Source organism: Abyssibius alkaniclasticus, from assembly GCF_020447305.1.
GTDB lineage: Bacteria > Pseudomonadota > Alphaproteobacteria > Rhodobacterales > Rhodobacteraceae > Abyssibius > Abyssibius alkaniclasticus.
Genome location: NZ_CP095732.1, coordinates 889,651 through 942,900, shown reverse-complemented (window position 1 = coordinate 942,900; position 53,250 = coordinate 889,651). Strand labels below are relative to the sequence as shown.

64 protein-coding genes and 1 pseudogene (2 of these 65 cut by a window edge) are annotated in these 53,250 nt (G+C 61.6%); 37 read left to right on the top strand and 28 right to left on the bottom strand.

From position 1 onward, the window contains the following. The 3 genes from LGT41_RS04890 to cobU all read right to left on the bottom strand — a co-directional run. Positions 1–9, bottom strand: partial view of a glutathione S-transferase gene (locus LGT41_RS04890; RefSeq protein WP_274128971.1) — the start only. Its footprint begins 870 nt before the window's first position; the window shows 9 of its 879 coding nt (coding positions 1–9); the start codon lies at positions 7–9; its stop codon lies off the left edge, out of view. 73 nt (positions 10–82) lie between these two features. Continuing rightward, positions 83–661: a histidine phosphatase family protein gene (locus tag LGT41_RS04885; protein ID WP_274128970.1), complete on the bottom strand. Its 579-nt coding sequence runs from the start codon at positions 659–661 to the stop codon at positions 83–85. Then, positions 658–1,188 (bottom strand): bifunctional adenosylcobinamide kinase/adenosylcobinamide-phosphate guanylyltransferase, encoded by a 531-nt coding sequence (cobU, locus tag LGT41_RS04880; protein ID WP_274128969.1) that lies wholly within the window; start codon positions 1,186–1,188, stop codon positions 658–660. Before cobU ends, LGT41_RS04885 begins: the two co-directional genes overlap by 4 nt. Positions 1,189–1,357: 169 nt before the next feature. Here cobU and coaBC point away from each other — a divergent pair, with 169 nt between their 5' ends. From coaBC to LGT41_RS04855, 5 genes and pseudogenes are all read left to right on the top strand, one after another. Continuing rightward, positions 1,358–2,569, top strand: a complete 1,212-nt coding sequence (gene coaBC / locus LGT41_RS04875; protein WP_274128968.1) for a bifunctional phosphopantothenoylcysteine decarboxylase/phosphopantothenate--cysteine ligase CoaBC — start codon at positions 1,358–1,360, stop codon at positions 2,567–2,569. Then, the gene (gene dut, locus LGT41_RS04870) at positions 2,566–3,015 is read left to right on the top strand and encodes a dUTP diphosphatase (RefSeq protein ID WP_274128967.1); all 450 of its coding nucleotides are present in this window, start codon (positions 2,566–2,568) and stop codon (positions 3,013–3,015) included. Before coaBC ends, dut begins: the two co-directional genes overlap by 4 nt. A gap of 16 nt (positions 3,016–3,031) precedes the next feature. After that, positions 3,032–3,472, top strand: coding sequence for an RrF2 family transcriptional regulator (locus tag LGT41_RS04865; protein WP_274128966.1), 441 nt, complete (start codon positions 3,032–3,034; stop codon positions 3,470–3,472). Between the two features lie 12 nt (positions 3,473–3,484). After that, entirely contained in the window at positions 3,485–4,438 is a 954-nt protein-coding gene (gene cysK / locus LGT41_RS04860; RefSeq protein WP_274128965.1) for a cysteine synthase A, read from the top strand. Continuing rightward, positions 4,439–5,227: pseudogene (locus LGT41_RS04855) on the top strand (HesA/MoeB/ThiF family protein); the annotation flags it as partial. It lies immediately after the preceding gene. On the opposite strand, the gene LGT41_RS04850 reads toward LGT41_RS04855, so the two are convergent. Next, positions 5,148–6,215: an AbrB family transcriptional regulator gene (locus LGT41_RS04850; protein WP_274128964.1), complete on the bottom strand. Its 1,068-nt coding sequence runs from the start codon at positions 6,213–6,215 to the stop codon at positions 5,148–5,150. The pseudogene LGT41_RS04855 and the gene LGT41_RS04850 overlap by 80 nt on opposite strands. Before the next feature lies 1 nt (position 6,216). Further along, positions 6,217–7,203, bottom strand: a complete 987-nt coding sequence (locus LGT41_RS04845) for a 2-hydroxyacid dehydrogenase (RefSeq protein ID WP_274128963.1) — start codon at positions 7,201–7,203, stop codon at positions 6,217–6,219. 200 nt (positions 7,204–7,403) lie between these two features. Here LGT41_RS04845 and LGT41_RS04840 point away from each other — a divergent pair, with 200 nt between their 5' ends. Next, positions 7,404–7,859: an SH3 domain-containing protein gene (locus tag LGT41_RS04840; RefSeq protein ID WP_274128962.1), complete on the top strand. Its 456-nt coding sequence runs from the start codon at positions 7,404–7,406 to the stop codon at positions 7,857–7,859. 22 nt (positions 7,860–7,881) lie between these two features. Then, positions 7,882–8,622: a TerC family protein gene (locus LGT41_RS04835; RefSeq protein ID WP_274128960.1), complete on the top strand. Its 741-nt coding sequence runs from the start codon at positions 7,882–7,884 to the stop codon at positions 8,620–8,622. Positions 8,623–8,658: 36 nt separating this feature from the next. On the opposite strand, the gene LGT41_RS04830 is transcribed toward LGT41_RS04835, so the two are convergent. Genes LGT41_RS04830 through LGT41_RS04820 form a run of 3 tightly spaced genes read right to left on the bottom strand, consistent with a single transcriptional unit; the run spans position 8,659 to position 10,534 of the window. Next, on the bottom strand, positions 8,659–9,294 hold the full coding sequence (locus LGT41_RS04830; RefSeq protein WP_274128959.1) for a YdeI/OmpD-associated family protein: 636 nt from the start codon (positions 9,292–9,294) through the stop codon (positions 8,659–8,661). Between the two features lie 11 nt (positions 9,295–9,305). Then, positions 9,306–10,019, bottom strand: a complete 714-nt coding sequence (locus LGT41_RS04825; RefSeq protein WP_274128958.1) for a response regulator — start codon at positions 10,017–10,019, stop codon at positions 9,306–9,308. Next, positions 10,016–10,534, bottom strand: a complete 519-nt coding sequence (locus LGT41_RS04820; protein ID WP_274128957.1) for a MarR family winged helix-turn-helix transcriptional regulator — start codon at positions 10,532–10,534, stop codon at positions 10,016–10,018. Before LGT41_RS04820 ends, LGT41_RS04825 begins: the two co-directional genes overlap by 4 nt. A 177-nt stretch (positions 10,535–10,711) precedes the next feature. Between LGT41_RS04820 and LGT41_RS04815 the strand changes: the two genes are divergently transcribed. Next, positions 10,712–11,578 carry a branched-chain amino acid aminotransferase gene (locus LGT41_RS04815; RefSeq protein WP_274128956.1) on the top strand — a complete coding sequence of 289 codons (867 nt, stop codon included), beginning with the start codon at positions 10,712–10,714 and terminating at the stop codon, positions 11,576–11,578. 148 nt (positions 11,579–11,726) lie between these two features. Beyond that, the gene (locus LGT41_RS04810) at positions 11,727–12,257 is read left to right on the top strand and encodes a hypothetical protein (protein ID WP_274128955.1); all 531 of its coding nucleotides are present in this window, start codon (positions 11,727–11,729) and stop codon (positions 12,255–12,257) included. On the opposite strand, the gene LGT41_RS04805 is transcribed toward LGT41_RS04810, so the two are convergent. Further along, positions 12,254–13,177: a ketopantoate reductase family protein gene (locus tag LGT41_RS04805; RefSeq protein ID WP_274128954.1), complete on the bottom strand. Its 924-nt coding sequence runs from the start codon at positions 13,175–13,177 to the stop codon at positions 12,254–12,256. The two genes, LGT41_RS04810 and LGT41_RS04805, sit on opposite strands and share 4 nt — an antisense overlap. A 281-nt stretch (positions 13,178–13,458) precedes the next feature. Between LGT41_RS04805 and rsfS the strand changes: the two genes are divergently transcribed. Continuing rightward, the gene (gene rsfS, locus LGT41_RS04800) at positions 13,459–13,779 is read left to right on the top strand and encodes a ribosome silencing factor (protein ID WP_274128952.1); all 321 of its coding nucleotides are present in this window, start codon (positions 13,459–13,461) and stop codon (positions 13,777–13,779) included. Between the two features lie 3 nt (positions 13,780–13,782). Beyond that, positions 13,783–14,253, top strand: a complete 471-nt coding sequence (gene rlmH, locus LGT41_RS04795) for a 23S rRNA (pseudouridine(1915)-N(3))-methyltransferase RlmH (RefSeq protein WP_274128951.1) — start codon at positions 13,783–13,785, stop codon at positions 14,251–14,253. Here the strand turns inward: rlmH and LGT41_RS04790 are convergent, their stop codons facing one another. Next, positions 14,254–14,760 (bottom strand): GNAT family N-acetyltransferase, encoded by a 507-nt coding sequence (locus LGT41_RS04790; RefSeq protein ID WP_274128950.1) that lies wholly within the window; start codon positions 14,758–14,760, stop codon positions 14,254–14,256. A gap of 182 nt (positions 14,761–14,942) precedes the next feature. Beyond that, positions 14,943–15,506, bottom strand: coding sequence for a TetR/AcrR family transcriptional regulator (locus LGT41_RS04785; RefSeq protein ID WP_274128949.1), 564 nt, complete (start codon positions 15,504–15,506; stop codon positions 14,943–14,945). A 160-nt stretch (positions 15,507–15,666) separates the two neighbouring features. On the opposite strand from LGT41_RS04785, the gene LGT41_RS04780 reads away from it, so the two are divergent. From LGT41_RS04780 to lepA, 7 genes are all read left to right on the top strand, one after another. Next, positions 15,667–16,320 carry a hypothetical protein gene (locus tag LGT41_RS04780; protein WP_274128948.1) on the top strand — a complete coding sequence of 218 codons (654 nt, stop codon included), beginning with the start codon at positions 15,667–15,669 and terminating at the stop codon, positions 16,318–16,320. A 128-nt stretch (positions 16,321–16,448) separates the two neighbouring features. Then, positions 16,449–17,453: a methylmalonyl Co-A mutase-associated GTPase MeaB gene (gene meaB, locus LGT41_RS04775; RefSeq protein ID WP_274128947.1), complete on the top strand. Its 1,005-nt coding sequence runs from the start codon at positions 16,449–16,451 to the stop codon at positions 17,451–17,453. 111 nt (positions 17,454–17,564) lie between these two features. Then, positions 17,565–17,852: a 50S ribosomal protein L28 gene (gene rpmB / locus LGT41_RS04770; protein ID WP_274128946.1), complete on the top strand. Its 288-nt coding sequence runs from the start codon at positions 17,565–17,567 to the stop codon at positions 17,850–17,852. A gap of 203 nt (positions 17,853–18,055) precedes the next feature. Then, on the top strand, positions 18,056–18,499 hold the full coding sequence (locus LGT41_RS04765; RefSeq protein WP_274128945.1) for a low molecular weight protein-tyrosine-phosphatase: 444 nt from the start codon (positions 18,056–18,058) through the stop codon (positions 18,497–18,499). Next, positions 18,496–19,833: an NAD(P)/FAD-dependent oxidoreductase gene (locus LGT41_RS04760; RefSeq protein WP_274128944.1), complete on the top strand. Its 1,338-nt coding sequence runs from the start codon at positions 18,496–18,498 to the stop codon at positions 19,831–19,833. The genes LGT41_RS04765 and LGT41_RS04760 overlap by 4 nt, the downstream gene beginning before the upstream one ends. Positions 19,834–19,958: 125 nt before the next feature. Then, the gene (locus tag LGT41_RS04755; protein WP_274128943.1) at positions 19,959–21,566 is read left to right on the top strand and encodes a site-specific DNA-methyltransferase; all 1,608 of its coding nucleotides are present in this window, start codon (positions 19,959–19,961) and stop codon (positions 21,564–21,566) included. 42 nt (positions 21,567–21,608) lie between these two features. Continuing rightward, on the top strand, positions 21,609–23,408 hold the full coding sequence (gene lepA, locus LGT41_RS04750; protein WP_274128942.1) for a translation elongation factor 4: 1,800 nt from the start codon (positions 21,609–21,611) through the stop codon (positions 23,406–23,408). A 449-nt stretch (positions 23,409–23,857) separates the two neighbouring features. On the opposite strand, the gene LGT41_RS04745 is transcribed toward lepA, so the two are convergent. The 3 genes from LGT41_RS04745 to LGT41_RS04735 all read right to left on the bottom strand — a co-directional run bounded on the left by LGT41_RS04745 (position 23,858) and on the right by LGT41_RS04735 (position 26,363). Then, on the bottom strand, positions 23,858–24,346 hold the full coding sequence (locus LGT41_RS04745; protein ID WP_274128935.1) for a hypothetical protein: 489 nt from the start codon (positions 24,344–24,346) through the stop codon (positions 23,858–23,860). Between the two features lie 478 nt (positions 24,347–24,824). Then, the gene (locus LGT41_RS04740) at positions 24,825–25,028 is read right to left on the bottom strand and encodes a dodecin family protein (protein ID WP_274128934.1); all 204 of its coding nucleotides are present in this window, start codon (positions 25,026–25,028) and stop codon (positions 24,825–24,827) included. A gap of 144 nt (positions 25,029–25,172) precedes the next feature. After that, entirely contained in the window at positions 25,173–26,363 is a 1,191-nt protein-coding gene (locus LGT41_RS04735; RefSeq protein ID WP_274128932.1) for a lytic murein transglycosylase, read from the bottom strand. A 172-nt stretch (positions 26,364–26,535) separates the two neighbouring features. Between LGT41_RS04735 and LGT41_RS04730 the strand changes: the two genes are divergently transcribed. Continuing rightward, complete coding sequence (locus LGT41_RS04730) at positions 26,536–26,808, top strand: hypothetical protein (RefSeq protein ID WP_274128931.1); 273 nt, start codon at positions 26,536–26,538, stop codon at positions 26,806–26,808. 2 nt (positions 26,809–26,810) lie between these two features. Here LGT41_RS04730 and dapB read toward each other — a convergent pair whose 3' ends face one another. Beyond that, positions 26,811–27,626: a 4-hydroxy-tetrahydrodipicolinate reductase gene (dapB, locus tag LGT41_RS04725; protein WP_274128929.1), complete on the bottom strand. Its 816-nt coding sequence runs from the start codon at positions 27,624–27,626 to the stop codon at positions 26,811–26,813. 97 nt (positions 27,627–27,723) lie between these two features. On the opposite strand from dapB, the gene rbfA reads away from it, so the two are divergent. The 6 genes from rbfA to LGT41_RS04695 all read left to right on the top strand — a co-directional run bounded on the left by rbfA (position 27,724) and on the right by LGT41_RS04695 (position 34,201). After that, positions 27,724–28,152, top strand: a complete 429-nt coding sequence (gene rbfA / locus LGT41_RS04720) for a 30S ribosome-binding factor RbfA (RefSeq protein ID WP_274128927.1) — start codon at positions 27,724–27,726, stop codon at positions 28,150–28,152. 3 nt (positions 28,153–28,155) lie between these two features. Further along, positions 28,156–29,061 carry a tRNA pseudouridine(55) synthase TruB gene (gene truB / locus LGT41_RS04715; protein ID WP_274128926.1) on the top strand — a complete coding sequence of 302 codons (906 nt, stop codon included), beginning with the start codon at positions 28,156–28,158 and terminating at the stop codon, positions 29,059–29,061. Continuing rightward, the gene (locus LGT41_RS04710; RefSeq protein ID WP_274128925.1) at positions 29,058–29,570 is read left to right on the top strand and encodes a DUF1643 domain-containing protein; all 513 of its coding nucleotides are present in this window, start codon (positions 29,058–29,060) and stop codon (positions 29,568–29,570) included. The genes truB and LGT41_RS04710 overlap by 4 nt, the downstream gene beginning before the upstream one ends. A gap of 728 nt (positions 29,571–30,298) precedes the next feature. Next, positions 30,299–30,568, top strand: coding sequence for a 30S ribosomal protein S15 (rpsO, locus tag LGT41_RS04705; RefSeq protein WP_274128924.1), 270 nt, complete (start codon positions 30,299–30,301; stop codon positions 30,566–30,568). A 206-nt stretch (positions 30,569–30,774) separates the two neighbouring features. Further along, the gene (gene pnp / locus LGT41_RS04700; RefSeq protein WP_274128923.1) at positions 30,775–32,904 is read left to right on the top strand and encodes a polyribonucleotide nucleotidyltransferase; all 2,130 of its coding nucleotides are present in this window, start codon (positions 30,775–30,777) and stop codon (positions 32,902–32,904) included. Between the two features lie 139 nt (positions 32,905–33,043). Then, positions 33,044–34,201, top strand: a complete 1,158-nt coding sequence (locus tag LGT41_RS04695) for a Fic family protein (protein ID WP_274128922.1) — start codon at positions 33,044–33,046, stop codon at positions 34,199–34,201. 8 nt (positions 34,202–34,209) lie between these two features. Here LGT41_RS04695 and LGT41_RS04690 read toward each other — a convergent pair whose 3' ends face one another. The 10 genes from LGT41_RS04690 to LGT41_RS04645 all read right to left on the bottom strand — a co-directional run bounded on the left by LGT41_RS04690 (position 34,210) and on the right by LGT41_RS04645 (position 41,386). Further along, entirely contained in the window at positions 34,210–34,644 is a 435-nt protein-coding gene (locus tag LGT41_RS04690; RefSeq protein WP_274128921.1) for a hypothetical protein, read from the bottom strand. A 40-nt stretch (positions 34,645–34,684) separates the two neighbouring features. Beyond that, entirely contained in the window at positions 34,685–35,473 is a 789-nt protein-coding gene (locus LGT41_RS04685) for a helix-turn-helix transcriptional regulator (protein WP_274128920.1), read from the bottom strand. A 20-nt stretch (positions 35,474–35,493) separates the two neighbouring features. Beyond that, positions 35,494–35,781, bottom strand: coding sequence for a putative quinol monooxygenase (locus LGT41_RS04680; RefSeq protein WP_274128919.1), 288 nt, complete (start codon positions 35,779–35,781; stop codon positions 35,494–35,496). Positions 35,782–35,793: 12 nt separating this feature from the next. Continuing rightward, complete coding sequence (locus tag LGT41_RS04675) at positions 35,794–36,402, bottom strand: class I SAM-dependent methyltransferase (RefSeq protein WP_274128918.1); 609 nt, start codon at positions 36,400–36,402, stop codon at positions 35,794–35,796. 73 nt (positions 36,403–36,475) lie between these two features. After that, on the bottom strand, positions 36,476–37,261 hold the full coding sequence (locus LGT41_RS04670; protein ID WP_274128917.1) for a ferredoxin--NADP reductase: 786 nt from the start codon (positions 37,259–37,261) through the stop codon (positions 36,476–36,478). A gap of 11 nt (positions 37,262–37,272) precedes the next feature. Then, entirely contained in the window at positions 37,273–37,695 is a 423-nt protein-coding gene (locus LGT41_RS04665; RefSeq protein WP_274128915.1) for a DUF934 domain-containing protein, read from the bottom strand. 10 nt (positions 37,696–37,705) lie between these two features. Then, a complete protein-coding gene (locus tag LGT41_RS04660) occupies positions 37,706–38,434 on the bottom strand; it encodes a phosphoadenylyl-sulfate reductase (protein ID WP_274128914.1) in 729 nt (242 codons plus the stop codon). Next, on the bottom strand, positions 38,424–40,091 hold the full coding sequence (locus LGT41_RS04655) for a nitrite/sulfite reductase (protein WP_274128913.1): 1,668 nt from the start codon (positions 40,089–40,091) through the stop codon (positions 38,424–38,426). The genes LGT41_RS04660 and LGT41_RS04655 overlap by 11 nt, the downstream gene beginning before the upstream one ends. Next, positions 40,084–40,392 (bottom strand): DUF2849 domain-containing protein, encoded by a 309-nt coding sequence (locus tag LGT41_RS04650; protein ID WP_274128912.1) that lies wholly within the window; start codon positions 40,390–40,392, stop codon positions 40,084–40,086. Before LGT41_RS04650 ends, LGT41_RS04655 begins: the two co-directional genes overlap by 8 nt. Beyond that, positions 40,385–41,386, bottom strand: coding sequence for an NAD(P)-dependent oxidoreductase (locus LGT41_RS04645; protein ID WP_274128911.1), 1,002 nt, complete (start codon positions 41,384–41,386; stop codon positions 40,385–40,387). The genes LGT41_RS04650 and LGT41_RS04645 overlap by 8 nt, the downstream gene beginning before the upstream one ends. Before the next feature lie 123 nt (positions 41,387–41,509). Between LGT41_RS04645 and LGT41_RS04640 the strand changes: the two genes are divergently transcribed. Both LGT41_RS04640 and LGT41_RS04635 read left to right on the top strand, forming a co-directional pair. Next, positions 41,510–42,007 carry an Lrp/AsnC family transcriptional regulator gene (locus tag LGT41_RS04640; RefSeq protein ID WP_274128910.1) on the top strand — a complete coding sequence of 166 codons (498 nt, stop codon included), beginning with the start codon at positions 41,510–41,512 and terminating at the stop codon, positions 42,005–42,007. Positions 42,008–42,118: 111 nt separating this feature from the next. After that, positions 42,119–43,339, top strand: coding sequence for a DVUA0089 family protein (locus LGT41_RS04635; protein ID WP_274128909.1), 1,221 nt, complete (start codon positions 42,119–42,121; stop codon positions 43,337–43,339). A 72-nt stretch (positions 43,340–43,411) separates the two neighbouring features. Here LGT41_RS04635 and LGT41_RS04630 read toward each other — a convergent pair whose 3' ends face one another. The 3 genes from LGT41_RS04630 to LGT41_RS04620 form a co-directional block, all read right to left on the bottom strand. Then, the gene (locus LGT41_RS04630; protein ID WP_274128908.1) at positions 43,412–43,702 is read right to left on the bottom strand and encodes a hypothetical protein; all 291 of its coding nucleotides are present in this window, start codon (positions 43,700–43,702) and stop codon (positions 43,412–43,414) included. Next, positions 43,696–44,745: a ferrochelatase gene (gene hemH, locus LGT41_RS04625; protein ID WP_274128907.1), complete on the bottom strand. Its 1,050-nt coding sequence runs from the start codon at positions 44,743–44,745 to the stop codon at positions 43,696–43,698. The genes LGT41_RS04630 and hemH overlap by 7 nt, the downstream gene beginning before the upstream one ends. A 74-nt stretch (positions 44,746–44,819) precedes the next feature. Beyond that, positions 44,820–45,665, bottom strand: coding sequence for a methyltransferase domain-containing protein (locus LGT41_RS04620; protein ID WP_274128906.1), 846 nt, complete (start codon positions 45,663–45,665; stop codon positions 44,820–44,822). Here LGT41_RS04620 and LGT41_RS04615 point away from each other — a divergent pair. The 10 genes from LGT41_RS04615 to LGT41_RS04570 form a co-directional block, all read left to right on the top strand. Next, positions 45,664–46,446: a ComF family protein gene (locus LGT41_RS04615; protein ID WP_274128905.1), complete on the top strand. Its 783-nt coding sequence runs from the start codon at positions 45,664–45,666 to the stop codon at positions 46,444–46,446. The two genes, LGT41_RS04620 and LGT41_RS04615, sit on opposite strands and share 2 nt — an antisense overlap. A gap of 45 nt (positions 46,447–46,491) precedes the next feature. Next, positions 46,492–46,749: a glutaredoxin 3 gene (gene grxC, locus LGT41_RS04610; protein WP_274128904.1), complete on the top strand. Its 258-nt coding sequence runs from the start codon at positions 46,492–46,494 to the stop codon at positions 46,747–46,749. 2 nt (positions 46,750–46,751) lie between these two features. Further along, entirely contained in the window at positions 46,752–47,573 is an 822-nt protein-coding gene (locus LGT41_RS04605; RefSeq protein ID WP_274129662.1) for a carbon-nitrogen hydrolase family protein, read from the top strand. A gap of 10 nt (positions 47,574–47,583) precedes the next feature. Continuing rightward, a complete protein-coding gene (locus tag LGT41_RS04600; RefSeq protein ID WP_274128903.1) occupies positions 47,584–48,030 on the top strand; it encodes a MarR family winged helix-turn-helix transcriptional regulator in 447 nt (148 codons plus the stop codon). A gap of 109 nt (positions 48,031–48,139) precedes the next feature. Beyond that, a complete protein-coding gene (gene regB / locus LGT41_RS04595; RefSeq protein WP_274128902.1) occupies positions 48,140–49,585 on the top strand; it encodes a sensor histidine kinase RegB in 1,446 nt (481 codons plus the stop codon). A gap of 63 nt (positions 49,586–49,648) precedes the next feature. Continuing rightward, on the top strand, positions 49,649–51,070 hold the full coding sequence (locus LGT41_RS04590) for a PAS-domain containing protein (RefSeq protein WP_274128901.1): 1,422 nt from the start codon (positions 49,649–49,651) through the stop codon (positions 51,068–51,070). A 27-nt stretch (positions 51,071–51,097) separates the two neighbouring features. Further along, complete coding sequence (tsaE, locus tag LGT41_RS04585) at positions 51,098–51,589, top strand: tRNA (adenosine(37)-N6)-threonylcarbamoyltransferase complex ATPase subunit type 1 TsaE (protein ID WP_274128900.1); 492 nt, start codon at positions 51,098–51,100, stop codon at positions 51,587–51,589. Beyond that, positions 51,582–52,544, top strand: coding sequence for an aminoglycoside phosphotransferase family protein (locus LGT41_RS04580; protein ID WP_274128899.1), 963 nt, complete (start codon positions 51,582–51,584; stop codon positions 52,542–52,544). The genes tsaE and LGT41_RS04580 overlap by 8 nt, the downstream gene beginning before the upstream one ends. Beyond that, positions 52,541–53,227, top strand: coding sequence for a nucleotidyltransferase family protein (locus LGT41_RS04575; protein WP_274128898.1), 687 nt, complete (start codon positions 52,541–52,543; stop codon positions 53,225–53,227). Before LGT41_RS04580 ends, LGT41_RS04575 begins: the two co-directional genes overlap by 4 nt. After that, positions 53,209–53,250: the start of a PD-(D/E)XK nuclease family protein gene (locus tag LGT41_RS04570; RefSeq protein WP_274128897.1), read on the top strand. Its footprint extends 2,889 nt past the window's final position; the window shows 42 of its 2,931 coding nt (coding positions 1–42); the start codon lies at positions 53,209–53,211; its stop codon lies off the right edge, out of view. The genes LGT41_RS04575 and LGT41_RS04570 overlap by 19 nt, the downstream gene beginning before the upstream one ends.

Here is a 53,250-nt window from a genome sequence, read left to right as displayed (position 1 = left end):
ATGTGTCATGCAATCCTCCGGCTTTTCCTCAGAACAGCACAGGGCGCGGCACCCGTCCAATCAGCAATTCTGCGCAATGCCATTACGGGCAGTGATTAACCCGCTCGACGCGCCATTTGCCCGGCGCCAGATAATCGACCCGGCTCAGCGACAGGGGTGCAAGCGTAAAGGAAAACGCCGCGGCGGGCGGCATGGCGGCAGCGCGCTGGATGATCGAGAGCAGCGCGCCGAAATGCGCCACGATGACCAGATCGCCGGTATTGCTTGCGCAAAGCCTGTCGACAGCGCCGGCCACCCGCGCCGCCATCATGTTCCAGCTTTCGCCCTCGGGCGGGGCAATGTCGCCGGGCTGCTCCCAGAACCGGCGCGCCAGCGGGGCGTCTACGGCGGGCAGCGCATCATGCGGCACACCGTCCCAGCGCCCGAAATTGATCTCGCGCAGCGCGGCATCATGCGCAAGGCGCGCGCCGCTGACGAGTGTATCGCCGGTCGTGACCGCGCGGCCAAGGTCGGATGAAATGAGCGGCGCTGCTTCGGGCAGGGCGGCGCGCAACCGCGCAATGGCGGCCCCGTCGCTCAGATCGGCGGGCAGGTCGCGCCAGCCAACCGGCGCTTTGGCATGGGTCGGCCCGTGGCGCACCAGCCAGAGCCGCAGGCTCATGGCAGCTTGCCCTTGAGCGTGAGCGGCAGGCCAGCGGCCACAAAGGTCACCACATCGGCGGCTTTGGCAAGGCTTTGGTTGATCTTGCCCTGCTGGTCGCGAAAGCGGCGGCCAAGCGAGGTTTCCGGCACCAGCCCCATGCCAAGCTCGTTGCTGACCAGCACGATCGGCTGCGCGCAGGCCTGCATCTGCCGCAAAAACAACGCCAGCGCCTCGTCGATATCGCGCTCGGCCTCCATCAGGTTGCTCAGCCACAGGGTCATGCAATCGACCAGAACTATTTCGTCCGCCGCGATCCAGCCCAGCGCATTGGCCAGTTCCAGCGGCACTTCCAGCTCGCGCCAGCGGCCATCGCGGCGCTCGCGGTGGCGGCGGATACGGGCCTGCATTTCAGCATCATCGGCGGTGCAGGTGGCCATATAAACCGGCTTGCGGCCCGATTTCAGCACATGCTGTTCGGCAAAAGCCGATTTCCCCGAACTCGCCCCACCCAGGATGAGCGAAATTTTTGGAAATTTTCCCGACACAGCATCGCCTGTTGTTAACCAATCGCAGGAACATAAACAAAGCCGGGGGCAAAAAAGCAAGCCAAACCTTCACGTTAGCGTCATGGCGCCTGATCGCGGCTTAAATACAGTTAGAATGCGGGGATTGGTATGATATACACCTGTATCTCAGGGTTAACCAGAAGGTGGCATGATGCAGGGTAAATCCATTTTGCTGATTATCGGCGGCGGGATTGCGGCCTATAAATCTCTGCTGCTCATCCGCTTGCTGCGTGAGGCGGGGGTGAAAGTGCGGCCCGTGCTGACCAAGGCAGGCGCCGAGTTCGTGACCCCGCTTTCGGTGTCTGCTCTGGCTGGTGAAAAGCTGAACGAGGCGCTGTTCGATCTGAATGACGAGGCGGAGATGGGCCATATCCAGCTTTCGCGCGCCGCCGATCTGGTGGTTGTGGCCCCCGCAACGGCGGATTTGCTGGCCAAAATGGCGCATGGCATTGCCAATGATCTGGCCAGCACCCTGCTTTTGGCCACCGATAAACCGGTGCTGATTGCCCCCGCCATGAATGTGCGCATGTGGCTGCACCCGGCCACGCAGCGCAATCTGGCGCAACTGGCCGCCGATGGCATTCAACGTATCGGCCCGGATGAAGGCGATATGGCCTGTGGCGAGTTTGGCCCCGGTCGCCTTGCCGAGCCTGCCGAGATTTTCTCTGCCATCGCCGCGCTGCTGGGCAACGGGCCGCTGAAGGGCAAACGCATTCTTGTCACCTCCGGCCCCACACATGAGCCGATTGACCCGGTGCGCTATATCGCCAACCGCTCATCCGGTGCGCAGGGCACGGCGATTGCGGCGGCACTTGCGGCTTTGGGCGCGCAGGTCGAGTTCATCACCGGCCCGGCCAGCGTGCCGCCGCCTTTGGGGGTGAATGTGGTGAAGGTTGAAACCGCGGCCGAGATGCTGGCAGCGGTGGAAAATGCCGCGAAAATAGGGCTTGATGCCGCCATTTGCGCGGCGGCGGTGGCCGATTGGCGCATGGCGGAGCAGACCAGCAGCAAGATCAAGAAAACCGAAAGCGGCGCACTGCCCGCGCTGCAATTCACCGAAAACCCCGACATTCTGAAAACCATCGCAAACTGGGGCAAAAACCGCCCGCGCCTTGTGGTGGGCTTTGCGGCGGAAACCGATGATGTGGTCAGAAATGCCAGCGAAAAGCGCCTTCGCAAGGGCTGTGACTGGATCGTCGCCAATGATGTGCGCCCCGAAACCGGCATCATGGGCGGCGATGAGAATGCGGTGACGCTGATCACTGCGGCAGGTGCCGAAACCTGGCCGCGCGCCGCAAAGGCCGAAGTGGCCAGGCGACTTGCCGCGCGCATTGCCGATGCCTTGGGGGGGCAGGCATGAGCATCTTGCACATTGCCCGCGCCGCATGGGCCGATGCCATGCTACCCCTGCCCGCCTATGAAACCGCCGGGGCTGCGGGCATGGATTTGCGCGCCGACCTTATGGGCGAAAACCTGACCCTGCCGCCGCTGGGTCGTGCGCTGGTGCCCACCGGGCTTCATTTTGAAATTGCGCCGGGCCATGAGGTTCAAATCCGCCCGCGCTCGGGCCTTGCGCTCAAACTCGGGCTGACCATTCTGAACGCGCCGGGCACGATTGACAGCGATTATCGCGGCGAAGTCGGGGTGATCATGGTGAACCTGTCGGATACGCCCGTGACCATCGCACATGGCGAACGTATCGCCCAAGCCGTGCTGGCGCAGGTTTTGCGCGCCAAAATTGTTGAAACCGATCGCCTGAGCCCGACCGCGCGCGGCTTCGGCGGCTTTGGCTCGACCGGAGTGTGAGGACATGATATTGCGCATGACCCGCAAAACCCTGCTGGCCATCGAGGCGGTTCTGGATGTGGCCTATAACGCCCGCCCCAACCCCGTGCAATCGCGCGATATCACCGCACGTCAGGGTATTCCACAGCGTTATCTGGAGCAGGTTTTGCAGCATCTGGTGCGCAAGGGCGTGCTGAAAGGCGTGCGCGGCCCGCGCGGCGGCTATACGCTGGCGCGCGAACGCCGCAAGGTGACCCTGGGTGATGTGGTGCGGGTGATCAGCCAGATGGATGCCGATGAAGATGCCAGCATCGGCGGGGCCGAGCTTGGCACGCAAATCATTGGCCCGATCTGGGAAAAGCACCAGAACGAGTTGCTATCCAGGCTGGATAAGATCAGCATGGAAGACCTGTGCAACCAGGCCCGTGCCGCAGGCATTGGCCGCACAGATGATGAAACCATTGATTTCACGATCTGAGGACACTCGCCCATGCCCATGCCCCCCCGCCAAACCACCTATAATGACATTACCGAAACCATTGGCGGCACCCCGCTTGTGCGCCTGTCGCGGCTTGCCAAAGACGCAGGCGCCAGTGCGGAGATTCTGGCGAAGCTGGAATTCTTCAACCCCATCGCCTCGGTCAAGGACCGGATCGGTGTTTCGATGATTGATGCGTTGGAAGCCTCGGGCACGCTCAAAGCTGGCGGTGTGCTGGTCGAGCCTACCTCGGGCAATACCGGCATTGCGCTGGCCTTTGTGGGGGCGGCGCGCGGCTATCGCGTTATTCTGACCATGCCGGAAAGCATGTCGCTTGAGCGCCGCAAGATGCTGGCGCTATTAGGGGCCGAACTGGTGCTGACCCCGGCTGACAAGGGCGTGAAGGGCGCCATCGCAAAGGCCGAGGAGATTGCCGCCGCCACCCCCGGTGCGATCATCCCGCAGCAGTTTGAAAACCCCGCCAACCCCGAAATCCACATCCGCACCACGGCCGAGGAGATCTGGGCCGATACCGGTGGCAAGGTCGATGTGTTCATTTCCGGCGTGGGCACAGGCGGCACGATTACCGGCGTTGGTTCGGTGCTGAAGGCGCGCAACCCGGCGGTCAAAATCGTGGCGGTAGAGCCCGAAGACAGCCCGGTTCTTTCGGGCGGCGAGCCGGGGCCGCATAAAATTCAGGGCATCGGCGCCGGGTTTGTGCCCGCGATTCTGCGCCGCGAGCTGATCGACGAGGTGCTGACCATCGGCAATGAAACCGCGCTGGAAACCGCGCGCCGCGTGGCGGCCCTGGAGGGTATTCCGGTGGGCATATCTTCGGGTGCGGCGCTTGCCGCCGCGCTTGAAATTGCCGAACGCCCCGATATGGCGGGCGCGCGCATAGTTGTGATCATCCCCAGTTTTGCCGAACGTTACCTGTCTTCGGCGCTGTTTGACGGGATCGGCTGAGCGATGGACCCCGCCGAACTTGACCGCTATGCACGCCATATCGTGCTGCGCGAAATTGGCGGGGCCGGGCAGGCGCGTCTGCGCCATGCGCGCGTGGCGGTGGTGGGTGCAGGCGGGCTGGGTGCGCCGCTTTGCCTGTATCTGGCCGCTGCGGGCATTGGCCATGTCACGCTGATTGATGATGACAGGGTCAGCCTGTCAAACCTGCAACGGCAGGTGATTTTTGCCACAAGCGATATCGGCCAACCCAAGGTGCTGGCCGCGCAGGCCACGCTGGCCGCGCTCAACCCCGGTGTTTCGGTGCAGCCCGTGCAACTGCGGCTTACCGATGAGAATGCCGCAAACCTGCTGGCAGGCCATGACCTTGTGCTTGATGGTTCTGACAATTTTGCCACCCGTTATCTGGTCAACGCCACCAGTGTGGCGCTGAAAACCCCGCTGCTGGCCGCCGCGATGAGCCAGTGGGACGGGCAGATGAGCCTTTATCACCCCGCCAAGGGCGCGCCCTGTTATGCCTGCATCTTTCCCGAAGCACCCGCGCCGGGGCTGGTGCCGAACTGCTCGGAAGCCGGTATCGTAGGCGCTTTGGCCGGTGTGATGGGCAGTATGATGGCGCTGGAGGCAGTAAAATTCATCGCACAGGCAGGCGGTGCCAGCCTTGCCGGGCGCATGACCATTTATGACGGGCTGTGGGGCGAGACGCGCAGCCTTACGGTTGCGCGTCGCGCGGGCTGTTCTGTTTGCGCGGGCCACGGCCCAGAAACAGCGGCACCAGCCCCGTCAGCATGAAAAGCCGCGCAATATGCGCCGCCGCCACAAACCCCGCATCGGCGCCTATCACGGCGCCCATCGCCACCATCGTTTCCAGCCCGCCGGGCGCAAAGGCCACAAGCACGTGCAAAAACGGCTGGCCGGTCATCAGCCCCGCACCAAAGGCCGCGGCACCGGCAACGGCCACGGCCAGCAGGGTTGTCGCCAGACCGGCGACCAGCCCCTTGGCCAAAGCCGCGCGGCGCAGCACCGAAAGCCGGCAGCCAAGCAGCGCGCCAACCGCAATGAGCCCGGCAAGCATGATATCGGCGCTGGGCGCGCCGCGCACCAACCCAAAGACCTGAGCGAAGGTCGATACCAGCATTCCGGCGATAAGCAATGCCGATGGAAGTTTCAGAGCGTTCAGCCCGACACCCACGAAAACCGACACAAACAGCAACAGCGCAAAGCTGACAGAGTTCATGGGCACTGCCGGGGCAAGGGCAGCAAGGCTGGTATCGATCCCCAGCAGCGCGGCCAGAAACGGCACGGTGAAAGACAGCGCCAGCAGCCGGACCGATTGCACGATCGACACGCGCGACATATCGGCTTTGGCATTCGGACCAAAGGACATCACATAGCTCAGATGGCCGGGAACCGAGGCCAGAATGGCTGTGTTGCGATCATAGCCAAACAGCTTTTGCAGCATCACAAGGCTCAGCCACATGATTAGCATAAGCGCGACGCCCAGCACGATAAAGGCCAACGGCCAGTGCAGCATGGCGGCGCTGGCTTCGGCATTCATGCCCGCGCCAATCGCCACGCCAATCACCAGAAAGATGATGTTGCGCATCAATTGCGCCATCATCACCGGCAGGCCAAAATACCCCGCCAGCGCCACAGCAATGGCCGGGCCGGTCAGCATGAACATGGGCAGGTTGATCTGCCGCGCCAGGCCCGCGCCAATCGCGCCGATGGCCAGCGTCATGATGCTGCGCACGATCTCGTCTTGTTTGGGGGCTGGCACGTTAAAGCATACTCGGCAGAACCTGGTCGGGCGGGCGGTGGCCATCGGCATGGGTTTTGATGTTGATGATCACCTTTTCACCCATCTCCAGCCGGCCTTCCTGTGTTGCACTGCCCATATGCGGCAGCAACAGCACGTTGTCCAGCCCGCGCAGGCGGGGGTTGATGTCGTTGCCATGCTCATACACATCCAGGCCCGCACCCGCCAACTCGCCGGCGCGCAGCATCCGGGTAAGCGCGTTCTCATCCACCACCTCGCCCCGGCTGGTATTGACGATATAGGCGCTTGGCTTCATCAGCTTCAGCCGCCGCGCGTTGAGCAAGTGGAACGTGCTGGGCGTATGCGGTGCGTTGACCGACAGGATATCGACCCGCGCAAGCATCTGATCAAGGCTTTCCCACCATGTCGCGGCCAAACGTTCCTCGGTATCGGCATGTAGGCGGCGGCGATTGTGATAATGCACCTGCAACCCGAAGGCGGCCGCGCGCCGCGCCACGGCCTGCCCGATGCGCCCCATGCCCAGAATGCCCAACCGCTTGCCGCCAATCCGGTGGCCCATAAGCGCCGTGGGCGACCAGCCCTGCCATTCGCCCTTTTGCATCAGCAAATTGCCTTCGCGCAGCCGGCGCGGCACGGCCAGTATAAGCGCCATCGTCATATCGGCCGTGTCTTCGGTCAGCACGCCGGGCGTGTTGGTTACAATGATATTGCGGCTCAGCGCGGTTTGCACATCGATATGGTCAAACCCAGCGCCATAATTGGCGATCAGCCGCAGCTGCGGGCCGGCCTGGGCCAGCAGCCGCTGGTCAATCGCATCGCCAAGCGTGGGCACAAGCACATCGGCGCGCGCCATTGCCTCGGCCAGTTCACCGCGGCTGAAGCGGTGGTCATCGCTGTTCAGCGTTACATCGAACAACTCGCCAAGCCGGGTTTCAACCGGTTCGGGCAGGCGGCGGGTCACGATCACTTTGAGGCGTTTGCCAGACATGCGTTTCTCGGTTCCTTTCGCTTGGGTTTACCTGCTATCATCGCATCTGGGCGCGCCTTGGCAATGACAAATCGGCGTCAGATCGGCTTCAGATTCGCCAAAGCAGCGCAAGGTCATGTGCCAGAACGGGAACAAGGGTAACAGGCGGAATGATCAGCACGCGGCGGAAATTTTTGGCAGGTCTGGCCTGCACACTACCTATGGCGGCCATCGCTCAGGATGAATCCGAGCCGGGCGCGGTCACCGGGCTGCCAGTGCCGCGCTTTGTATCGCTCAAATCATCCAACGCGAATGTGCGGCGCGGCCCCTCGCTCAACCACCGGGTGGACTGGGTTTTCCTGCATCGCGGAACGCCGCTACAGGTTACCGCCGAGTTCGACAATTGGCGCCGTGTGCGCGATGTGGACGGGGCCGGTGGCTGGATGCACTACACCTTGCTGAGCGGTGTGCGCACCGCGCTGGTTGTGGCCGACAACGCCCCGCTTTACGCCGATCCGCGCGAAAATTCGGCCATCCGCGCCATGACGGAAAACGGCGTGATCGGCCGCCTTGGCCGCTGCACCGCCGATTGGTGTGAGATAACTGCCGATGGTTACAGCGGCTGGATGCCCAAATCCAATCTATGGGGTGTGGGCCATGACGAGATTCGCAACTGAGACATATTGAAAGACCGACATTATGGACGCGCTCCTCATCCTGTTCAGCCAACCGTCGACTTGGGTTGCGCTTGTCTCGCTGATTGTCATGGAAATCGTGCTGGGCATCGACAATCTGGTGTTCATCTCCATCCTGACCAACAAGCTTCCCGAAGGCCAGCGCGCCCGCGCCCGCCGACTTGGCATTGGCCTTGCGCTGGTATTTCGGCTGGTGCTTCTGGCGGGCATTGCCTGGGTGGTGCAGCTTGACCAGCCGTTCATGGAAATCTTCAGCCAGCCGCTTTCAATCAAAGACCTGATTCTTATTGCGGGCGGGCTGTTTCTGGTCTGGAAGGCGACAACCGAAATTCACCACAATGTCGACCCGCATGGCGATAACGATGTGTTTGACAGCCCCGCCAGCATGGCCTTTGGTGCTGTGATCGCGCAGATATTGCTACTCGATCTGGTCTTCTCGATCGATTCGATCATCACCGCCGTGGGCATGACCAACCATTTGCCGATCATGATTGTCGCCGTGGTCGTGGCCGTCGGCGTGATGCTGCTGGCCGCCACCCCGCTGGCCAATTTCGTGCAAGCCAACCCCACCGTAGTGATGCTCGCACTCGGGTTCTTGCTGATGATCGGCATGACGCTGATCGCCGAAGGCCTCGGCGCGCATGTGCCCAAAGGGTATATTTATGCCGCGATGGCGTTCTCGGCGCTGGTCGAGGGGCTGAATATGTTGCGGCGGCGGCGGGTGAAGTCAAAGTCGGAAGGCTGACCGACAGAGCAAATCATTCGCTTGACGAGGCTGTCGTCACCGCTCCAAAGCGCCCTTGCCCGCGATGATCTTGTCGCGAAACTTCGCAATCCGCTTCACCCGTGTGGATGAATTTTTGGCGCTGTTCAGGTTGAACATATAGCTGCGCTGCCGCCCGGGGGTGAGCGCGTCGAAGGCTTCGGCGAGTTCGGGGTCATCGTCAAGCGCGTTGGTCAGCTCGTCGGGCATGTCGATATCGCGCACAATTTTTTCGGGCTTGATACCGGCTTTGGCATAGCCGATCGCCTCGGCGATATAGGTGCGAATCACCTCCTCTTGCGCGACGACTTCGGCAGTATCGGTGAAGTTGAACTCGGTGGCCACGCGGGCATTCGGGCCGCGTTTTTTCAAAATCCCCTCGGGGTCTTTCAGCAGCGCGGCGTTGAACATGGTCAGCAGAAAATCGCCCCGAAACGCGCCGATCATCGCGATATTGCGGTCTTCATACATATAGCAGGGGTGGCCCCATTTCACGACCTCGACCAGCCCCATATCCAGGCAGATGCGGCGCAGATCGTTCAGCCCGTCAATCCAGCGGCGGGTCGAACAATCGGGCGTGGCAAAGCGCGCACAGCGCCCGCAGCCCTTGCTGAAATAGTCATCGGCAATGGTAATCATCGCATGGTCGGCCATCTTACTCTCCCTTAGTCCGGCACCAGCATATAGCCCGCACCGCGCACGGTTTGCAGGTAGCGGGGCTGCTTGCTATCCGCCTCGATCTTGCGGCGCAGGCGGGTAATTTGCACGTCAATCGCGCGTTCCTGTGTATCACCGCCCGTGCGGCCAAGCTCGTCCACCAGTTCCAGCCGGCTCAGCGCCTGCCCCGGCTGCGCGGCAAATATCCGCATGAGCGCGCTTTCGGTCGAGGTCAGGCGCACGGGCGCATCGCCCGCCCAAAGCTCGGCGCGGCTGATATCGTAGCGCACGGCACCCAGCTGCAACATCCGCGGCGGGCTGGGCAGGCGGGTGTCTTTGGGCACGCGGCGCAGAATGGCATGGACGCGCAGCAAAAGCTCTTTCGGCTCGAAGGGTTTGGCAAGGTAATCATCGGCCCCAAGCTCCAGCCCCTTGATCCGGTCTTCCGCCTCGCCCCGCGCGGTGAGCAGCAGAATCGGCGTGGCCATCGAGCGGCGCAAATCGCGGGTCAGCGTGAAACCGTCTTCGCCCGGCATCATCACATCCATGACCAGCAGGTCAAATTCCAGCCCGGCCAACAGGCGGCGGGCATGGGCGGCGTCGCGCGCGACCGACACCATATAGCCGTTCTTTTGCAGGAATTTCTGCAACAGGCTGCGTATCCGCGCATCATCATCGATGATCAGCAGATGCGCATCCATCGCCGGTGCGGCCCCGTTCATGGCGCGGCATCCATCAGCAGCGATTGCACGATACGTGCGATATCCGGGTCGATCATCTGTTCCAGCACCGTGCGAAACCCGGCCACGGCCTCTGGCCCGGCCTTGGCATAGGCGGCGCGCATCCGCTGGCGCTGCGCGTCTGACAGCTTGCGCTCGAGGTTTTCGCCGGCTTCGGTAAGAAACAGGTTGCGCTGCCTCCGGTCGCGCAGGCCCACGCGGTTTTCCACCAGACCATCATCGATCAACTGGCGCAGCACTCGGTTCAGCGATTGCTTGGTCACACCCAGAATGCCCAGCAATTCATTCACCGTCAGCCCGCGTTTGCGCCCGATGAAATGGATGGCGCGATGATGCGCGCGCCCATATTCCATCGTTTCGAGAATCATGTCCGGGTCGGCCGTGAAGCCGCGATAGGCAAAGAACATCAGCTCGATGCCCTGGCGCAACTGGTCATCGGTCAGAAACAGAAGCTGCTCTGACCGGGTCGCTTTGGAATTTATGCCTGGCGCGTGCATGTTTGGCCTCGCTGTTTCGGTCGATCACAGTTTATGTCAGTTTTATTGACATGATAAGGGGGCAATGTTAGGCCTGCAATCAGTTTCGCAAGAATCTGTCGCATTGCGCGGCAATTCAGCAACATTCGCAATATCCCGTTGGCGCAAAAACCGCGACGGAAACAAAGGATCAGGCTCATGGCAGCGTATAGTGACCGCGACGGTTTTATCTGGATGGATGGCAAATTGCAGCCCTGGCGCGAGGCCAATGTGCATATTCTGACCCATGCGCTGCACTATGCCAGCTCGGTATTTGAGGGCGAGCGCTGCTATGATGGCAAAATCTTCCGTGGTCGCGACCATTCGGCCCGTTTGCTGAAATCGGGCGAGCTGATCGACATGGACATCCCCTATTCGGTGGATGAGATCGAGGCCGCCAAGGCCGAAGTTTTGAAGGCTAATAACTGGGACAACGCCTATATCCGCGCCGTTGCATGGCGCGGCGCGGGCGAGGATATGGGCGTTGCATCCAAGCGCAACCCGGTGCGCATGGCCATCGCCGCCTGGGAATGGGGCAGCTATTATGGCGATGCAAAGATGAAGGGCGCCAAGCTCGACATTGCCAAATGGAAGCGCCCCAGCCCCGAAACCGCGCCAAGCCAGGCCAAGGCCGCCGGGCTTTACATGATCTGCACCATGTCCAAACACGCCGCCGAGGCCAAGGGCTGTTCAGATGCGATGATGTTTGACTATCGCGGCTATGTGGCCGAGGCGACGGGCGCCAACATGTTCTTTGTGAAAGACGGCGAAGTGCATACGCCCCTGCCCGATTGCTTTTTGAACGGCCTGACCCGACAGACGGTGATCGGCATGTTGAAAGACAAGCAGATCAAGGTGCATGAACGCCATATCATGCCCGAAGAGCTGGAAGGCTTTCAGCAATGCTGGCTGACAGGAACGGCGGCGGAAGTCACGCCCGTGGGCCAGATTGGCGACTATAATTTCGAGGTTGGCGCGATGGCCCGCGATGTGGCCGAAAGCTACGAAAAGCTGGTCCGCGCCTAGGCATGTGCCTTGCGGGCGGCGCTGGCGCTGCCCGCATTCAATTATTTCGCGCAAGATTTGATTCCATGCTAAGCTTGCGCCGGCCAATTACGGCCGTGCATATTTTTGGCGCATTGTATTCGCGCCGATCCTTTTCATGGAAACGCACATGCCAAATGATTCTGACGAAAAAGCCAAAAAGCTGGTCAAGGACCTCGAGAAGGGCTTCGACAAGCTCGACAAGCAAATAACGAAAGCCACCAAAAAGTTGCCGCGGATGGAGTTCATCCCCGAACTGACCGAGAAAAACCGCAAGGCAACGCTGTCTTTCTTGAAGAAAACCGCCGCGTTTGACCGGTTTATCGGCGGGCGCGAGGCGGAAAACCTGGGCGACAACGTAAAGCCACAGGCCGAGTGGATGAAGGCGCTTCTTGCCAAGATCAAACCCTTGGCCGACCAAATGCCCTGGGCGCGCAAAATGTCCAAGCTCAATGTCGAACGCGAACCCGGCAAGCTGGCGGTTGCGCTGAAACGCGTAAAGCCGATGCTGCCCTCCAAAAAGCTTGCCGAAAAGATGAAAGAGCTGAAAAAGGGCGAAGGCACCGACATGCCGGGCCTGAACCTGCTGCCCACCATCATCATCATGTATGCAATGATGGAGGAATGGCGCGCCGCCAAAACCGCCAAGCCCAGCGGCTAGGCTTTCCGCCCGTTACGGTAGGGTTGCAGCAGCGCATAAAGCGCGCCGTTCAGCGGTGCTGCCACACCATTCTGTGCGGCCAGACGCACAACCGCGCCGGAAACCCACTCCACCTCCAGCGGGCGGCCATGTTCAATATCTATGGCGGTCGAGGCGCGGCCCTGTGGCGGCAGGGCTTCCAGCGCATCCCAGATCCGGCCCTCGATACCCGGCTCCAGCGCCACGCCTTTGGCGCGACCCAAGGCAACGGTTTCGGCAAGCACCGCTTTGGACATGTCCTTCAGCGCCGGATTTTCGAGCATATCGCCCACGGTGCAACGCGCCGTGGCCGTAATGCCCGACAGGGCCGAGAACAGCGCAAACTTCCACCACACTTCGCGCTGCACATCATCGGTATGTGGCGCGCTTGAGCCGGCATCGTTGATCGCCGCCTGAAAGGCCGCGATACGCGCCGACGGGCGGCTATCGCGCTCGGCAAAGATAAAGCTGTTGAATGCGCCGGTTTGCGTTATCACCCCCGGCGCGGAAATCGTGGTCGACACTTTGGCAACGCCGGTCGCGACATGCTGTTCAGGCAGGATTTCCAGCAAACGGTCGCTCGCCTCCACCCCGTTCAAGAACGGAATGACCAGCGTATCCGGCCCCAGCATGGGCAGGCAGGCGCGCGCGGCATCGGGCAGGGCATCGCCCTTCACGCCAAAGACGATCACATCGACCGGGCCGATTTCGGCGGGATCGTCGCTTGCCTTCCAGGGCTGCACCGTTTCGCGGCCTGCGGCACCCTCCAGCGTCAGACCCTGCGCGCGAATGGCGTCCAAATGCGCACCGCGCGCGATTGTCGCCACCTGATGGCCGGTTCTGGTCAGCTTCACCGCCAGAAACCCGCCAATGCCACCGGTTGCCATTGTTGCAATTTTCATATTTCACCCCACATTCCTTATGCGCGTTCAGCCCCGTCCGGTGCCAGAACGCGCAGCATAACACGCAGCTTGCGCGCCTGCCGGAATATCTGCGGCGGTTTGCTGCCGGCTTTGGCGCGTGGCATCGGGCCGGGTTGAGTGGCCCTTGCCACTGTGCTAGGGCAAAGTAATCAGGCCCGATCCGGGCGAAATCAGGAGGATGCGTTCTGTCGGAACGTCTTGTTGCGGAAAGCCCCAGCGCACCGCCCGCCCGCAGTGGCGATAAAACCCAAAGCGACGCCATGCTCGCGCTTGTTCTGGCCGCGCTTGACGATGACAAGGCCGAAGATGTGGTCGCAATCCCGCTTGCAGGCAAGTCATCCTTTGCCGACCATATGGTTGTCGCCTCGGGCCGCTCGTCACGCCAGGTGTCTGCCATGTCCGAAAAGCTGATGGATCGCGTGAAGGAAAAGATCGGCCAGACGCCGCGCGCCGAAGGGCGTGAAACCGGCGACTGGGTGCTGATCGATTGCGGCGACATCATCGTGCATCTGTTCCGCCCAGAAGTGCGCGAGTTCTACCAGCTCGAGAAAATGTGGCAGGACCTGCCCGCCACGCGCTAGACGATGCGCGTGCTGATTTGCGCGATCGGCCGCCAGAAGGGCGGGCCCGAAGCGGCGCTGATCACCGATTATCTGACACGGTTTGAGCGCACAGGCCGCGCGCTTGGCCTTGGCCCCGCTGAAATTGTGGAGCTGGATGACCGCAAAGGCGGCGGCATGGCGGCCGAGGCAGATTTGCTGCGCACCGCCATTCCCAGGGCCGCGCGGATCATGGTGCTGGATGAGCGCGGCAAACAGCCCACATCGCCGCAATTTGCCGAAACGCTGGCCGGCTGGCGCGACACGGACAACCGCGAGCTTGCGATTCTGATCGGCGGTGCCGACGGGCTGCACCCCGGTTTGCGGGCGCAAGCCGATTACGCGCTGAGCCTTGGAAAGATGGTCTGGCCGCATATGCTGGCGCGCGTCATGCTGGCCGAACAGCTTTACCGCGCAGCGACCATTCTGGCGGGCGGGCCGTATCATCGCAGCTAATCAGCGACGCATAACCGCCGGGCGCGGCACCTTCATCGGCAAGATCAACCCCCATTGCGTTTTCTGCGGCGGACCGAACGGTTCAAACCCCAGCTTCGTATAAACAGCAATTGCGCGCGCATTCTGCGGATGCGGGTCGGTTGCGATGACGGGCGCTCCGGCTTCAAAGAGCATCCGCAATCTTGCGCCGATAAACGCGGTCCCATGCCCAAGCCCGATCATGTCCGGCGCGCCAATATACTGGTCAATCCCGCGCGACCCTTCGGGAAGCTTGGCAAAATGGTGATCATCCCAGCCATGCACCGAATAGTCCTGCATGAATGCGAAGGGGCGCCCGGCATGTGAAACAATCCAGCGCGCGACCTTCGGATCAGCCAGTTTCGCCCTGTCAAAAGGCGCATCTGAACCCCACCATTCCCGGATATGCGGGCGCGATTGCCATGATTCGAGCAAATCAAGATCATCCAGGGTCAGGTTGCGAAAACTGTAATGGGCGGCCGTCATCATCCGGCCAGTCTAACACTGCGCCGCGTGTTGGACAGAGCCTTGTGGCCGCATAAGGGCGAATCTCTGCTGCTGCCCAACGACGAGTCTTGCACCACCAGCCGTGATGGGTTTGCCGAAGCAAAGCATCGCGCGCGTGCGGATCGCGTTTCGCAACGCATATTTGGCCACCTCCCAGCCCCCCGTCAGCCCTGGCTGGCGCTGCGGTGTGGCGGCGCGCCAAGACTTCCCGCAGCCATTTCGCGGAACATCGCCTCGATCTCGCAAACCGGTTGCGGTGTTTCGCGCTCAAGCCACCAGCGCGTGAGTGAAAGCAGCATATCGACCAGCAATGTCGCCCGGAGTTCGCGGGGGATGCCTGACGGGCTGACGGGCGGCAGCGATTCCAGGGCTTTCGCCCCCAGAATGCGACGGGTTGCAGCCGAAACGATCGGGGCGGCCTGGCTGCGCATCATCGCGCGATAGAGCAACCGGTGCTGCAACGCATGGTCCAGAAAATCCGCAACGAAACCAGCCTTCTGCCCGGCCCCGCTAGCGCCCAGATCGGCTTCGAGCTGCGCAAAGCCGCTGCGCAGCAGGTCGTCCTTGCCTTGGAAATGCTGGTAAAAAGCCGAGCGCCCGACATCGGCGGCTGCACAGATATTTGCCACGGTGATTGTCTCGTAGCTTTGCGTCACCACGATCTCGAACAGCGCCGATTGCAGCGCCCTTCTGGTGCGACGCACGCGCCGGTCTTCGCCGCGTGTCATGCTGTTTGCCCTTCGTTTCCAAACATCGCCCCGCCACTTGTCCTTTAACGCACGTATTTCTGTTTGGTGTAGATTTCTCATTTTGCCGCTTTGCGCCAATTGTGGAGTGTCATCCTGAAACGGACAGATGTCCATAAATATTGCAGAAAGGAACGCCGCAATGACACCCGCGCATATGATATTCATCCCCACTGTCTTCCTGCTGGGCGTGCTGGCCGGTCTGCTGCTGACATCGCTTAGAACGGGCGGCCTGCCGGTTCTGCTGACGCTTGGGCTGGCGCTTGGCACATTTGGCATCACCCACCTGACCGAATTGCCAATCGGTGCCGGTGCCGTAGCCGCCGCAACGGGCGGGGCGCCGCTTTTCGACCAAAGCCCGTCGTTCCAGGCATCCGACGTGCTGGAGCGGATTGAGCTTTTCGGAAGTCGGGGCCGCGAGGCCTATCTTTTGGAAACCTATACCGGCGATGTTCTGTTCCCGCTGACCCTGCTTGCCTTTCTCCTGACACTTGGCCGGTTCGCCGCCAGTCAGATGCAGCCCGCAGCCTGGCACCATTTGTTCCGCGCCATCCCCTTGGTCTGGTTTTCCGTCGACATGCTTGAGAATGGCATGATCCATGCACTCCTGCTCGGCTATCCTGCGCCGTCACCCCTGCTGGCCGCCCTGCTTGGCCCTGTGACCACGGCCAAATTCGTGCTGCTGGCTGTGTCGATATTCGGGCCGCTTCTGGTGCTGGGCCGCACTATTCTGCGCCAAAGAACATCGAGCAACACGAAACCCAGCCCGGATGCACAGCTACCCGCCAAGACCTGAACAAGCCTGTGAAGAAGCGACCTTTGCGCATTGTTTGATCGCGTGGACTGCCGCGCCAGATGCTCCATGCGAATTGCAATTTCCCCACAATAATGCCATGCCGCTTGCATAGAAATGCAAGGCAAACCATGTCGGTCGATCCACCTTCACAATCTTTGGCACAGGCCGTGCTGCAAGGCGAGCGTCGCGCCCTGGCGCGCGCCATTACGCTGATCGAAAGCACGCGCGCTGATCATCGCGCGCAAGCGGCAGAGGTGCTGGCCGCTTTGGCCGGGGCGGGGCAGGCGGCCATTCGCATCGGGCTGTCCGGCACGCCGGGGGTTGGCAAGTCGACCTTCATCGAAGCCTTTGGCCTGCATCTGATCGCCCAAGGGCTGCGCGTGGCTGTGCTGGCGGTCGACCCAAGCTCAACCCGTTCCGGCGGCTCTATTCTGGGGGACAAGACCCGTATGGAGCTGCTCAGCCGCGCGCCCGAGGCGTTCATCCGCCCCTCGCCCAGCCAAACGGCGCTTGGGGGCGTGGCCCGGCGCACGCGTGAATCCATCGCACTTTGTGCGGCGGCGGGGTTTGATGTGGTGCTGGTGGAAACGGTCGGCGTGGGCCAGTCGGAAACCATTGTTGCCGAAATGACCGATATCTTCGCCCTGCTGCTGGCCCCGGCGGGTGGCGATGAATTGCAAGGTGTCAAACGCGGCATCATGGAGGTGGCCGACCTGATCCTGATCAACAAGGCCGATGGCGATCTGGAAGCACAGGCAAGGCGCACGGTGGCCGATTATGCCGCTGCACTGCGCCTGTTGCGCAAACGCGCGCACGACCCAGAGGGTTTTCCCCGTGCCATGCCGGTTTCCGCCCTTACGGGTGCCGGGCTCAAGGAAGCCTGGCAGGCCATGCAATCGCTGTTTGCGGCGCGCCAAAGCCAAGGCAGCATTGCGCGGCGGCGCAAGGAGCAGGCGCTGGAGGGGTTTCGCCGCGCGGCGGGTGACGGGCTGCTTGCACAGCTAAAATCCGACCCCGCCATCGCCCGCGCCTGGGCCGAGGCCGAGGCGCGGGTTTCAGGCGATACCGCCAGCCCCGATGCCGCGCTGAGCGCGCTTTTGGATGCGCTTGCCAAACGCCTTGGCGCCGGCTGAGCAAATCGACGCGAATCCCTTGACGCCCCGCGGCTTTGCCCCTAAAGAAGCGCTTCAAGATTTATGGGCAGCCCGGCGCAGCCCCAGACACCATATGTGAAGGAGACGGACATGTCCCGTCGTTGTGAACTGAGCGGCAAAGCCGTGATGACTGGCAACAATGTCAGCCATGCCAATAACAAGACCCGCCGCCGCTTTTTGCCGAACCTGAATGATGTGACGCTGGCTTCGGACACGCTTGGCCGCAGCTTCAAGTTCAAGATCGCCGCATCGACGCTGCGCAGCGTCGACCACCGTGGCGGGCTTGACGCCTATCTTGCCAAGGCAAAAGACGATGTGCTGTCGGATGCCGCGCTTAAAGTGAAGCGCGAGATCGCCAAACAGGCCACCGCCGCCTGAGCCATCGGCTTTGCACGAAATTTAGCCCCGTCAGCCCGGCTGGCGGGGTTGTTTCGTTTGTCGCATGGCCCTTTGCGCCAAGTCGGGCCAGACACCCCAACCACTAAGTGGCTTTTTGCCGATGCCGGGCGCTGCGGCTTGCGGTTGGGGCGGTGGCCCTCGTAAACTTGTGGGCGAAAGGCCATTTTGGCCTGCGGGGATACATGACCACGTCACTTCTGTTTGTCTGCCTTGGCAATATCTGCCGCTCGCCACTGGCCGAGGGGGTGATGCGCCATATGGCCAGCCCCGATCTGCGTATCGACAGTGCCGGCACCGGCGATTGGCATAGCGGCGATGCACCAGACAGCCGCGCACAGGCTGTGGCGGCGGCGCGCGGCTATGATATTTCCGCCCAACGCGCCCGGCAGGTCAGCGCCGATGATTTTGCGCATTTTGACCTGATCCTTGCGATGGATGCGCGCAATCTGGATGACCTGCGCCAGAACCCGGCCTTTCCGGGCCGTGCGCATGTGGCGCAGTTCTTGCCCTATGCAGGCTTGGCCAGCCCGCTGGATGTGCCCGACCCGTGGTATAGCGGCGATTTTGACGGCACGCTTGATCTGATCGAAACCGCCTGCGCGCGCATAGCGGCGCAACTGCAATGAGCCTGCAGCGCCTTTACCCCACCGCCAGCTACGCGCCCCGGCCCGACCCCGGCAATTTCTGGCAAACCACCGTTACTCTGCCCGAGCCGCCCGCAAGGCCCGATGGGGATTTGCGGGCCGATGTGGCGATTATCGGCGCGGGCCTCACCGGGCTGAACGCCGCCCGCCTGCTGGCAAGGGGCGGGCTTGACGTTGTGGTGCTGGACGCGGCCTGGCCCGGCTGGGGCGCATCCGGCCGCGCGGGCGGGTTTGTGTGCATGGGCGGCTCGAAACTCGACAATGCCACGCTGATCAAACGCTTCGGGCTGACCGAGGCCCGCGCCTTCATCGCCACCCAGACCGGCGCGGTCGACTATGTGCGCGAGGTTTTGAAAACCGAGAAAATTCAGGCCGATGCGCATGGGCATGGCGAATGGTCCTTGGCCCATCGGCCACGCGATGCGGCGGGTTTTGCCGAAGACGCCGCCTTTCTGAAGGCCAGTTTCGGCATTCAGGCCGAGCTGTTCAGCCAGGCGCAACTGGCCGAGCGTGGCCTTACCTCACCCGCCTTTCACGGCGCGCTGCACCACCCTATCGGCTTTGCGCTCAACCCGCTGAAATACACGTTGGGGCTGGCCCGCGCGGCCAGCAAGGCTGGCGTTCGGATTTATGGCAACGCGCCCGTCATGGCGCTTCATGCAGGCGCGCCCAACCGGCTGGTCACACCGGGCGGCAGTATTTCCGCGCGCCATGTGATCATTGCCACCAACGGCTATTCCGCCGACGGGTTGGCGCCCTGGATGGATGGCCGCTATCTGCCCGTGCCGTCGAATATCATCGTCACCCGCGTGATTAGCCCGGCCGAGCAGAAGGCCCAGGGATGGAGCGCAACCGAGCCGGTTTTCGATACCCGCCGCCTGCTGCACTACTTCCGCCTTATGCCCGATGGCCGCATGATGTTCGGGATGCGCGGCGGCACCAACCTGCGCCCGCGTGATATGGCCCGGATGCAGCGCCGCATCCGCCGCGATTTCGAGGCGATCTTCCCGGCCTGGGCGCATGTCGAAACCCCGCATTTCTGGAGCGGGCTGGTCTGCATGAACCGCAGCCTCACCGCCTATTGCGGCCCCGTTCCGGGATACGACCATGTCTGGACCGCCCATGCCTATCAGGGCTCGGGCATCGCAATGGGCAGCTATTGCGGTGCCGCGCTTGCGCAGATCATCCTCGGCCAGAAATCCCCCAAAAGCCTGCCCGCCCCCATGCGCGAACCCCCCGCAAGGTTCCCCTTCCCGGGAATGCGGCGAAGGCTGCTGGGCTTGGCTTATGCTGGGTATGGGTGGAAGGACCGTTAAGCGAAAGCGGTTGCACGCGGAATCCCCAAAAGGTTAGGCTTTGTGCAACCAATTGCTGCTTTGCTTAACCCATGATCGGGGCGCCCATGCCAAACCATTTATATTACGGCGATAACCTTGCGGTTTTGCGCGACAGCATTGCCGATGAAAGCGTCGATCTCATTTATCTGGACCCGCCGTTCAATTCCAATGCCAGCTACAATGTGTTGTTCAAAGGCCCGCAGGGCAATGACAGCACCGCGCAGATTGAGGCGTTTGACGATACCTGGCACTGGAATGACAGCGCGGAAGAGGCGTTTGGCGAGGTTGTCCGCTCCCCCAATGCCGCCGCCGCCACCATGCTGCGCGCCATGCGCAGCTTTCTGGGTGACAATGACATGATGGCCTATCTGGCCATGATGGCGGTGCGCCTGCTGGAACTGCATCGGGTGTTGAAGCCAACCGGCAGCCTGTATTTACACTGCGACCCGACGGCGAGCCATTATCTGAAGATTTTGCTGGATGCGGTTTTTGGGGCAAGATCATTCAAAAATGAAATTGATTGGAAAAGAACTACCACGCACAGCGACAGCAAAACTTGGAGCAATAATGCTGACTGTATACTTTTCTACACTAAAAAGGAGAAAGGTTTCACATGGAACACTCCTCGTGAAGCACATTCCGATGAATATGTAAGAGGCAAGTTTACGGAAGATGATAGTGACGGCCGAGGCGCGTATCAAAAACATGATATGACCAGCCCAAGCCCAAGACCCAACATGATGTATGATTGGCAGGGTTTCCCCTTCCCTGAAAAAGGGTGGCGATTTCAACGCGAAACTATGGAAAAGTTAGATGCAGACGGGCGAATTTGGTATCCGGTTGATAAAGACGGTAACTTAGACACCACTCGGCGACCAAGATTAAAAAAATATCTAAATGAAATGCAGGGTGGAGTAATGGGAGACATTTGGACCGACATATTCCCATTAAACTCACAAGCTAAAGAACGCCTCGGCTACCCCACCCAAAAGCCCGTGGCCCTGCTGGAACGCATCCTTGCGGCCTCGTCCAACCCCGGTGATGTGGTGTTGGACCCGTTTTGCGGCTGTGGCACCACCGTTCATGCCGCCCAGAAGATGGACCGGCAATGGATTGGCATTGATGTCACGCATCTGGCCGTTGGCCTGATCGAAAAGCGCCTGCGCGATGCCTTTCCGAAGGTCGAATTCACCACCCACGGCGTGCCGCAAGATATTTCCGGCGCGCGCGACATGGCCAACCGTGGGCGCAGTGACAAGAACTATTATTTCGAGTTTGAAAAATGGGCGCTGTCGCTGATCAACGCACAGCCCGGCAACCTCTCTAAAAAGGGGGCTGACAAGGGGATAGATGGCAACCTCTATTTCGGCGCGAAAAGCGAGGGCCGGGCCATTGTCTCGGTCAAGGCAGGTGAAAATATCGGCGTTGCCATGATCCGCGATTTGCGCGGCGTGATAGAGCGTGAGGGGGCCGATATCGGCGTATTCCTCACCCTGACCGAGCCGACCAAACCCATGATCACCGAAGCCGCTGGTGCGGGCCAGCTAACGGTTGACGGCCACACCCCCGTGCCGCGCATTCAAATCGTGACCATTGAACAGGCGATGGAATTGCGCGACCGCGCCGTGCGCCTGCCGCCGATGCGCGTTGAAACCCGCAAGAAAGCCGTGCGCGAGGTGGACAAGGGCGCGCAAGGGGCGTTGGATATCTAACACCCGCTTGACCACGCGCCATTTCCTGATCATATGCGGCGCATGACCGAGTTGAAAAAAATCCGCAATTTCTCCATCGTGGCGCATATCGACCACGGTAAATCCACGCTGGCTGACCGGCTGATCCAGTCCACCGGCACGGTGACCGACCGCGATATGAAGGCCCAGTTGCTCGACTCTATGGATATCGAGCGCGAGCGCGGCATCACCATCAAGGCCCAAACCGTGCGGATTGATTACAAGGCCCGCAACGGGGAAATGTATGTCCTCAACCTCATCGACACGCCCGGCCATGTGGATTTCGCCTATGAGGTTTCGCGCTCCATGCGCGCCGTGGAAGGCAGCCTGCTGGTTGTCGACGCCGCCCAGGGGGTAGAGGCGCAGACGCTGGCGAATGTGTATCACGCCATCGATGCGGGCCATGAAATTGTGCCGGTGCTGAACAAGATCGACCTTCCGGCGGCCGAGCCTGCGCGCGTGCGCGAGCAGATCGAGGATGTCATCGGGATCGATGCCTCGGAGGCGCTTGAAATCTCGGCCAAATCCGGGCTTGGCATTGCCGAAGTGCTGGAGGCGATTGTCCACCGCCTGCCCGCGCCCAAGGGCGAGCGCGATGCGCCGCTCAAGGCCATGCTGGTCGATAGCTGGTATGATGCCTATCTTGGCGTTGTCGTGCTGGTGCGCATCATGGACGGGGTCATGCGCAAGGGCGACAAGATCCGCATGATGCAGACCGATGCGCATTACAGCGTGGAGCGGCTTGGCGTGTTCAAACCCGGCATGCTGCCGATGGACGAGCTTGGCCCCGGCGAGCTTGGGTTTTTCACCGGCTCCATCAAACAGGTGCGCGACACGCGCGTGGGCGACACGATCACCACCGAGAAGAAGGGCTGCGCCACCCCGCTGCCCGGCTTCAAACCCGCCCAGCCGGTGGTGTTTTGCGGGCTGTTCCCGGTCGATGCCGCCGATTTTGAAGACCTGCGCGCCGCCATCGAAAAGCTCTCGCTCAACGATGCGAGCTTTTCAACCGAAATGGAAACCTCGGCCGCGCTTGGCTTTGGCTTTCGCTGCGGCTTCCTCGGGCTGTTGCACCTCGAGGTGATCCGCGACCGGCTGGAACGCGAATATGACATGGACCTGATCACAACCGCGCCCAGCGTGATCTACCATATCCATATGAATGATGGCGAGGTGCGCGAAATGCACAACCCCGCCGATATGCCGGAGCTGAACTATATCGACCATATCGAGGAACCGCGCATCAAGGCGACCATTCTGGTGCCCGACGAATATCTGGGCGATGTGCTGAAGCTCTGCCAGGAACGCCGCGGCATCCAGATGGACCTGACTTATGCCGGCGCGCGCGCGATGGTTGTCTATGACCTGCCGCTGGCCGAAGTGGTGTTCGATTTCTACGACCGGCTGAAATCGGTCACCAAGGGCTATGCCAGCTTTGATTACCAGATGATCGGCTATCGCGAAGACCAACTGGTAAAAATGCAGATTCTGGTGAATGACGAGCCGGTCGACGCGCTCTCCACAATGGTGCATCGCGCCCGCGCCGATGCCCGTGGCCGTGGCATGTGCGAAAAGCTGAAAGAGCTGATCCCGCAACACATGTTCAAAATCCCCATCCAGGCGGCGGTCGGCGGGCGCATTATTGCCCGCGAGACGATTTCAGCTTTGAGGAAAGACGTGACGGCGAAATGCTACGGCGGCGACGCGACGCGCAAGCGGAAGTTGTTGGACAAGCAGAAGGCGGGGAAGAAAAGGATGCGTCAGTTCGGGCGTGTGGATATTCCGCAAGAGGCGTTTATTTCGGCTTTGAAGATGGATGAGTGAGTGCGCCACTGATTGCGACGCACTCTTTGGGTTAGTTACCCTTTTTTTCGTCCTGGCTTAGCACCGACGCTGCCAGCTTCTTGATCTCGGTTTGTGAGGGCTTTTTGGCGCCTGACAAAACTTTTGATGCAAGAGTCGAGATCTTGGGTGTGGTCTGCCTCTTAGGCATAACGCATATCCCTATTGTTTGTTCAAACGGTTGTGATAAGGTTTGCCGACCGGTTCACCGCCGATACGGCGTCACCCGGCCGGGCTTTGTTAGGCTATGGCGGCATCTTGTTCACCATCCTTTCGTAAGCTCGATTGGCGAGCCGACCGTTGCCTCGAAGCTATGTGGTCGGTTCAAGTTATGGGCGGTCCAATGTGGCCGCCCAATTCCTAATACACCCGCGCAGATCTCCACGCAATGCAAAAATATGCTCCAGCATGTGATTTCCAATCGATAACCCTCACAGATGGCGTCGCGTATTTTCAATCTCTGCATAGGGAAGTGCATACGTATCAGCGCGGGGGTTCTGCAGCCTACCTGTTTTCACTAGCATTTCCAGTGACTTAGACAGGTTGCTTCCGTAGGAGGCCTTAAAGAAAGCCTTAGCGCCCTTCATTTCATTTAGGATGTCGGAGCGACGAAAGTCCTCTAACCCGCGAGTATGATGTAGAGATGCTGCCGCGGCCATAGTCAAATCAGACCCGCTTTTCGCGCCCATCTTCACGGCAAAATCAGAAGTGGAAAGCTTCGGCCGCGAATCGGATATTTGCGGGGTTTGCGTAGGACCTGACATCGCCGATGTAGGAGGACCGGCCTGCGCTACATCTGGTATATTAAGTTCTGACAACTCACTAATAATGCCCATCAAGCGTTCTTCTGCAAAGCTGGACGGGCCTTCATATTCCACCTCCAGCGCGCCAAGCTTGAGTGACAATCGCAGGTTTTCCATAGCTTCCCCCTTTTCTAGACCTGGGCTAATTCAGCGCCTGAGTAACAATAGTCCATTTATAAGCTATTTGCAATATAACTGCATACCTACCTAAAAACTCGCCTTGCATACCGCATGGAATCCCTCATCTAGATCAAAAAATTAAAAGAAAACAATATGATAATCTATAGAAGGCAGTATGCGGAAGCGAAAGAGGCTGAAGCAGTCGCTAGGCGTTATGATTGTCTATCTGGATTTAAGCCCGGCGGCACCGCCGGGCAGCGCCCGACCCGCCCCCCAGGGCGGGCGCTTCTCGCCCACCCTCGGGCCGGGCGCTGCCCTTGGTTCATCAATCCGGTGTAGGGTGCGCATTTATTGCACACCTTTGACGGCACCACCCGCACAACCGTTCATCAACAACCACACCGCGCATGGTGCGCAATGAATGCGCACCCTACGGGGGCCAATGTGCAATGGGGGTTTGGGAGGGCCGTGGTCCCTAACCTTCCAATACGAACGTGACTTTCATCATCACGCGGTATTCGGTGATCTGGCCGTTGGAAACGATAACCTTCTGGCTTTCCACCCAAGCGCCCTCGACGTTTTTCAACGTCTGCGACGCGCGGGCAATGCCTTGATGCACGGCGTCTTCAAAGCTTTTGGTGGATGAGGCTGAGATTTCGGTAATACGGGCAACTGACATTCTGCTCTCCTTCGGGTTTCAAATGAGCCCGCAGGCTAACATGCGCAGGCGGGCGCACCAAACGGCGCGCGCCACCATCGGCACAATCACGCGTAGGGTGCGCATTCATTGCGCACCATCAACGGCACGGTTCGGGAAACGGTGCTACCTTAACGCCCGCAACAACTCCGGCGTCGGCCAGGCGTCCGCTGGCATACCCAGCCGCCGTTGTTCCTGTTGCACGGCGTCGCGGGTCATCGCGCCCAGCACGCCGTCGACCCCGCCGACATCATGGCCGCGGGCTTCCAGCACGCGTTGCAGGGTGAGCATGTCATCCTCGCTGAGCCCCGCATCGGGGTTGCCCTCATTATAGCGCCCCGCCCCGCCAAGCCGGGTGGCGAGATAGGCGGCAGTCACCGCATAGACAAAGCTTTTGTTCCATTCCCGATATACATCGTAATTCGGATAGGCCAGAAAGCGCGGCCCGTTGCGGCCCTGCGGCAGCAGCAGGCTGGCTTGGGTATTGCCGGGCGCAAGCGCGCCCTGCCGCGCCGAAACGCCAAGCCGCGCAAGCTCGTTCACGCTCATCGTCGTATCGAGCCCCGAACGCTCCCACGGGAAACTCGCCGCCACATCCACCTCTTGCAACCAGGGCGCATTCGGCCGCCAGCCGTGGCTGGCCAGCAGGCGCGCGCCGGTCATGATCGCATCGGGAATGGAGGTTTTCAGGCTCACGCGCCCATCGCCATCGGCATCGACCCCCAGTTCCAGAATATCGGCGGGCAACATCTGCACCATGCCGATTTCCCCCGCCCAGGCCCCGGTTTCATTGACCGACATATCGCCCCGCGCAATCAGCGCAATCGCGCCAAACAGATGCGGGCGGAACAATTCGGGGCGGCGGCAATCATGCGCCAGCGTGGCCAGCGCCGAGACGGTGTTGAAATCGCCCTGCACCGCGCCGTAATCGGTTTCCAGCGCCATGAAGGCCAAAATCACCTCGGGCTGCACGCCGTATTGCTGGCGCGCACGGTCCAGAATGCTGCGATAATCGCGCATGAACTCGGCACCCTTGTTCAGCCGGTAGTTGGAAATCGAGCGCTGCGAGAATTCCAGAAATGTCTGGCGGAACACCCCTTGGCTGCGATCAAAGCGCAGCACACGCTCGTCTTGCCGGGCCGTGTTGACCACCGCGTTGATGGCGGCTTCGGGCAGGTTTTGCGCCCGTGCCTCATTGGCCACGTTTTGCATGAAGGCCGAGAAGCTGCCACCGCATGGGGCCGATTGGGCAAGGGCGGCGGGAGCGAGCATAAAGGACGCGGCCAGGGCTTTGGCAAGGCGAAGAGGATTTGTCATAAAGGCTCCGGTCAAAGTTTGGGGCAGGCTAGCTTAGCCATGCCAGCCGGGCAAGGGCGGCGGCACCACCAGAACAGAATGGCCGATATCTTTTGCAAATTCGGCGAATACGCGCCACTATTGGCCCTGTCGGCGGGGCAGCCTGCCAATGTAGTTAGTAAGAGGTGCCTAAATGGAATGGATTATTGCGCTCATCAGCGGTGCTATTGGCGGCAATCTGGCGGGTGGCGTTCTCAAAAATCTCAGCCTTGGCAATATCGGCAATACGATTGCCGGGCTGGTTGGCGGTGTGGGTGGTATGCAGCTTATGGCCCTGCTTGGGCCGGCGGGTGCCGCCAGCAGCTTTGACATCGGCTCGCTTATTTCACAGGTCGCGGCAGGCGGCGCAGGCGGCGGCCTGGTCATGGCCATCATCGGTCAGCTCAAAAAGACGATGGGCAAATAAGCCTAGCTGCCCAACCCCAATACATCGAGCATATCGTAAGTGCCGGGCTTCTGGTGAAAGGCCCAGATTGCGGCGCGCACCGCGCCGCGCGCAAATAGCTGCCTGTCGGATGCGCTATGGCGCAGCGCAATCCGCTCGCCCGCGCCCGCAAAAATCACCTCATGCTCGCCAATCACATCGCCACCGCGCAGCGCGGCAAAACCAATGTCACCGGGTTTGCGCGCCCCTGTCATGCCATCGCGGCCACGGTCCGATACATCGGCCAGCGCCACACCACGCCCTGCCGCCGCCGCCTCACCCAGCATCAGCGCGGTGCCCGAGGGTGCATCGACCTTGTAGCGGTGGTGCATCTCGATGATCTCGATGTCATAATCCTCATCCAGCGCCGCCGCCACTTTGCGCGTCAGCACGGTGAGCAGGTTCACCCCCAACGAAAAATTTCCCGCCCGCACAATGGGTGCATGGCGCGATGCTGCCTCCAGCCTGGCAATGTCCTCATCTGTCAGCCCCGTTGTGCCGACGATAAACGCCGCGCGCGCCTGGGCGGCCAGCTCGGCATGGGCCACCGTAGCGGCGGGCGCGGTGAATTCCAGCACCGCTTGCGCAGAGGCAAACACATCGAGCGGGTCATCGGCCACGATGATGCCACGCGCCGCGCCGCCCATACATTCGCCCAGGTCGCGGCCAATCCAGGCGTGCCCCGCGCGCTCGGTTACGCCCGATAGAACCACGCGCGGGTTGGCATCGACCGCCGCCACCAGCATCTGGCCCATCCGGCCCGATGCGCCCATTACCGCGGTGCGAATTGGCTCGCTCATCTGCATCTCCTGTTTTATCGCCCAGCAATAGCCGCTGACGGGGCGCTTGCAAAGGGCGCGGCTTGACTCTTTGCCATGTGGGCGCGATGAGAGCGCCATGAGCAAAGCACATTCAAATGCCCCCAAAGGGCCAAGCCAGCGCCAGTTGCGCGTGGGCGAACTTATCCGCCGCGCCTTGGCCGAAATCATTCAGCGCGGCGAGTTGCATGACCCGGAACTGGCCGATGTGCCGATCACCGTGGGCGAGGTGAAGGTTTCGCCCGATCTGCGCGTGGCCACGGTTTATGTCATGCCGCTTGGCGGGCAGAACGTGAAAGAGGTCATCGCCGCACTTGCCCGCAGCCAGGGCGAGTTGCGCCACCTGCTCGGCAAGCAGGTCTTGCTGAAATTCTCGCCCACATTGCGCTTCATGCCCGATGAAACCTTCGCGCGGCTCGACGCCACCCGCCGCCTGCTGGCCGATGAACGTGTGCGCGCCGATGTTGCAAAGCCCGACGCGCCACCCGACACGCCAGAGGAAGAGTAAGCGATGGCGCGGCGCAAAAAGGGGCGCGATGTCTCCGGCTGGATGATCATCGACAAACCGCTCGGCCCAAGCTCGGCGGCTGTGGTGAACAAGGTGAAATGGGCGCTTGGGGCCAACAAGGCCGGCCATGCCGGCACGCTCGACCCCGAAGCCACCGGGTTGTTGGCCATCGCGCTGGGCGAGGCCACCAAAACCGTGCCCTATATCGCCGATGCGCTGAAAGCCTATCGCTTCACCATCCGCCTTGGCCAGGCCACCAATACCGATGATGGCGAGGGCGAGGTGACGGCATCGTCTGACCAGCGCCCGAGTGATGCCGACATCACCGCCGCGCTTTCGCAGTTCACCGGCGACATCATGCAGGTGCCGCCGAAATTCTCTGCCGTGAAAATCGACGGCGCGCGCGCTTATAAGCTGGCCCGCGATGATGAGGCGTTCGAAATCGCCGCCCGCCCGCTGTTTGTTGAAGAACTGACACTGGCAAGCCGCCCCGATGCCGACCATGCCGTGCTGGAAATGATCTGTGGCAAGGGCGGTTATGTGCGCGCCATTGCCCGCGATCTGGGCGAAAAGCTTGGCTGCTTTGCCCATGTCACCGCTTTGCGGCGCATCTGGTCCGGCCCGTTCGACCTTGATGATGCGATCACGCTCGATCAGGTCGAGGCGCTCGCAAAAGACCCTGCGCTCGACACCCACCTGTTGCCACTGGAAACCGCGCTGGCCGATTTGCCCGAACTGGCCGCCACCCCCGAAGGGGCCGCGCGCCTGAAGAACGGCAACCCCGGCATGGTTATCGCCAGCGGTGTCGATTATGGCACCGAATGCTGGGTCAGCCTCGATGGCGCGCCCGTGGCCATTGGCCATTACCATGCCGGCGAGGTGGCACCGGCGCGCGTGTTCAACCTGTGATCACGCGGCTCCATATCAAGGGCGATGCGCCCTCGGTGGCGGTCTATTCCGATTGCGAGGCCTACCGCTACGCCCTCACCCGCACATGGGATGGGGCTGGCCGCCGCGTGCTGTTCATCATGCTCAACCCCTCCACCGCGACCGAGGTGCAGAATGACCCGACGGTGGAACGCTGCGAACGCCGCGCCCGCGCGCTTGGCTATGGTGCGTTCCGCGTATGCAACATCTTCGCCTTTCGCGCCACAAACCCGCGCGACATGCGCGCACAGGCCGACCCGGTGGGCCCCGAAAACGATGCCGCAATTCTCGAAGCTCTCACATGGGCACAAGACACCATCGCCGCATGGGGCAGCCACGGCGAACATCTGGGGCGGGGGAATGCGGTGGCGGCCCTGTTGCGCCACTCAGGCGTGCAGGCCCGCCATCTGGGGCTAACCAAGGGCGGGCAACCGAAACACCCGCTGTATATCGGGTATAAGGTGCAGCCGGTGCTGTGGGGTGAGAGATGAATCTTCCGCCCATATCCTTCCTATAGTTCGCAAAACGGCTTGAGTATCGTGGCTGAATGTATTCAGCAGTCGGAGTCGAAATTATGATATGGATTGGAAGTATTCTTTCCTGGTTTTTGGTCATACCCTCAGGACTCAAGATCGTGTTCGGCTTACTTGTAATCTACGGCGACAACGACCCAGCCTTTTTCACGCACTATTTTGGCAATGCCCCATTGGGACAGCAGCTAGACAAAGCATTTATGATTCTAGCCGCTGGTGTAGTCATAGGCCTCCTAGCAAAAATTGCCAAGAAAGTGAGCCAAGAGGCTGAATCCTGACAGTTTACGCGCGTTGACGTTGTGAATGGTCAACGACTCGCTCCCTCCTTATCCGGGCCAGCGGCGGGCCGTGGTTTGCCGCTCTGCCGGTCGGGCGGATGCGCTTTATGGCACCACCCCGCGTAACCGCCGCGCGATGCGCCGCCCCAACCAAAGCGGCAGACCGCCGGGACGGTCCGCCGCTGGCCCGGCGGCCTTTGGCCTTGATTCCGGGCCGGGAACGCGTTTGCCCCCTGTTTCTGCGGAAACATTGCACTGCCCACCCCCCTTCCCATCCCCCCCAAAACATGTTACGCGCTGCGCGCCGACCTCGCTTGCAGGCGGTGGTTTTGTGTTTTGACCTTGCTGGACGACATCTTGGCAGGGCCGGGCGCTTAACCTTATCACTTACCCAGAAGGGAACATTCGATGTCGATTACTGCCGAAGAAAAAGCACGCCTGATCAAGGAATTTGCAACCAAAGAGGGCGACACCGGGTCGTCCGATGTGCAAATCGCCATTCTGACCAGCCGTATCTCCACGCTCACCGAGCATTTCAAAAGCCACAAGAAGGATAACCATTCCCGCCGTGGTCTGCTGAAAATGGTGGCCCTGCGCCGCAAGCTGCTTGACTATGTCAAAAAGCATGACGAGCCGCGCTACAAATCCCTGCTCGAGCGTCTGAACATTCGCCGCTAAGGCACCCAGCGCGCCCCCGTCACCCCGGGGGCGCGTTTTTCAATTCGGGTGACGCTGCAGCCCCGCCCCATGTTCGCATTGGTGAACCTCTGAAAAGGCCGCAAGATGTCCGCAACGCCCCAAACCCCGGGCCGCGCGTTTGGATGATATGAAACAGGGGTTATTGCGGGTGCTGCCAGGGGGCAGACCCGTTGCAAAGGAAACAGATGTTTAACGTTGTCAAAAAATCAATCGAGTGGGGCCATGACACCCTGACACTCGAAACCGGCAAGATTGCGCGCCAGGCCGATGCCTGCGTGATTGCCACCTATGGCGAAACCTCGGTCATGGCCGCGGTGGTCTATGAAAAGAAACCCAAAGAGGGCTTCGATTTCTTCCCGCTGACCGTGCATTACCAGGAAAAATACTATGCGGCTGGCCGCATTCCCGGTGGCTTTTTCAAGCGCGAAGCGCGCCCCTCGGAAAAAGAAACCCTGACAAGCCGCCTGATCGACCGCCCGATCCGCCCGCTGTTCGTGGATGGGTTCAAGAACGAAACCCAGGTCATCTGCACCGTGCTGAGCCATGATCTGGAAAATGACCCCGACGTTGTGGCGATGATCGCCGCCTCGGCCGCGCTTACCCTGTCGGGCGCGCCTTTCATGGGCCCGATTGCCGCGGCCCGCGTTGGTTTTGTCGATGGCGACTATATCCTCAACCCCTCGGTTGCCGATATGGACAACCTGCGCAACAATCCCGAGCAGCGGCTCGACCTTGTTGTCGCCGGCACCGCCGATGCGGTGATGATGGTTGAATCCGAAGCCTATGAGCTGAGCGAGGACGAGATCCTTGGCGCGGTCGTGTTCGGCCATGAGCAGATGCAGCCCGTGATCGACATGATCATCGGCATGGCCGAAGAAGCGGCGAAAGAGCCGTTCAACTTCCAGGCCCCCGATTCCAGCGCGCTCTACGCCAAGGTTGCCGGTCTGGGCGAAGCTGCCATGCGCGCCGCCTTCGCGATTACCGACAAGCAGGAGCGTCAGGCCGCCATTGCCGCTGCGCGTGCAATGATCACCGAAGGTCTGTCTGAGGATGAAGCCGCCGACAAGGCGCTTGGCGGTTGCTTCAAGAAGCTCGAATCGACCGTGCTGCGTGGCGATGTCATCAAGACCGGCCGCCGCATCGATGGCCGTGACCTGACCACCGTGCGCCCGATTGTGGCTGAAACCGGCCTGCTGCCGCGCGCACATGGCTCGGCTTTGTTCACCCGTGGCGAAACCCAGGGCCTTGTCGTGACCACGCTCGGCACCGGCGATGACGAGCAGATCATCGATGCGCTGCACGGCTCCTCGCGCTCCAACTTCATGCTGCATTACAACTTTCCGCCCTATTCGGTTGGTGAAGCTGGCCGCATGATGGGCCCGGGGCGGCGTGAAATCGGCCACGGCAAGCTGGCCTGGCGCGCGCTTCAGGCGGTTCTGCCTGCGGCAACCGACTTCCCCTATACGCTGCGACTGGTCTCGGAAATCACCGAATCCAACGGCTCCTCCTCTATGGCTTCGGTCTGTGGTGGCTCGCTGTCGATGATGGATGCGGGCGTTCCGCTGAAAGCCCCGGTGGCCGGTATCGCAATGGGTCTTATCCTTGAGGGCGAGGAATTTGCGGTTCTGACCGATATTCTGGGTGACGAAGACCACCTTGGCGATATGGATTTCAAGGTCGCCGGCACTGCCAACGGCATCACCACCATGCAGATGGATATCAAGGTGGCCGGCATCACGCCCGCCATCATGAAACAGGCTTTGGCACAGGCCAAAGACGCCCGCCTGCATATTCTGGGTGAGATGGGCAAGGCGCTGAACGAAACCTCCGAGTTCTCGATCCACGCGCCGCGCATCGAAACCATGCAGGTGCCGACCGATAAAATCCGCGAAGTGATCGGCTCGGGCGGCAAGGTCATCCGCGAAATCGTGGAAGTGTCCGGTGCCAAGGTTGATATCAACGATGACGGTATCATCAAGATCGCCTCGCCGAACGGTGAGTCGATCAAGAAAGCCTATGACATGATCTGGTCGATCGTGGCCGAGCCCGAAGTCGGGCAGATCTACACCGGCAAGGTTGTAAAGCTGATGGATTTCGGCGCGTTTGTGAACTTCTTCGGCAAACGCGACGGTCTGGTACATGTGTCCCAGATTTCCGCCGAACGCGTAAACCACCCCAAAGACCTTCTGCAGGAAGGCCAGGAGGTGAAGGTGAAACTCGTCGGCTTTGACGACCGCGGCAAGGTGCGCCTGTCGATGAAAGTCGTCAATCAGGAAACCGGCGAAGAGCTGGCCGAGAAGTCCGGCGACGAGTAAGTCGGGCGGTTGGAATGAAGAAAGGCCCCGGAGCAATCCGGGGCCTTTTTTGCTTGCGCCGCGAGTTTTGTGTATTGAATTTTTGTCTGAACCATAATCAAGCTTGATTCTGATTAGGAAATGGCACACAAACTTCTTTATGGATGAAAAAGTTGAAATTCTTGTGCACAACACAAAATACGATGCGTCGGAGGCTGTCACCTACCATACAGGCGCGTTTCCGCCTCCGAGAATTGACCTCAATGCGCTTATAAACCCACTTTCGCAAACACTGATCGCCCTTACACGCTATGATACGCTACTAAGCACACTTCCAAATAGTGAATTGTTGCTTGCCCCGCTACGCGCGCGTGATGCTGTGATCTCCTCCCGTATGGAAGGCACGATTTCTACATTAGAGGAGGTTCTTCGGCTTGAAGCTGATGCAGACCCCGACCAGCCTCACGGCACTGGGCGCAATGAGGCTCTGGAGGTGGCGCTATACGCTCGTGCATTGCGCCAGGCAGAAAGGCGGCTGTCAGAAGGCTATCCACTTTCTGAACATCTGATAAGATCAGCCCATCGCACCTTGCTCAGCTTTGGCCGCGGCGCGATGAAGCGTCCAGGTGAATACAAAGTTGAACAGAATTACATCGGCGACCATCGACAGCGGAAAATCCAATTCATTCCAATTGCACCGCATCAGCTACCGCCAGCGATGGAGGCGCTTATTGCCTATATCGGAAATGAAACCATCCAACCGCTGCTGCGCACAGCAATCGCGCATATCGAATTCGAGGCCTTGCACCCTTTTGAAGATGGCAATGGGCGCATTGGACGTATGCTGATTACGTTGATGCTGTGGAAAACTGGTATTCTGAGCGCACCGCGTTTCTTCGTCAGCGATTTCTTCGAACGCCACAAAGATGAATACATCGAACGTATGCGCGCTGTATCCGACAACGATGATTGGAGCGGCTGGATTGCTTTCTTCCTGGAGGCCATCCAATCTCAAGCCCAGGAAAACATCGCGATTGTTGGGCGGATTCACCGCCTGTATGACGACATGCGCGAACGTTTCAGAGACACTCTACGCTCAAAATGGTCTGTCGATGCGTTGAACTACATCTTTGCAAACCCGATCTTCCGCAACAGCCGGTTTACGCGCGAGGCAGGCATCCCGAAGCAGTCAGCAAACACGTTCACCAACCGGCTGGTAGAAGACGGCGTGTTGCGAATACTTGTTCCGCCTGCTGGGCGTGCATCAGGCCTATATGCGTTCTCCGAACTGCTGCAGCTGGTTCAGGAGCCGAGCTAACCAACCCCCTACTTCTTCGTGCCCGGAGTCGATTTCACCTTCACCTTGCCGCTTGCTTTCTCCAGCTTCAGCCAGGCCATGTCGCTTGTGAATTTCATTTCCTGCAAGGGAAAGTCGATCTTGCTGCCCTTGGCCGCGCCGACAATCGCATCGGCGATGAAGGCGATCATCTTCTTGCCTTCGGGGCTGGTTTTGCCGCCATCGGTAAAGCCGCCGGGCAGGGTTTTGGTGGCGAAGAAATGCTTGTTGCCGCGCGTCACCTCCTGCTGCACCTGTTTCCAGTGGCCCTCCAGCCCTTTTTCGGTTTTGAACAGGTCCGATACGCGCTTGGTTGTCAGCCCGCGCACCCATTTGGCCGCATCGGCCACCGGGTCGCCCAGATTGTGGCGATCGGCTTCTTTTGCATCGCCTTTTGCGGCGCGGATTTCCGGAGTTTTGGCCATAATATCACCTTCAAGATAAATTTCTGATGACAGGCTAAAATCAGCTTTGCGTTGCGTCAACAGCTAGGTTCAGGCCGCGCATTATACCCGCGCGGTAGTCGCGCGGCGATACTTGCGCAAAGTCACGAAAGGCCGCCCCAAAGGCCGATTGCGAGGCATAGCCAACCGCAAAACCCACCTGTGTGATTTGCATCTGCGCATCGGCCAGCAGTTCGGCGGCGCGGATCATGCGCAAACGGCGCAAAACCTGCTGCCAGCTCATCCCGCATTCCGCCTGAAACCGCCGCGCCAATGTGCGCGGGGTGCAGTGAACCGCGCGCGCGATCTGTGCAAATTCAGGCCGCGCGCCAAGCTGTTCGCGGCTATGGGCAATGGCGCTGCGCACGGCCGCCGATTGCCCGACCGGCACCCATGAATTGCAATCCTTGGCCGCCAATTCGCGCGTAACCAGCGCCAAAGTGGTGAAAAACTGCCGTGCATAATCATCAAGCGCGCCGGATTCCGGCCCCCAGCGACGGCACTCCAAAATCATTTCCCGCGCCAGCGGGGTAATGTCGAATACCTTGCAGGGCATCGCCGGGGCGGCAATAAACCCGGGCGCGTAAAGCAGCGAACAACAGGTGATTGGCCGCGCGTTGCACACGGCAATTTCCACGCCCGCCTGCAGCCACGCTGCCCGCAGCGGAGGCAGGGTCCACACCCGGCCATCCACTTCCAGATCAATGCTGCCTGCCGCGCTGTAAAGCAGATAGTGCCGGTCAAACCGCACCAGTTTGCACGGTTCAGGCGCAAAGATTTTGTAAAAGCAAAAGGCGTCTGGCGCGATCATGGTGCAAGTATCGCCCGAAACTAGGCGGGCGCAACGTATTCCTCGAACAGGCGGCTGCGCGGCACCTGCGTGGCCAGCGGTTTGACCGTGGCAATCAGTGTCGCAAAAGCCGGGCTGTTGCGATAGGCGGCAAAGGCTTGGTGCGAGCGCCATTCATGCAGAACAACCACACCGCCATCGATGGGGAAGGCGTGGAAGGATAGGTTGCCCTCCATCGCAACAATTTCTTCGCGCATGGCGGCAAAGCTGGCCAGGGCTTTTTGGGTATCGTCGGGGCCAAGGGAAACTTCGATCAGGGCAAGGGGCATGGGTTTTCCTATTCAGTTTGCACAATATCCGTGGCTGACCCGGCTGGGCACGCCCGATGGGAAAGGGTAGCCCCGGGTTGTCCCAAAACCGGCACGCGCCAAAAGGCCGCGCATCTCGGCGGGTTCAAAGCAGCGGTGACGCCAGCGCAAAAAGACAATCAACGAACACCAATGCGGCTTGCTGACCGCCAGCAGCAATGTGCCACCGGGGGCCAGCATGGCGCGCAACTGTGCCAGGGTGGCCACAGGGTCGGCACAATGCTCGACCACATGGGCGCAAAGTATCAGATCATAGCAAGCGGCGGGCTCATGGCTGGCAATATCTGTTGCAAAACAGCGCAGCGGCGCGCGGGCGCCGACCATTTCGCTTGCATGGGCAAGCATTCTGGCCGACGGGTCCAGCAGATCGAGCTGCGCGAAGCTCAGGCCGAAATCCAGTGCTGCGCCTGCAAATGTGCCGCACCCCGTGTCGGCATCCAGCGCAACAAGCGGGCGCGCCGGCAGTGCCACTTGCCCCAGCATGTGCCGATAGGCAGGGCCAAAGCCAAAGCGGTCCATTTTGGCCTGCCAGCGGTTGGCAGCGCGGTCATAGCGGCGGGAAAGATGTGAAATATCGCTCATACCGCAAGCATAGCGCGCGGCACTGGTTGTGTATCACGCCAATCGGCCAGATACCGGCTGCAAACGGCCAATCCTACCCGACAAACGCCTTTTCCACCACAAAACCACCGGGGGCGGAGTTTGCGCCTTCAACTAAGCCTGCCGCTTCGCAAATCGCCTTCATCTCCTGGTTCAGCGCGAGCGAGCCGCAGATCATCACGCGGTCATCCGCGCCCAAATCGGGCAGGCCCAGCGCTGATTTGCGCAGCAGATCGGTAATCCGCCCCATGCGGGGCGAGGCTTCGCGCGTGGTCGTGGGAATGTAGCGCAGCTTGGCCGAAGCCTCTTCGCCCACCAGCGGGTCTTCGGCCAAACCACCCACCAGCGTGCGGCCATAGGCCAGATCGGCGACATCGCGGCAGGTATGGGTGAGGATCACCTCGTCGTAGCGGGCATAAATGTCGGGGTCGCGCACGAGGCTGGCAAAGGGGGCGATGCCGGTGCCGGTGGCCACCAGAAACAGCCGCTTGCCGGGCAACAGCGCATCCAGCACCAGCGTGCCCACGGGTTTGGGGCGCAGAATAACCTGATCGCCCACCGCGATATGCTGCAGGCGGCTGGTCAGCGGGCCATCGGGCACCTTGATCGAGTAGAATTCCAGCGTCTCGTCCCAGCTTGGCGAGGCGATGGAATAGGCGCGCAACAGCGCACGGCCGGTCTCGCCCATCAGCCCGATCATCACAAATTCGCCCGAGCGGAAGCGCAAGCTGGCGGGGCGGCTCAGCCGAAAGGAGAACAGACGGTCGGTCCAGTGCTTCACTTCGGTCACGGTCTGGGCGTCGGGCAGCACCGGTGTGCTGACAGCAGTCATCTCATTCATGGAAAATCTTTCTAAACGGCGGCGCGCAGCCGGTCTTGATAGGTTGGACGGTCCCAATCGGTGCGGGCCATCCATTGCGCTTGCGGCTGACGGCGGGCCAGCAATGCGTCGATCTCGACCTCGTCAAAGCCCGAGCGGCGCGCGTGGAAATACTGATCGGAAATCACATGGCCAGCCGCGCGCAGCCGCCCGGTAAAACCAAGCATCCGCAAGCGCCGCGCCAATGAGAAGCCGCGCCCGTCGGCAAAGCTGGGAAAGGGGATGCGGATGGCCGAAATCCACGGAAACAGCGGCACCAGCACCATCGGGTCGATCGTGTTGGCAATCTCAACCGCCAGCGGGCTTTCCACCCCGGCTTGCAGCACATCGAGGCTGACAAATTCACCAAAATCATCTTCGGCAAACCCGTCATCGCGTATAATCACTTTGTTCATTCTGCCCTCCTCAGGCGGCTGTCCGCACCCATTTGCCATCCACAAAGTGGATGCCGCATTCTTCTTTATCCTGCCCGCGCCAGCGCCCGGCGCGCGCATCTTCACCCGCACCCACAGCGCTTGTGCAGGGCGCACAGCCGATGGATGGATAGCCGCGCGCCACAAGCGGGTGGCGGGGCAGGTCATGCGCTTCAAAATAAGCGGCGATATCCGCCGCCGACCAATAGGCCAGCGGGTTGATCTTGATGCGGCCATGCGCTTCGTCGGCCTCGAAAAGCTCCAGCGCCGCGCGCGTGCCGGCCTGATGGCGTTTGCGCCCTGAAATCCAGCCATCAAACCCGGCAAGCGCGCGGTCCAGAACCTGCGTTTTGCGAAAATCGCAGCAGGCATCGGTATTGCTTTGGTGCAGATTGCCCCACGGGTCTGTCCGGCGCAGGGTCAGCTCGTCTGCCGTGACGCGGCGCACATCGCGCAGACCAAAGCGGCTGGCCAGATCGGCCTGATAATCCAGCGTTTCGGCAAACAGCATCTGCGTATCGATGAAAATCACCGGCGCTGCGGGCTGCACCTGTGCCAGCAGATGCAGCAGCACGGCACTTTCCGCCCCAAAGGACGACACCATCGCCACCTGCCCGACAAGGCCACGGTTCAGCACCTGGTCAAGCAGGCCCGTGGCGTCATCCGCCCAGGTGGTCGCGTTCAGCCGCGCCACGGTCTGTGCCAAATCCTTACGCTGCATCGCGGGCCTCGTCGGGGTAAAGCGCCGCCTTGAACGGGGCCGCGCCAAGGCGGCGATAGGCCTCGATGAAGCTTTCATCGGCACCCTCGCGAATGTCCAGATAGGCGTCGAGCAGGCGTTCAAGCGCGGGCACAAGCGCATCATATCCAAAGCCCGGCCCGGCGCGTTCGCCCACCGCCATATCGCGCCCGGCATCGCCGCCAAGCGTAATCTGGTAGTTTTCAACCCCGGCGCGATCCAGCCCCAGAATGCCGATATGGCCAACATGGTGGTGCCCGCAGGCATTGATGCAGCCGGAGATTTTGATCTTGATCGGCCCGATCTCGCGCTCCAGCCGCAATTCGTCAAACCGCGTGGCAATGGCTTGCGCCACGGGAATGGAGCGCGCGGTGGCCAGCGCGCAATAATCCATGCCGGGGCAGGCGATGATATCCGAGATCAGCCCGATATTCGCCGTCGCCAGCCCCGCCGCCTTCAGCCGCGCATGAACAGCCGGAATATCGCTGCGGCGGATATGCGGCAAAATCACGTTCTGCTCGTGGCTGATGCGCAGCTCGTCATGGCCAAACTCCTCGGCCAGATCGGCCAGCAGGCGCATCTGGTCTGCCGTGGCATCGCCCGGCGTCTGGCCAACCGCCTTCAGCGATACGGTGACAATGCCGTAGGCGGGGTTTTTATGCGCGGCGACATTGGTATCGACAAAGGCGCGCAAAACAGGGTCGCTTTCCAGCGCCGCTTCCAGCACCTGGCTGCGGGTATTGTTGAACACGGGCGGTGCGAAACTCGCCTCGATATCCGCCAAAAGCTGCGCATTCACGCCGGTAAACTGTGCCTTTTGCACCACAAACGCCGCCTCGATGCGGTCGCGCAGCTCGTCCAGGCCGGTCTCATGCACCAGAATTTTCAGCCGTGCCTTGTATTTGTTATCGCGCCGGCCCGACAGGTTATAAACCTGCAAGATCGCCTCCAGATAGGGCAGCAAATCGGCTTTTGGCACAAAGTCGCGCACGGTTTTGCCAACCATCGGTGTGCGCCCAAGCCCACCGCCGATCACAACTTCATAGCCCGCCGCGCCCACTTCATTGCGGCGCAGATAAAGGCCGATATCGTGCGAGCGCACGACCGCGCGGTCAACATCAGCCCCCGAAACCGCAATCTTGAACTTGCGCGGCAGGAACTGAAATTCGGGATGGTCGGTCGACCATTGGCGCAAAAGCTCGGCGGTCGGGCGCGGGTCTTCAACCTCATCGGCGGCCGCACCGGCGAAATGGTCGGCGGTCACGTTGCGGATGCAGTTGCCGCTGGTCTGGATGGCGTGCATCTCCACATTGGCCAGCGCGTCGAGAATATCGGGCACATCGCGCAGTTTCGGCCAGTTGAACTGGATGTTCTGGCGCGTGGTGAAATGCCCATAGCCGCGGTCCCACCGCTCGGCGATATAGGCAAGCTGGCGCATCTGCCGCCCGTTGAGCGTGCCGTAAGGGATGGCCACGCGCAGCATATAGGCGTGCAATTGCAGGTATAAGCCGTTCATCAGCCGCAGCGGGCGGAACTCGTCTTCGCTGAGCGCGCCATCAATACGGCGCTGCACCTGCCCGCGAAACTGGTCCACGCGGGCGCGCACAAAATCATGGTCGAAATCGGTATAGCTATACATTTTGTGCGGTTTCCTGCTTGCCGTGGAAATAGTTTGACGGGCCGCGCATCCGCAAAGCCTCGCGGGTATGGGTGGCAACGGGGCGGCCTGCTTCAAGCGAGACATCGGCCAGATAGGGGCCAACCACCTTGCCGGGCTGCGCAGTTGCCGCCGCCAAAGCGCGCGCGGCATCTTCGGGTGTTTCCAGCACAAGCGCTTGGCTGGCATCCAGCGCCCATGTTCCGGCTGCGGTCAGCCAGACGGCATCGCCGTCCATCAGGTCATTTGCGGTCACAACTTGGGGGGAAAACGGCTTAGCCATGGCGGCGCACCTCGTGAATTTCGGCAGAAAAACCGGGTTGGGTTGGGGCACCGACGCTGGGCAATACGCTATGCGACAGCCCGGCATTGCGCAGCCGCGCCACCTCCAGCGGATGCGGTGCATCGCCCGCCACAAGCCGCGCCACCTGCGCACCGCCTGCCGCCAGCGCCACCAGATCGGCCTTGTCATGCAGCACCGCCACCAGCTGCGCCTCGCGCCGGGCAAGTTCCAGAATTTCGGGGGCAACGCCCGCATCATGCACAACAATGTCGGCACCATGCAGCTTGCGCTGGGCGCGCAAGGTCAGCAAATCGGGCGCGGATGTCGGAATGAAATCCACATGCGCGGCCGGGGCGACCTCGCGCGCAACCTCGCGCAGAAGCGTGCCAAGCTGGCGCTGTGCGGCCGCTGTGCCGCCCGCTGCCAGCGCGGCATCGCCCGCACCGCCGTAAAACCGTGCCCAGAAGTCGCGCCGCGCCCGGCCCGGGGCCAGCACCTGCGCCGCGGCCCGAAACCCCTGCCCGAGCCGCGCCAGACGGCCCAGAGTTTCCGGCAGGCGCTGTTCCAGATCGGCCTTGATCTGCCGCGCCAGAACCGGCGCCGCGCCTTCGGTGCCGATCGCCACGACCACCGGGTCACGGTCGACAATCGCCGGGGTTATGAACGCGCTTGCCTCAAGGTTATCGACCACGTTCAGCAGCACGCCCGCGCCGTGCGCCAGGGCGGCAAATGCCGCATCGGCTTCATCGTCGTCATAGGCGGCATAACCCAGCGCGGCTTTTGCAAAATCAGCCAGAAGCGGCGCGCGGTCCTGCAGGGTGATCTGCCCCGCCCCGGCCAGCGCAACGACACCCTCTACCGCATTGTGGCCAAACACCACGATCTGCGCTTCGGTCTTGACCAGCAGGCGCAGCTTGGCCAGCGCGCATTCGCCAGCGCCGCCGACAATCACGCGGCGGGCGCGCAAATCTAGGAATATCGGAAAATGACGCATCTCGGCCTCGCTTGTGTATTTGACTTGCCTGCATTAGAACATTTTTCTAAATCAAGCGGTATATCCCGCGTTCAATAAGAACTTTGTCCCCATATACCGCCCCTGAAAGAACGGAACCGTCAAATGAGCCCAAGCCCCGCAACCAAAGTCCAACTCGATGCGATTGACCGGAAAATTCTTTTGGCCCTGCAAGAGGATGCAACCCTGCCGCTGGAGGAAATTGCCAGGCGCGCAGGCTCGTCCAAAACCCCGGTCTGGAACCGGATTCGCAAGCTGAGGGCGGCGGGGGTCATCCGCCAGCATACCGCAATCCTCGATCCGCAATCGCTGGGGCTGGAAAGCTGCTTCTTCGTGCTTGTGCGCACTTCCGAGCATGATGCCAACTGGCAGAACCGCTTTTTACAGGTGCTGCAACGCCGCCCCGAAGTGCTGGAGGCCCACCGCCTTGCCGGCGATATCGACTATATTCTGAAGGTGATGGTCAGGAATGCCCGCGCCTATGACGATTTCTATCAGGCGCTGATTGCCGAGGTGAAAATCTTCAATGTCACCGCGCTGCTGTCCATGCAGGAAATCAAGAACACCACGCAACTGCCCATGCCCGATGATGGCGGGCGCTAGAATCCGGAATAAATGCGGCTCAGGCTGGATCGGGCTTGCGTTTAACGGCAACTGGCTGTCAAATTCGTGGTCAAGGCAATTGCCTTATTGAATAGCTCGGAGGACATTTTAATGAAAAAGCTAAATCTTCTTGCCGTCGGGGCGGTGGCATTCCTGTTGCCGGTTGCAGGCTTTGCACAGGGTGTTTGCGGCGTTGCCAGCGCCAATATTGTTGGGGGCGGCTTGTCGAATGTCGACCTGTCCACCGCGTCTGACCCCACACAGACAATGGCCATGCTGTCGGGCACCGGCCCGGTCTTCTATCAGTTTGATGTTTCCACCCCGACCGAAATTCGCGTCGAAGCCTCGGATTCCGATGGCGCCGATCCGGTTGTCGTGCTGCTCAATGCCACCGGCGTTGAAATTGCCGGCGATGATGATGGCGGCGGCGGGCGTTCGGCGCGGGTTGAAACCTTCGTGCAGCCCGGCACCTATTGTGCGCAGGTCAATGCCTATGGCAGCCAGGCCGGCACCAGCCTGTTGCAGTTCAGCCGAATCGACCAGCCCGCGCTGACCCCGGGCGTTGATTTTGGCACCGAAGACACGGGGGCCTGCACCGCCGACACCCCTGCCGAACCACTGACAGCGGGCAGCCTGAACGCGGCGCTGGCCAATGGCGGCAATGTTTCGCTGACCCGGACAGGCTCGCCAACCTATCATCGCTTCACGCTGGATATGCCCACCGCGCTTACGCTTACCGCGGTCAACCCCGATGCCGACCCGGTTTTGCGGCTCTATGACAATGCCGGTGTGCTGATCGTTGAAAACGATGATGCCAATAACAGCCTGAATTCGCAGATCGACCAGCAAGACCCGCTGGCCGCAGGCACCTATTGCCTGGCTGTTTCGGCGCTGAGCGATGCCAATGCCCCGATCACGGTATCGGTTATGGGCTTTGATCCCGTCGCCTTCCTGAACGGCCGTTATGACCGTGCCGAAGCCGCCCCGCCGCTTGGTGGCGACTATCCGGTGCAAGAGCTTGGTGCGCTGTCCACTTCGCTGTCATCCGACATTTTCGTTGGCACGAAAGCGATCTGGTTCACCTTCACCATGCCCGAAGCCTCGCTGGTTGTGCTGGAAGCCATTGGCAACGGTCAGGTCGACCCGGTTGTGACCCTGTTCAACGAACGCGGCACCCAGATCGGCTATAACGATGATGGCCCGTCGAGCTATGACAGCCAGCTTGCGCTGGAACTGCAGGCCGGGCGCTACCTTGTTGCCATCACCCAGTATAATGCCGAAGGTTCCGGCGTTGTGCGTGCCTTCCTGCAACGCTATGTGCGCGCGCAGTAAACCGCCAGAACGGGCCTGAAAACGTAAAAACCCCGGCCAATGGTCGGGGTTTTTGTTGCCTGCTACTGCGTGTTATACACGCAAATCCGAAGGGTCGAGGTCGTAATATCCGACCACGCAGCCAAGGCCCGTGGGCAGGTTCGGATAATTCTCGGCCACGGCGGCACGCGCCAGATCACCGTTTGAAAAGCGCATGGCCAGCGCCATTGCGGCGCGCGCTTCCGCATTACCCGCCACATCCTGGGCCAGGCGTGCCAGCTTGGCTTCAGCCGCGGTGCAGGCATTCGATGTGCCCTCGTAAAATTGCGGAAACAGCCAGCCCGCCGCGCCGACGAGGCCCACAAACAGCACAAGTTTCAGCATTGCAGCCACCCCGCCAATTCGCGCGCGGCTATACCGAACAGCGCATCCATATGGTCGTCACGATCATTCAGGCAGGGGATATAGGTGAAACTTTTGCCGCCCGCCGCTTCAAACGCTTCGGCAATCTCGCCCTGAATTTCTTCCAGCGTCTCAATGCAATCGGCGGCAAAGGCGGGGGAGACAACGGCGATATCATCCACACCCTGTTTGGCCAGATCGGCCACAAGCTCCACCGTCGCCGGCCCCACCCATTTTTCCGGCCCGAATTTTGATTGGAAGCTGGTCATCACCTCGCCCGCTTCCCAGCCAAGCCGTTCGGCCAGCAGCCGCGTGGTTTTCTGGCACTGGCAATGATAGGGGTCGCCCGCCAGCAAATACCGTTCCGGCACGCCGTGGTAGGAAATCACCAGCTTTTTGGGGCGGTTGGGCAGTTTTTCATAGGCCTGCTTCACCGAAGCCGTGAGCGCATCCAGATAGGTGGCATCCTCGAAATAGGCCGGCACCGTGCGCAGGGCAGGCTGCCAGTTCATCTCCATCAACGCACGAAACATCTGGTCATTCGCCGTGGCGGTGGTTGGTGCGGCATATTGCGGATAAAGCGGAAAGAACAGGATCCGGTCACAGCCCGCCTCCTGCATCTTTCTGGCGACGGTCTTGATATTCGGCTTGCCATAGCGCATGGCGAAATCGACCATCACCTCATCGCCGTAAGCCGCCTGTGCGCGCTGCGCGAATTTCGCCGTCTGGTCGCGCGTAATGGTCATCAGCGGCGATTCATTCTTTTCGTTGTTCCAGATCGTGGCATAGTTCTTGCCCGATTTGAACGGCCGGATGCTCAGGATGATCCCCTGCAAGATCGGCTGCCATTTCCAGGCCGGATAGTCGATCACCCGCTTGTCCGACAGAAATTCACTCAGATAGCGCCGCATCGGCCAGTAGCTCGTCGCCTCTGGCGTGCCAAGATTGGCCAGCAAGATGCCCACGCGGCGGCGGGGCAACCTGGGGTGGTCGGCAGGGGCGTGGTCGGGCCGGTTGGCGGGCATTCTGGAATCCTTCTAAACTTCACCGGAACCTAGTGCTTGCGCGGTGCAGGTCAATGGAAAACGCCCGAATGCGGCTATTTGCCAGCCTTCTCGCCCGCCGGGCGCTCCTCGGCGCCCAAGGCATCGGCCAGCCGCGCGGCGGCGGAACCGGGGCGCAGCGGTTTGGGTTGGTCGGGCGCGGGCGCCCAGCCTGTGAGAAACGCCACCTCGAATGTGGCGCGCACACCGCCATTGGCGCTGGGGAAATGCTGCGCATAAATTTCCGCCATCCGGCCCGGCAGCGCGCGCGGCATGGGCTTGCGCAGCCGCGCCGCCATCACATTGCTTTCGCCCATCGCCCGCAATTCCGCCATCAGGTGCAACGCGCTCGGATAGGTCACATCAAAGCGGCGGATATCGGCGACAGGCAGCGCAAAGCCTGCGCGTTGCAGCAAGCCGCCAAGGTCGCGCAGCTCGCCCATCGGCGCAATGCGGGGCGAAAGCCCGCCGGTCAGCTCCACCTCGGCCTCGGCCAAAGCGGCGCGCAGCTCGTGCAGGGTTTGCCCGCCGAACAGGGCCGCGACCAGCACACCATCGGGGCGCAGCGCGTGGCGGCATTGCACCAACTGGCCCACAGGGTCATTCGCCCAATGCAGGCCCAGCCCATGCACCACCAGATCATGCGCGCCCGGCCTTAGCGCCAATGTCTCGGCATCGGGCAGTGCAACCGCTGGCAGGCCGATGATTTCCGCCCAAAGCGGGGCTTGCCAGCCGATAATTGCGGCTTTGGTAAATGTTTTATTAACCTCTTGCAGCCTCTCCTCGATCTCGCCCGCAACGGCGCGGTGCAGAAAATCGGCCTGCCCGAAGCGGCTGCGCGCGCGGTCGCGGCGGCGGGCCAGAAGGGCTGGGTCGAACAGTTGGGGAGGCGGGCTAGACATGGGTGAACCTGACATTTTGCTACCCTTACCGCGCAAGCGCGCCGGGGTGAAGCCCCTGCTCAGCCATATCGCCAAAGTGTTGGGCCGCGTCTTCTATCCGCCCCGTTGCCTTGCCTGTGGCGAGCAGGTCGCCTCTGGCCCCGGCCTCTGCCCGCCCTGCTTCAACGAAATGCATTTCTTCGGCCCCAACCAGTGCAGCGGCTGCGGCCAGGCGCTCGACCGCCCCGGCCAGGCCTGTGCCGATTGTCACTACACCCCCATGCCCTGGGGGCGGGCGGCGGCGGTTTTCGCTTATGCGGGCAGCGGCAAGCGGCTGGTTCTGGCCTTCAAACATGCCGACAGATTGGACCTAGCCCCGCATCTGGCGCGCTGGCTGGCACGGACGGGGGGCGATATTCTGGCGAATGCCGATATCATCGCGCCCGTGCCGCTGCATTGGCGGCGCACGCAAAGCCGCCGCTATAACCAATCGGCCGAACTTGTGCGCCACCTGCCACTGCCTGCTTGCAGCAAGGCCCGGCGCATGTTCAGCCTGCTGAGCCGCCCCGAGGCAACACAAAGCCAGGAAGGGCTGAGCCGCGCGGCGCGGCGCGAAAACCTGCGCGGCAAGATCATCGCCACACCACGCCACGCGCCACATATAAAAGGTGCAAATATCGTGCTGGTCGATGATGTTCTGACCACCGGCGCCACGCTTTCTGCCGCAACCGAGGCCTGTTTTGCAAACGGTGCCGCATCTGTAAGCGTGCTTGTGCTGGCGCGTGTTGCGCCCAATGGTTAAGCGCCTATATTAGCCGCAAGGCACAACGCATAGTTCAGGTGAATCATGGTCAAAGTCGAAATCTATACCTCGCCCATTTGCGGCTATTGCCACGCGGCCAAACGCCTGCTCGGCCAAAAGGGCATCAGCTATGAGGAAATCGACGTTGTCGCCAACCCCGACAAACGCGCCGAAATGATGGCGCGCGCCCGCGGTGGCCGCACCGTGCCGCAAATCTTCATCAACGGCACCCATATCGGTGGCTGTGACGAGCTTTATGCGCTGGATAGCGCGGGCAAGCTCGACCCGCTTCTGGCCGCCTGATGCTGCGCGCCGGGCTCGTCCAGCTTAATTCCGGCGATGATCCGGCCGCAAACCTGCCCGAGATTCTCGGCTATATCAGCGCGGCGGCGGCGGGGGGTGCAACCTTCATCGCCACGCCCGAGGTCAGCAATATCGTCTCCTCGTCGCGCAGCCATCAGCGCGCTTTGCTGAAAACCGAAGCGCAGGATGAAACGCTTGCCGCACTTTGTGCCCAAACCGCAGCACTTGGCGTCTGGCTGCTGGTCGGCTCGCTGGCGCTGCTGTCGGATACACCGGGTGAGGCGCGTTTCGCCAACCGCTCGCTGCTGATCAACCCCGAAGGCCGCGTTGTAGCGCGTTATGACAAAATCCACATGTTCGATGTCGATCTGGATGGCGGCGAAACCTACCGCGAAAGCGCGGGCTTTGCCCCCGGCAGGCGCGCCGTGCTGGCCAAAACCGAGATTGGCCAAATCGGCATGACCGTCTGTTACGATATGCGCTTTGCATCGCTTTACCGCGCGCTGGCCAAGGCAGGCGCCGAGATCATCACAGCGCCCGCCGCCTTTACCGTGCCGACGGGGCGCGCGCATTGGCATGTTTTGCTGCGCGCCCGCGCCATTGAAACCGGCGCATTCATCATTGCACCTGCCCAATGCGGCCAGCATGTCGGGCGCAAAACCTATGGCCATTCGCTGGTGGTGAACCCCTGGGGCGAGGTGATTGCCGAAGCGGGCGAGACACCGGGCGTGACTTTTGCCGATATTGACCTTAATCAGGTAAAGGCGGCGCGCGCCCGTATTCCTTCGCTTGCCCATGATCGCGCGTTCGAATTGCCAGGATAAGGCCCGCAATATGACAGCTTCGCCCGTGAACGACCCTTTGGGCATTGCCCTGTTCAGCGAAATCACGATGGCCGACCAATTGGCCCGCGCCCAGCTTGCCCGGCACCTGCCCGGCGGGATGGAGGTTTCGCATTTCACGGTGCTGAACCATTTTGCCCGCCTTGGCGGCGAAAAGACCCCCGCGCAACTGGCGCGCATCTTCCATGTCACCAAGGCCGCGATGACCAACACTTTGGGCAAACTGTCTGAAGCGGGCTATGTGCATATCCGCCCCGATTGGGATGACGCCCGCAAAAAACGTGTCAGCCTGTCACCGGCAGGCCAGGCGGCGCGCGACGCCGCCGCCGAGGCGATTGCGCCGGTGTTTGAGAATGTCGTCCGCGAGCTTGGGGCCGAGCGCATCAAAACCATATTGCCGATCTTGCGCGAGTTGCGCGCCGCGCTCGACAAACCCTGACCCGAAGGCGCCAACCGCCTTGCCAAGGCACGCTCTGGCACTTTCGCAAAACAACGCCGGTTTGCGCGTGCCGCTGGTATGCGCAGATTTGGGCTGCTAGTCATCACGCATGGTAGATGCAAACGCCAAGCTGCTCGATTCCCGCTCGCGCGCCGGATGGCTGCGCCTGCGCACGCTTGTCAACTTGCGCTGGCTTGCCATTATCGGCCAGCTGGTTGCGGTGTTCTTTGCCTCTTATGTGCTTGAAATCTCGCTCCAGCTCGAATTGGGCCTGCTGGTCATCGCGCTCAGCGCGGCCTTCAACATTTCCAGCATACTGATCACCTCGGAAACCACGCGCCTGTCCAAACCGGCGGCGGTGTGGATCTTGCTGTTCGACCTTGGGCAACTTGGCGTTCTGCTCGGACTGTGTGGCGGCCTGACCAACCCTTTTGCCGCCCTGCTTCTGGCCCCGGTCGTCATTGCCGCCACGGCGCTTGGCACACGCCCCACGGCCATTCTGGTTCTGGCGGCAACCGGCGTCATCCTGTTGCTTGGCAGCTTTTACTACCCGTTGCGGCTGGCCGATGGCACCGTGCTGACCCCGCCGCCCTTGCTGGTCAGCGGCAATATCGCCGCACTGCTGATCGCCGTGGGGTTTGTGGCGCTTTACGCCCGCCGCGTCAGCCGCGAATCCGAGGCGATGTCGGATGCGCTTGTCGCCACGCAAATGGCGCTGGCGCGCGAACAACGCCTGACAGCGCTTGGCGGGGTTGTGGCCGCGGCCGCGCATGAGCTTGGCACGCCCCTGGCCACGATCAAGCTCGTCTCATCGGAATTGTTTGACGAGTTGGAAAACCACCCCGAACTGCGCGACGATGCCGCCTTGATCCGCGAACAGGCCGACCGTTGCCGCGATATCCTGCGCGATATGGGCCGCAGCGGCAAGGATGATGCGCTGCTGCGCCACGCCCCGGTGCTGACACTTGTGCAAGAGGCCGCCAGCCCCCATCGCAACCGCGGCAAGGCGGTGATCTTGCGCATTGACGGCAGGCTGGAGAACCACGACCCGGCCCACCAAACCCCCGACCAGCCCATCGTGCGCCGCGACCCCGAAACCATTCACGGGCTGCGCAACCTTGTGCAGAACGCCGTCGATTTCGCCGCGCAAACCGTGTGGATAGATATCGACTGGGATGCCCGCAGCCTGAAAATCCGCATTGGCGATGACGGGCAGGGCTATCCGCCCGACCTGATCGGCCGCATCGGCGACCCGTTTGTGCGCCGCCGCGCCTCGGCCCCGCAAAGCAGCGCCCAGCGCCCCGAATATGAAGGGATGGGCCTTGGCCTGTTCATTGCCAAAACCCTGCTGGAGCGCACGGGCGCACGGCTGACATTCGCCAATGGCTCGACCAGCCGCAACCCGCGCCCCGCCCGCAACCCGCGCCCCGGCGTGGCAGCCCTGGCCCGGCCCGGCGGCGCGATTGTCGAGGTTGTCTGGCCGCTGGAGCGGATTGCACAGCCCCGCGGGCAGGCGCAAATGCCGCTTGGGGCCAATCCGCGCAACGAGGCCTGAAGCCGCTTAACACTTTATTAAAATTGTTGGCTTAAACCTCTCTTAACAAAGGGAGATTTCGGCATGAGCCTTGTCGATGATTACCTGCAATCCTTCTTGGCCGCCAGCCTTGGCGAGCGGCTTGCGCTTGTTGCGCTGGTTCTGGCGCTGGCCATTGTGCTGCGCCAGGTGCTGCGCGCCCGCCAGCCCGATACGCCCGCCCCCGCCCTGGCCGCGCTTGGTGAACGGCTGGAAATGACCACGCGGCGCGCCGAAGCGGCCGAGGATGAGGCGCGCCAGCTTGCCAGCCTGCTCAACGCGCTGCCCGGCCCTGTCTGGCAACGCGATGCGACGGGGGTGCTGATCTGGGCCAACAGGTGTTTTCATGGCCTGAGCAGCGCCGATATTGCCGCGCTGGATGCGGCTGCGCCGGGCGATCTGGTGCGCCCGACCACGGCGCAAATGCAGGTTTTTGAACGTGGCGGCGGCCCCTTGGAAGGCGGGCAGGGCGCGGAGTCTCCCCAATTCGCCCTGCCCGCCGACCGGCTTTTTGAAACGCAGAACGCGCTGAAACGCTTTGTCGAAACCCTTACGCAGACCTTCGCGCATCTGCCCATTGGCCTTGCGATTTTTGATGCTGACCGCAGGCTTGGCGTGTTCAACCCCGCTTTGTCCGACCTGCTCAGGCTCGACCCGGCCTGGCTGGCGGCCCGCCCGCGCTTTCGTGGCGTCATGGAAAAGCTGCGCGACACGGGCCATATGTCGCAAGGGGCCGATTTCCAGTCATGGCTCGAACAGTTGCAGGCCATTGAGCAGGGCGCCGCCACGACCGGCTATACCGATACCTGGGTTCTGCCCGGCGGGGGTGCGCTGCGGGTGACGGGGCGGCCGCATATCGACGGGGCCCTGGCCTTCGTCTTCGAGGATATGACCCATATTTCGCAGGCTGAAACCCGCCATCGCAGCGAAATCGCGCTTGGTCAGGCGATACTCGACCATATGTCCGAATCCATCGCGGTATTTGACACGACCGGGGCGCTGCTCTTCGCCAATCAAAGCTTCGACAGGCTCTGGCAGCTCGAATCCACGACCACGCTGGCCGGCCCGGCCATTCATGCGCTCATCAAACAATGGCAGCGCTACGGCGGCACCGCGCAAGACTGGGCGCGGCTGGCCTGCCAGGTCAGTGGCAATGACGCGCGTCAGGGCGGGCAGATGCTGCTGAACCATCCCGATGCGGGCGCGTTGCTTTGCCTGTGGCACACCATGCCCGAAGGCTCGACGCTGGTCTATTTCAAACCCCCGCCACAGCCCGCGCATTGGCCCAGGCTCATCGCGCCGCTGGCGCGTGCTTTGACCCCCGGCCATCTGCTGGAAAATGATCTGCCGGTCCTGGGCGAGGGCGTGGGCGACAAGGCCGAACTTTTGGCGCTGCGTTCGGCTGTTCTGGGCCTTATGGCACAGGCAGATATGCCCTTTCCCGAGCAAGAAGAGCTGGCGACATAGCCGCAGCCACTTGCGCGCGGCGCGCCCATGTTGAATTGTGGCGCCATGCCGCTATCGCCCGTCCAGTTTCCCGCCCGAACGCCCGCACAGACCGCCGCCCTTGCCTTGCGGCTGGCCGGCCTGCTGCGCAGCGGCGATACCGTGCTGCTCGAAGGTCCGGTCGGGGCCGGCAAAACCCATTTCGCCCGCGCCCTTATCCAGGCCTGGCTTGGCCGGGCCGAAGACGTGCCCTCGCCCAGCTTCACGCTTGTGCAGACCTATGCAAGGGGTGACGAGATGCTTTGGCACAGCGACCTTTACCGCCTGAGCAGCCCGCAAGAGATTGACGAGCTTGGCCTGTTCGAGGCGTTTGAAAGCGCCATCTGCCTTGTTGAATGGCCCGACCGTCTGGGGGCCGAAACCCCGCCCCGCCATCTGCGCATCACCCTTGCCCAGGGCACCAAAGATGATCTGCGCGACATCACCCTCACCCCAAAGGGCGACTGGGCGCATATCGCCGTAGCGCTGCGCGATGATTGACGCCTTCCTTGCCATACAGGGCTGGGGCGGCGCGCAGCAAACCCCGCTTACCGCCGATGCCTCGGCGCGGTGCTATATCCGCCTGCAAAAGCCGCGCGCGCAGGCGGTGCTGATGGTTGCGCCGCCTGCAACCGCCGGCCCGCAAACCCGGTTTGTCGACATGGCCAACTGGCTGCGCGCCAGCGGTTTTTCGGCCCCTGAAATTCTGGCGCATGACGCAGGCGCGGGCCTGATGCTGCTGGAGGATTTCGGCGATGATGCGCTGCTGAACCATCTGGGCCAGCCCAGCGCCACCACGCGCTATGAAGCGGCGGTCGACCTGCTGTTCAGCCTTCAGCACCAGGCGCCGCCCGCCTTTCTGCCCGCCTATAGCGCCGAAATTCTGGCCGAAGAGGCCGGCCGCCTGCTGCTCTGGTATTACCCCGCCGCCACCGGCCAGCCCGCCAGCCCCGATTTCACCGCCGCCTTTCAGGCCGAACTCGCCGCCGCCCTGGCGCCGTTCATGGGCGAAAAACCCGTGACCGTGCTGCGCGACTATCACGGCCAGAACCTGCACTGGCTGGGGCTGCGCCACGGCACCAAACGCATCGGGTTGCTCGACTTTCAGGATGCGCTTTCCGGCCACCCCGCCTATGACCTCGCCGCGCTGCTGGGCGATGTGCGCGGCACCGTGCCGCCCGCGTTGGCGCGCGCCCTCACCGCGCGCTACATCGCCAAATCCGGCCAGAACCCTGCCGACTTCCATGCCGCCCTTGCCGCTTTCGGCGCCCAGCGCGCGCTCAAGATCCTTGGCCTGTTCGTGCGGTTGGCGCAGCGCGATGGCAAACCGCACTATCTGCGCCTTTTGCCGCGCACATGGGCCGTGCTGCAAACCGCACTCGCCCATCCGGACCTTGCCCCGCTGGCCCGCTTCATTGCCAAACACATCCCCCCGCCGGAAGGTCTGCGCCTATGAGTCTGCCGCTGATGATTTTCGCCGCGGGCCGTGGCACGCGCATGGGCGCACTTGGCGCAAACCACCCCAAGGCGCTGCTGCCCATTGCAGGCCGCCCGTTGCTGGGCCACGCGCTTGGCGTGGCGCGCTCGGCCCAGGCCAGCCCCATCGTCATCAACACCCATCACCATGCAGAGCAGATCGTCGCGCATCTGAAGGGTGCGCCCGACATCATTCTTTCCCATGAGCCGGACCTGCTGGAAACCGGCGGCGGGCTGAAGGCCGCGCGCTCCCTGCTTGGCCCCGGCCCCGCCTTCACGCTGAATGCCGATGCGGTCTGGAAAGGCCCCAACCCGCTTGCCCAGCTTGCCGCCGCCTTCGCCCCTGCCGAAATGGATGCCCTGCTCCTCCTCGCCCCGACGTCCGCCGCACTCGCCAGCGGGCCGGGCGATTTTTTTCTGGAGGGCGGGAAATTGCGCCGTCGTGGGGCTGGCGCGACCGCGCCCTTCATCTACACTGGGGCGCAGATCATCCGGCCAGACCTGGCCGAACAGGTGCAGGGGCGCAGCTTTTCCATGAATATCATCTGGGATCAGATCATCGCCAGCGGCCGCGCCTATGGGCTGGTCATGCAGGGCGGCTGGCGCGATGTCGGCACGCCCGAGGCGCTTGCCGCCGCCGAGACATGGCTCGCCGCGCCATGATGTTTGCGCCGCAAACCACCCCC

Excerpts from the sequence above, each read along its gene's own strand:
- LGT41_RS04885 (WP_274128970.1), bottom strand. The coding sequence starts at position 661 with ATGAGCCTGCGGCTCTGGCTGGTGCGCCACGGGCCGACCCATGCCAAA.
- coaBC (WP_274128968.1), top strand. The coding sequence starts at position 1,358 with ATGATGCAGGGTAAATCCATTTTGCTGATTATCGGCGGCGGGATTGCG.
- dut (WP_274128967.1), top strand. The coding sequence starts at position 2,566 with ATGAGCATCTTGCACATTGCCCGCGCCGCATGGGCCGATGCCATGCTA.
- LGT41_RS04865 (WP_274128966.1), top strand. The coding sequence starts at position 3,032 with ATGACCCGCAAAACCCTGCTGGCCATCGAGGCGGTTCTGGATGTGGCC.
- cysK (WP_274128965.1), top strand. The coding sequence starts at position 3,485 with ATGCCCATGCCCCCCCGCCAAACCACCTATAATGACATTACCGAAACC.
- LGT41_RS04845 (WP_274128963.1), bottom strand. The coding sequence starts at position 7,203 with ATGTCTGGCAAACGCCTCAAAGTGATCGTGACCCGCCGCCTGCCCGAA.
- LGT41_RS04840 (WP_274128962.1), top strand. The coding sequence starts at position 7,404 with ATGGCGGCCATCGCTCAGGATGAATCCGAGCCGGGCGCGGTCACCGGG.
- LGT41_RS04835 (WP_274128960.1), top strand. The coding sequence starts at position 7,882 with ATGGACGCGCTCCTCATCCTGTTCAGCCAACCGTCGACTTGGGTTGCG.
- LGT41_RS04830 (WP_274128959.1), bottom strand. The coding sequence starts at position 9,294 with ATGGCCGACCATGCGATGATTACCATTGCCGATGACTATTTCAGCAAG.
- LGT41_RS04825 (WP_274128958.1), bottom strand. The coding sequence starts at position 10,019 with ATGAACGGGGCCGCACCGGCGATGGATGCGCATCTGCTGATCATCGAT.
- LGT41_RS04820 (WP_274128957.1), bottom strand. The coding sequence starts at position 10,534 with ATGCACGCGCCAGGCATAAATTCCAAAGCGACCCGGTCAGAGCAGCTT.
- LGT41_RS04815 (WP_274128956.1), top strand. The coding sequence starts at position 10,712 with ATGGCAGCGTATAGTGACCGCGACGGTTTTATCTGGATGGATGGCAAA.
- LGT41_RS04810 (WP_274128955.1), top strand. The coding sequence starts at position 11,727 with ATGCCAAATGATTCTGACGAAAAAGCCAAAAAGCTGGTCAAGGACCTC.
- LGT41_RS04805 (WP_274128954.1), bottom strand. The coding sequence starts at position 13,177 with ATGAAAATTGCAACAATGGCAACCGGTGGCATTGGCGGGTTTCTGGCG.
- rsfS (WP_274128952.1), top strand. The coding sequence starts at position 13,459 with ATGCTCGCGCTTGTTCTGGCCGCGCTTGACGATGACAAGGCCGAAGAT.
- rlmH (WP_274128951.1), top strand. The coding sequence starts at position 13,783 with ATGCGCGTGCTGATTTGCGCGATCGGCCGCCAGAAGGGCGGGCCCGAA.
- LGT41_RS04790 (WP_274128950.1), bottom strand. The coding sequence starts at position 14,760 with ATGATGACGGCCGCCCATTACAGTTTTCGCAACCTGACCCTGGATGAT.
- LGT41_RS04785 (WP_274128949.1), bottom strand. The coding sequence starts at position 15,506 with ATGACACGCGGCGAAGACCGGCGCGTGCGTCGCACCAGAAGGGCGCTG.
- LGT41_RS04780 (WP_274128948.1), top strand. The coding sequence starts at position 15,667 with ATGACACCCGCGCATATGATATTCATCCCCACTGTCTTCCTGCTGGGC.
- meaB (WP_274128947.1), top strand. The coding sequence starts at position 16,449 with ATGTCGGTCGATCCACCTTCACAATCTTTGGCACAGGCCGTGCTGCAA.
- rpmB (WP_274128946.1), top strand. The coding sequence starts at position 17,565 with ATGTCCCGTCGTTGTGAACTGAGCGGCAAAGCCGTGATGACTGGCAAC.
- LGT41_RS04765 (WP_274128945.1), top strand. The coding sequence starts at position 18,056 with ATGACCACGTCACTTCTGTTTGTCTGCCTTGGCAATATCTGCCGCTCG.
- LGT41_RS04760 (WP_274128944.1), top strand. The coding sequence starts at position 18,496 with ATGAGCCTGCAGCGCCTTTACCCCACCGCCAGCTACGCGCCCCGGCCC.
- lepA (WP_274128942.1), top strand. The coding sequence starts at position 21,609 with ATGACCGAGTTGAAAAAAATCCGCAATTTCTCCATCGTGGCGCATATC.
- LGT41_RS04745 (WP_274128935.1), bottom strand. The coding sequence starts at position 24,346 with ATGGAAAACCTGCGATTGTCACTCAAGCTTGGCGCGCTGGAGGTGGAA.
- LGT41_RS04740 (WP_274128934.1), bottom strand. The coding sequence starts at position 25,028 with ATGTCAGTTGCCCGTATTACCGAAATCTCAGCCTCATCCACCAAAAGC.
- LGT41_RS04735 (WP_274128932.1), bottom strand. The coding sequence starts at position 26,363 with ATGACAAATCCTCTTCGCCTTGCCAAAGCCCTGGCCGCGTCCTTTATG.
- LGT41_RS04730 (WP_274128931.1), top strand. The coding sequence starts at position 26,536 with ATGGAATGGATTATTGCGCTCATCAGCGGTGCTATTGGCGGCAATCTG.
- dapB (WP_274128929.1), bottom strand. The coding sequence starts at position 27,626 with ATGAGCGAGCCAATTCGCACCGCGGTAATGGGCGCATCGGGCCGGATG.
- rbfA (WP_274128927.1), top strand. The coding sequence starts at position 27,724 with ATGAGCAAAGCACATTCAAATGCCCCCAAAGGGCCAAGCCAGCGCCAG.
- truB (WP_274128926.1), top strand. The coding sequence starts at position 28,156 with ATGGCGCGGCGCAAAAAGGGGCGCGATGTCTCCGGCTGGATGATCATC.
- rpsO (WP_274128924.1), top strand. The coding sequence starts at position 30,299 with ATGTCGATTACTGCCGAAGAAAAAGCACGCCTGATCAAGGAATTTGCA.
- pnp (WP_274128923.1), top strand. The coding sequence starts at position 30,775 with ATGTTTAACGTTGTCAAAAAATCAATCGAGTGGGGCCATGACACCCTG.
- LGT41_RS04695 (WP_274128922.1), top strand. The coding sequence starts at position 33,044 with ATGGATGAAAAAGTTGAAATTCTTGTGCACAACACAAAATACGATGCG.
- LGT41_RS04690 (WP_274128921.1), bottom strand. The coding sequence starts at position 34,644 with ATGGCCAAAACTCCGGAAATCCGCGCCGCAAAAGGCGATGCAAAAGAA.
- LGT41_RS04685 (WP_274128920.1), bottom strand. The coding sequence starts at position 35,473 with ATGATCGCGCCAGACGCCTTTTGCTTTTACAAAATCTTTGCGCCTGAA.
- LGT41_RS04680 (WP_274128919.1), bottom strand. The coding sequence starts at position 35,781 with ATGCCCCTTGCCCTGATCGAAGTTTCCCTTGGCCCCGACGATACCCAA.
- LGT41_RS04675 (WP_274128918.1), bottom strand. The coding sequence starts at position 36,402 with ATGAGCGATATTTCACATCTTTCCCGCCGCTATGACCGCGCTGCCAAC.
- LGT41_RS04670 (WP_274128917.1), bottom strand. The coding sequence starts at position 37,261 with ATGAATGAGATGACTGCTGTCAGCACACCGGTGCTGCCCGACGCCCAG.
- LGT41_RS04665 (WP_274128915.1), bottom strand. The coding sequence starts at position 37,695 with ATGAACAAAGTGATTATACGCGATGACGGGTTTGCCGAAGATGATTTT.
- LGT41_RS04660 (WP_274128914.1), bottom strand. The coding sequence starts at position 38,434 with ATGCAGCGTAAGGATTTGGCACAGACCGTGGCGCGGCTGAACGCGACC.
- LGT41_RS04655 (WP_274128913.1), bottom strand. The coding sequence starts at position 40,091 with ATGTATAGCTATACCGATTTCGACCATGATTTTGTGCGCGCCCGCGTG.
- LGT41_RS04650 (WP_274128912.1), bottom strand. The coding sequence starts at position 40,392 with ATGGCTAAGCCGTTTTCCCCCCAAGTTGTGACCGCAAATGACCTGATG.
- LGT41_RS04645 (WP_274128911.1), bottom strand. The coding sequence starts at position 41,386 with ATGCGTCATTTTCCGATATTCCTAGATTTGCGCGCCCGCCGCGTGATT.
- LGT41_RS04640 (WP_274128910.1), top strand. The coding sequence starts at position 41,510 with ATGAGCCCAAGCCCCGCAACCAAAGTCCAACTCGATGCGATTGACCGG.
- LGT41_RS04635 (WP_274128909.1), top strand. The coding sequence starts at position 42,119 with ATGAAAAAGCTAAATCTTCTTGCCGTCGGGGCGGTGGCATTCCTGTTG.
- LGT41_RS04630 (WP_274128908.1), bottom strand. The coding sequence starts at position 43,702 with ATGCTGAAACTTGTGCTGTTTGTGGGCCTCGTCGGCGCGGCGGGCTGG.
- hemH (WP_274128907.1), bottom strand. The coding sequence starts at position 44,745 with ATGCCCGCCAACCGGCCCGACCACGCCCCTGCCGACCACCCCAGGTTG.
- LGT41_RS04615 (WP_274128905.1), top strand. The coding sequence starts at position 45,664 with ATGGGTGAACCTGACATTTTGCTACCCTTACCGCGCAAGCGCGCCGGG.
- LGT41_RS04620 (WP_274128906.1), bottom strand. The coding sequence starts at position 45,665 with ATGTCTAGCCCGCCTCCCCAACTGTTCGACCCAGCCCTTCTGGCCCGC.
- grxC (WP_274128904.1), top strand. The coding sequence starts at position 46,492 with ATGGTCAAAGTCGAAATCTATACCTCGCCCATTTGCGGCTATTGCCAC.
- LGT41_RS04600 (WP_274128903.1), top strand. The coding sequence starts at position 47,584 with ATGACAGCTTCGCCCGTGAACGACCCTTTGGGCATTGCCCTGTTCAGC.
- regB (WP_274128902.1), top strand. The coding sequence starts at position 48,140 with ATGGTAGATGCAAACGCCAAGCTGCTCGATTCCCGCTCGCGCGCCGGA.
- LGT41_RS04590 (WP_274128901.1), top strand. The coding sequence starts at position 49,649 with ATGAGCCTTGTCGATGATTACCTGCAATCCTTCTTGGCCGCCAGCCTT.
- tsaE (WP_274128900.1), top strand. The coding sequence starts at position 51,098 with ATGTTGAATTGTGGCGCCATGCCGCTATCGCCCGTCCAGTTTCCCGCC.
- LGT41_RS04580 (WP_274128899.1), top strand. The coding sequence starts at position 51,582 with ATGATTGACGCCTTCCTTGCCATACAGGGCTGGGGCGGCGCGCAGCAA.
- LGT41_RS04575 (WP_274128898.1), top strand. The coding sequence starts at position 52,541 with ATGAGTCTGCCGCTGATGATTTTCGCCGCGGGCCGTGGCACGCGCATG.